Origin of the sequence: Asticcacaulis aquihabitans, from assembly GCF_032490435.1 — a bacterium.
Classification (GTDB): Bacteria; Pseudomonadota; Alphaproteobacteria; order Caulobacterales; family Caulobacteraceae; genus Asticcacaulis.
Genome location: NZ_JAVGWM010000005.1, coordinates 1 through 56,666 on the forward strand (window position 1 = coordinate 1; position 56,666 = coordinate 56,666).

The window sequence follows — 56,666 nt, forward strand, 5'->3', positions numbered from 1 at the left end:
TATCACGCAGACGCCAACAGCCCCGCCCTCAAAAGCGGGGCTGTTGGCGTCTGAGAGGCAGCCTAGACAGACAACGCGCCCTCAAAGCTGCCGTCCCAATACTTCAAGGCATAGGCCTTAACCGCGATGAGCACGATACCGGGTGTATCCAAGCCGTCCTTGAACCATGCTTCAAGATCGGGCACCCAATGCTGCTCCATGAGCGCACGATCGCGGATCAATTGTGCCCTGCCGGAAACCGATAGAAAAAACGGCTTGGAAAGCAGGCCGGGTAGGCGGCTATAGGCGAGATTTACCTCGGGATTATTTTCGATTTCACGCACGGCGGATGCCGTGTCGTTGGCGAAGAAATAGCTGTCGCCGTCGTATTCAACATCTTTGTTGTTACTCATCGGACGGGACTCCAGACCGCCGTCAGATGTCTTGCTGGTCATCATGCAGATATCTATATGTTTTACATGTTCGGCGATGTCTTTAAGGGTGAGTTGGCTCATAGGGCGTTCCTTTTTCTGGACGGGTAACTTCGCCTGATGAGTGTAAGAATTCGAGGTGCCTCGGCCCCACCACGAGTCAATGTGATGATAGTTCTATCCATACCGGAGCGTGATCGCTTGCCTTTTCCCATCCGCGCACGTGACGGTCGACCTGCGCCTGACGCAGACGAGGGGCCAACGAGGAACTGAGTAGCAAGTGGTCGATGCGCAGCCCCGCGTCGCGGCCGTAGGCGTTTCGAAAATAGTCCCAGAACGTATAGATGCGCTCTTCCGGGTGCAAATGTCGCAGGGCATCTATCCAGCCCTGAACTATCAATTTGTGGAAGGCTTGGCGAACTTCCGGCCGAAAAAGCGCATCGTTGACCCAGCGTTCTGGTTTATAGACGTCCAGATCCGTAGGCATGACATTGTAGTCGCCTGCGAGAACCGCAGGGGCGCCGGTTTCCAGCAGATAGGTCGCATGACGCGAGAAGCGTTCGAACCATCGCAACTTGTACTCAAACTTCGGTCCAGGCGCTGGATTGCCATTCGGCATGTATAAGCAACCGATGAGTATGCCGCTGACGGCGGCTTCGATGTAGCGGCTATGGGGATCGTCCTGATCGTCGTCCAGCGCTCGCCGGGTTTCCACCGGTACTTCGTTCCGCGCCAGAATGGCGACACCATTCCAGCTTTTTTGGCCATGCCACACCGCGCCGTAGCCGGCGCTTTCTATTGCCGCCGCCGGAAATTTTTCATCAGGCGCCTTGAGTTCCTGAAGGCACACGACATCCGGTCGCCTTTCCGCCAGCCAGCGTAACAATATAGGCAAACGACCATTGATACCATTGACGTTAAATGTGGCGATTTTCATCGATGGTTGCCGGTGGGAGAAGTGTGACAATAAAGGATTCGTGGCGTGCGCTGGTTCCGTCCACGATCTCCCATATACCGCCGTGGCGATGGGCCAGACCCTTAGCTTCGGCCATTAACGCTTCGAAGGTTTCGTAGGACTCGCCTTGGACGAGATGAAATTCGTATCGTCCAGGCGCGCCCTGGCGCAGCTTTTCCAATTTGTCGGCGGTGCTGAGTGGCATGGTGTGGGGCATGGCATTTCTCCTGCTCGCAACTAAATCGTCCACGGCATAAGGGAGCAATGCGAACCATTTGGGACGGTCTTAGCCAATTCGCTCAAGCCCAGTTCCGCCCTAAAATCTTACCACCACATATTATAGCGCCGATCTGATACGGTCAGATCGGCGCTATAATTCGTCTCTTTAGGTGTTTTGGCTCAAACGCGCTTAGAAGTTGTCGCGTAACCTGCCGCCCAGAGCCGCAGAAACGCTGGCGATAAAAGCGCCGATCAAGAGCGACAGGAACAGGATAAAGTGGACGCCGACAAGGGTTTTTCGCGTCGCTTCTGCGGCTTCTGCCGCCTTCTGCTTGGCTGCCTCGACTTGAGCCAGTACGGCGTTGACGCGTTGCTGCGCCTCGGCCTGACTAAGGCCGGTACGAGCGGCGACCTGAGACGCCAGATAGGCGCGGTCGTCCGCCGTCACCGTGTCGCGCGACAAGATCCGCGCGGTTTCGGCGCCGATATCGGCAGCCGTGGCCGTCGATGACACCGTGGTGGACCGATACAGGCTGTCGGCATAATAGCCTGTGTCGTCTGCCGTTGCGGCTGCCGCACCGGCAGCCACGGTGGCACCCGCATCCACAGCGGTCTTGGCGGTCATCGCGCCCGCCGAAGCGACCAGCGCGATCGTGAAGATCGTAGCGACGGACCAGGCGATAAAGCCGTGTGCCGTATCACGGAAAAAGACCTCGTCGCTGTGCGTATCGGCCCACTTCACCCGCAGACGACCGGCGATGTAACCACCGACACCTGACGATATCCATTGGGTGATGACCAACCATATGGCCCATCCAGCAGAAAACGTAATCAGACTGGCCTTCGTCAGATTGAAGACCGAAAACGAGGCAAAGCCCAAGGCAGCGCCCAGAGGCAGTAAGAGAAGCGATATCGCGACGGCGACGGCGGCGCCGCCCAATATCGATGTCCAGTGAATACCGGAAGCCGACGATTCCAAATTAGGACCGTCGTTCGGCGCGGGATTTGGCAAGGCCATATTTAACCCCTATCAGCGGAACAAAAGCGCAAGAATGATGATAACCGGGATCGGCACGCCCAGCAGCCACAATAAAATACCTTTACCCATTGGAAACTCCCATAAAACTTTAAGGTGAGATCAAGGGTAAGGATTTTTCTCATTTCGTCGAAATGCCGGAATGGCTAGGAATACGTAATGAAGCGATAAGCCTGTTTTTGGCCTGCCTTGCGTTGACCGACGCAAGATACGTCCACATATAGGCCCTATGTCGAACTCCATTCCCGTCCATACCCCATTATCGCCGCGCGGACTGGCGCTTCTCTTCCACGGTGTCGGCGCAATTCCACAGAACATGGTCACACTTGGTCGCGCGATTGCCGATGCACATCCCGACTGGGCAGTGATAAGCGTCGCTTCACCCGATCCGTCCGATCTCGGACCCAGCGGGCAGGGCAGCGGTTATCAATGGTTTTCGGTGCGCGATATCGATGAAGACAGCCGCTCGCAACGTATCGCCGTCGCCATGCCTCGCTTCATAGACTGCGTGAAGGCTTGGCAGGCGCAAACGGGCACTGGCGCGGCAGATACCACCTTGGTGGGTTTCAGCCAGGGCGCGATAATGGCGTTGGAGGCGACGCAGGCGGAAGAGAGGCTGGCCGCGCGGGTTGTCGCGTTTTCCGGTCGGTTTGGCACCCCGCCATATCGCAAGCCGGACGCCGATATTCATCTCATCCACGGAGACGCCGATACGGTGGTCGCCAGCGCGTGGTCGGTCAAGGCACATGATCAACTGACGGCCTTAGGCGCGCGAAACACTCTGGATATCATTCCTGGCCTCACGCATGGCATCAATGCCGAAGCGACGCGCCGCGGTCTCAGCTATTTGCCGCAAACATAACTCGCGTTACGCTTTTGCCAATTCCCGATCAATTGCGGCCACAAGTCGCGGATCATCTGCGGTCACGTCTGGCGCGAAGCGTCCGACGACCTGTCCGTCCTTGCTAATCAAGAATTTTTCGAAATTCCACAGGACTTCGCCTTCGGGACTGACCGGTATGCCGAACTTGACAAGCCGTTCACGCATAGGCCCGGCGCTTATCGCCTCCGGTTGGGCTTGAGTAAAGATGTCATATAGCGGGTGTTTGTCGTCTCCGACCACGCTTACCTTGCTGAACATCGGAAAGGTCACATCGAATGTGGTTTGGCAAAAGTTGGCGATGTCTTCATCACTGCCCGGCTCCTGACCGAGGAAGTTGTTGGCTGGAAAACCGAGTATTTCCAACCCCTGTCCTGATTTTTCGCGATAAAGCGCCTCAAGACCCTCATATTGCGGTGTAAGTCCGCATTTCGAGGCAACATTAACCGCCAGCAGAACCTTGCCGCGATACGGGGTAAGCGTCGTCGCTTCACCGCTCAGGGTACGCAGGGGAATATCGTAAATGGCGCTCATCTTGGACTCCTTGTGGCCCTAAGTTAGAGCAAAATGCGCAAGGCCTTGCAATGGTGCGCCGCGCGGCGGATAGTCACCTTTACGGGAGGGCGGTAAGTGGCTGTGGATATTCAGCACCGCCGTGTGCTTCAGGTGAAGTCTTTAGGGGAGGTCTTTGATATGCATCTCGTTGCCAATATCATGATCGGCGTGATCGCCGGATTGCACATCGGTTTCCTCGTCCTGGAAATGTTTCTGTGGCAGACCCCCTTCGGCCGAAAGACCTTTGGGTTAACGCCGGAGTTCGCCGCGCAGTCGGCGAAGCTGGCGGCCAATCAAGGGCTCTATAACGGGTTTCTGGCCGCCGGGCTGATCTGGAGCCTGCTGACGGCTGACGGGTTTTACATCAAGGTTTTCTTCCTGAGCTGCGTCATTGTCGCCGGCCTGTATGGCGGCCTGACCGTCAAGAAGTCGATTCTTATCATCCAGGCTGTACCGGCCATTATTGCTCTCCTTCTATTGCACCTATGACCTTTACGCTCCGCCCGGCGCAAATGCCGGATATCCCACATTTGACCGCATTGATCGCGCAGTCGGTCATGGTGCTTCAGGCCGGTGACTATTCCGACGCGCAGCGGCGCGCGGCGCTTGGCACTGTCTTCGGCGTCGACACGCAATTGATTCGCGACCAGACCTATCTTGTCATCGAAAACGGGGCGGACATCATCGCCTGCGGCGGGTGGAGTTATCGCCGAACGCTGTACGGCGCCGATGCGTTGGCGGGCAGAGAGGATAATGTTCTGGATCCCGAAACCGATGCGGCGCGAATCCGTGCCTTTTTCGTCCACCCGGATTGGACGCGTCGCGGACTCGGCGGGCAAATCCTCAAGGCCTGCGAAGCCGCAGCGATCCGCGCCGGTTTCCGGCGTTTCGAGATGGGGGCGACCTTGACGGGCGTGCCGCTATACAGGGCATTCGGCTATGTGCCGATCGAAGCGACCGAAGCGCCCCTGTCCGATGGTCTTACCCTGCCTATCATTCGGATGGGACGATCCTTATAGCGGCCTGACGGCTTTGCTGCCCGTCGCTTTGTTCCCAACGCTTAAAAGCGGTCGGTATATGCTATGCATATCAAACCCTTATTGCATCCCGTTCACGCTTTCTGTAGGGCAGTGTCATGCCGCAAAGCGTCCCCATCTCAGACACGCCGAACGTCATCTTTGCCGATGATTATATACTGGTGGCCGAAAAGCCCGCCGGTCTGTTGAGCGTGCCCGGTCGCTTGCCGGAGAACAAGGATTGCCTGGTTACGCGCCTGCAGGCTCAGTATCCCGATGCCCTGACAGTGCATCGTCTCGATATGGCGACATCCGGCCTGATGGTCTTTGCGCGCGGTGCCGATGCGCACCGTGCCCTGTCGCAAGCCTTTGCCGATCGTCGAGTCGCCAAGCGTTATATTGCGGTCGTAGCGGGCCAACTGGAGGGAGACGGCGAGGTCGACCTGCCGCTCATTACCGACTGGCCGAACCGCCCGCGCCAAATGGTGGACCGTGCCATCGGAAAGCCGTCCCTGACCCGCTATCGTGCAGTTGCACAGGGCGACGGGACCAGCCGGGTAGACCTGGAGCCGATCACCGGCCGGTCCCACCAATTGCGCGTCCACATGATGGCAATCGGTCATCCAATCATAGGCGATGTCTTTTATGCACCACCGGATGCGCAGGCGATGAGCGATCGCCTGCTGCTGCACGCGCAATCACTCGCCCTGCCTCATCCCCGGACGGGGGCGGCACTGGAATTTCAGTCGCAAGCGCCGTTTTAATTGCTGAATTATAGAGCAAAAATAGAGCACCAGGGTCACCGATCGGGTACGGTAATCGTCCCCAAGACGTAGTGGCCGGCTTCCGATACCAGCGGCAGAGGCATGGTCCGGCGGTCGTCCACGGTGGCCGAAACCGTAATCGATAGGTGATACTGTCCCGCCGGCAGCTTCGGTGCGTCGAAACACTGTAAGGTGTTTTGCTGAGCATCTGGCTGAATCGGCGGCAGGTCGCTTGTCGCCCGCCCGTCCCATGTCGCACCTGCGCCGGTGAGCCAGACGTGAACGCGCCAGGCTTCATAGGATGGTGCCACCCCGTCGTTACGCCAATCGATCCGCAGAGCCAGTCCGCAGCTTACCTGCGGGTCGGTGCGATAACTGACCGCTACCGGCATGTACCTGTAACCGGCTCGGGTCCCGGACCGCAGCAGGGCTGCCTGTTTGTCGGCGGCAAGGTCGTTCCACCGCCTGACGTTGAAATTGCCGTTGCCGATGGCGCTCAGGTGATAATCCTCTACCTGTTTGACGATGCCATCCAGTCCCACCTCGAAGACCTTTTCCCAGCCGTAGGATTCGACGATGAAAGGGGCCGTCCGCCAGCGATTCAGCACCAGTTGCGCGTCGGCGCCGGTCAGGTCCCCCAATAGGCTATCACCGAACATCCGGGCGCCCCAACTGTCACGTCTCATGCCTATTCGCGGCGACCGTTTCAAGGCATGGACCAGAACCGGCTTGTCGTCAGTCATAGCCAGCAATTGCGTATCGGGAAAGGCGTCTATGATGGCGTCGGCCATGGCGAAGCGCGTGTCCAGCGTACCACGTTCGGCGCCATTGCGGTTTACCGCCGGATCGTCATAGGGAAATTGCGTCCAGTGATAGGCATTGGCGCCCGCCAGATGGCCTTCGCCCCAATTGCCATAGCCGCGGATATCGACCCAGGCAATGCGGGGATCACCATTATAGCGCTTGCCAAGCGCCACGAAGAGTTTGCGATAGCGATCCAGGAAATACGGACTATTCCAGTCTGGCACGTAGACGTTTTCGACATGGCCATAATTGCCGGGATCAGCCTTCATCCAGAAGGCTTTCGGCATATACGACAACAGATACCCCGGCAGGTCCAGCCCTTGATGGGCGCTGCAACAGGTGTCGACCGAGAGGACACCGAAGGCGAGACGTTGGCCCGGTTTCAGGCCGGCCAGCATTCGCTCTATCGGGCCGAAATCATAGGTGTCCTCACGGGGCTCAAGGTCGGCCCAGGCAAAGCGTGTGTAGCCCTCGGTTGGCGTCTGGGGCAGGGGAATGATGCCGCCGTGCCAGCCATAAAAGCCACGCATGGGCCCGGTCAATATCATGGCGCCGTTGTCGCTCGTAGGCACCGGGAGCGGCCGCCAGTCTTCTGCTACGGCCGGTACGCCTATGGCAGCCAATAAGGCGGCGCAGGCGGCGAGATGGGTAAGGTAACGCATCGGGCTCCCTTTTTTGCCATAGTGCCCGTAAAGCCAACCGGTATCAACAGGTCACCATATACCACATAAGCTGATCAACTCATCTGGTGCGCTCAGAGGCCGCACAGGCTCGTCGCCCACGCTGAGATGAGGCAATCTCACCACAACTTGGCAAAGACGTAGGGCTTACAGCTTCCTGATTTTTTGAAATATCCTGCCGCATGGCGCGGCAACGGGTGGTGCGACTAGAAAAAGGCCACACCAATCTGAGGATTTCTCCGATGTTCAAATTTTCCTGGCTGAAAAGCAATGGCCTCGCGCTTGCCCTGGCTCTGACGACCACAGCCGTCATTCCGGCCCTTGTGCCGCAAGTGGCCGAAGCCGCGACGAAGGCCGACATCAATAACGACGCGACTGCCGCGCTAAACAAGCTTTATGCGGGTAATCCCACTGCCAAGTTGATCGGTGGTCGTGCCAAGGCAATCTTGATCTTCCCGAGCATTGTCAAGGCGGGCCTGGTCTTTGGTGGCTCGTATGGCGAAGGCGAGCTGCTTCAGAATGGCGGCGTCGCGGATTATTACAATTCCTTCTCCGGCTCTTGGGGCCTTCAGGCCGGCGCGCAGTCCTACGGATATGCTGTCTTCCTTATGTCTGATAGCGCCGTTAAATACCTGCATGACTCGTCCGGTCTCGAAATCGGCGTCGGTCCGACAGTGGTCGTGGTCGATGAAGGTGTGGCGCGCAACCTGTCCACATCTACTCTCAAAGATGATGCCTATGCCTTTATCTTCGACCAGAAAGGCCTGATGGCCGGTGTGTCGATCGAAGGCACGAAGATATCCAAGATCAAGCAATAGCTTCCCCCTAGGCCCTGCTTGGTCTTGTCATGAGCCCTCCGGTTTCCCCCGGCCGGAGGGCTCTTTTTACATGTTGGCTTGCGCAGTTACAGTGTTGAAACCAGCCTTCATTGAGTTGTCGTCGTTCCGGGGGTAACGTCTGCGCACGTAACCAGCAGAGGGAGTTTATTGATGATCCGTACAGCACAAGCCCATTGGGCAGGCAATGGTCAACAGGGCGAAGGCACACTGACCACCCAGAGCAAAGTTCTGAATAGCCAACCCTATAGCTTCAAGCTGCGCTTTGAAAATGCCGATGGTCAGGCCGGCACCAATCCGGAAGAACTGATTGCGGCCGCCCATTCCGGTTGCTTCTCCATGGCCCTGGCGTTTGCCTTGGCCGCTGCCGGTTTCACCGCCGACAGCATCGACACCGAGGCGGCCGTGAAGCTGGAACCGGCCGACGGCGGTTTTGCGATCTCGGGCATTACCTTGAAGCTGAACGCCAAAATTCCCGGTATTTCCAAGGACCAGTTCGACCAGATTGCCGCCGGCGCGAAGGCCAATTGTCCGATATCCAAGGCGCTGTCGTCCGTGCCGATTACCCTGGACGCGACACTCGCTTAGTCTGGGACTTAGTCTGTTTCGCACTCAGGTGATTTCAAAAGCCCAGTATGAAGTTGGAAATCCGACTTCTTGCCGGGCTTTTTCAATCTGGACACGGCCCCCAGGTCTTTAAGATCAGAAAAACAGCGGGCGAGATCGGGGGTGTCGCCAGCGGCGGTAACGATCAGGGCGCGTTGGCGCGTCAGGTTGGCGGGGGCCGGCCATTGATAGCGATCGCGTTCTGCCATGCCGACAACCGGGCGTTCGGGCAGGTGGTAGCTGAGTTCACCTTGCGTATTGTAATCCGTCGTCGCGATCCAGCCGGCACCGGTTTCGGCCTGCCGCGCGGCGACGGACTGTGAGACCGCATTCCAGCCCTGGCTGAGACCTGCGGCCCCGGGCAATTGGGGGCCAAGCGCCAGATAGGCCAGCACCATGACACTTATACCCACGCCGAATGGCGCGGCCCATGTGCGTGCCCAACGTAATTTTTCCGTGCCTTCTGCCGCTGCGGCGGCCAGAAGGACCAGACCGGGATATATCGGCGCGGGCCAATTGCCCTGGATGCGGTCGTGGAACACGTGGATCAGCATGTAAGCCAATAAGGGCAAGGGCAGTGCGACCAGCAGGGCCAGCCGTGAATCGTTGCGCGTCCTGACCCAGGTCGCAACACCCAGTCCGACAAAGGCGGCAATGAAGGGATTGAGCAACAGCGGTTGCGAAATGAGGAATTCTATCAGGTATTTGGCGGTGAGGTGACCGGCCTCTATGCGGCCGAACTGCTTGGTGAAGGTCAGCCAGTCGTGTTGGGCATTCCATATCAGGTTCGGCGCCATGGCTGCTCCGGCAATGGCCGCGCCCAGCCATGGCCACGGCGTCAGCAGCCAGCGGCGCGCAGGCTTGTCCAGCGCAAACCAGGCCAGTACGCCCAGCCCCAGGAACAGGTTGGTATATTTGGCTTCGACGCCCAGGCCCGCGAACAGACCAAAGGCCAGCCACCAGATGCCCCGTCCCGAGGTCTGAAGCCGGGCCAGAGCCCACAGGCCGCAGGCCCACATCAGGACAGACGGTGGATCGGGCGTGGCGATGACGCTGCCGACGCTGAGCAGCAGGCAGGCATTGAGCCATAACAGCGTCCGGCGCGCGACGGCGTCGCTGAACATAACGCGCGCCGCGTCGAACATCAGCCAGCTCAAGGCCACGAAGCTCAGGACGAAGGGCAGGCGAACCATAAGCGCGGCATCATTGAGCGCCGTAAAGGCGGCGATCCACCATGCGACCATCGGTGGATGGTCGTAATAACCCGCCGCCGGGTGTTGGGCCCACAGCCAGTAATAGCTTTCGTCAGGCACCAGGCCCGCCCGCGCCGCCGTGATCAGGCGCAGGACCATCAGGCCGCCGATGATCAGGACAAGCGGTGATTTCAGGCGGGCGATCAGATTCGACATGTCTCTAAATGACGGGTTTTCCTGCCCTAGACAAGGTGCATGACCGCCGGTCCACCCAATGCCGGATCGCTTATCGGCGGCGTGCCGTCGTCTATGCGCCCGGCGAAACGATGCGCGAACCCGTCGCCGGACAGCGTGACATCATACCAGCCGCGGCTGTTCGACAGGTCGAACCTCACCGCATCGGCGGCTGAGGGCGCGGGCAGGCGCACAGTCTGGGCCGGACGACCATAGGCGTTGTCGGTGATTGTGACAGTGATGGGCCTGTCGCTAAACGTACGCAACGTCAGGTCCTGCCCGGCAATCAGCGTCACTGGCGCCTGGCCGCTGCCGGTGAAGTGACGCGCAAACCCATCGGGCGCCAGTATCAGCACGTTCAGGCGATCGTTTTGCGCCAGTAAGCTGACCGTCTGCTTGCCGTTCGCCTTGACCGTATAGCGGCGCGGCGGCGTCTCCAGTGCATTGAGATCGTAGAGGTGAAAGACTACGGCGACCTCGGCGCTGTCATTGACCAGGTCCACGGATAGGCCCGCACCCATCGGCGATGGCTGGGCCAGAACCGAGAACCGGTAGAGAAGGGGACGTGCGGGGCGCGTACCCTTTTCCTGGACCGGAATATTGACCTGGGCGGGCGGCTTCGGTTTCGGCTGACCAAGCAGCTTGCGCGCGCGATCCGCATCCGTACGGGTCTCCGGCAAGGATTTGAAAAAATCCTCGCGGTTCGGATGGGCAAAGTCGAAACAGGTTGTCAGGTCACCGCAGACGGCGCGCCGCCACGGGCTGATATTCGGTTCGCGAACGCCGAAACGGGTTTCGAGGAAGCGGATCACCGAGGTGTGGTCGAAGACCTGGGAGTTGACGAAGCCGCCCTTGCTCCAAGGCGAGATAACGTACATGGGGACGCGCGGCCCCAGCCCGTAGGGACGCCCCTGCCACTTGCCCTCGGCCTGATGATATTCGCCTGTCGTCTCGATCTGGCTGTCGCCGAAACCAGGGGCGGGCGGCGCCGGTGGCGGGACATGATCGAAAAAGCCATCGTTTTCGTCGAAGTTGACCAGAAAGACCGTCTTCGCCCAGACGTCCGGATTGGCGGTGAGGGCGTCCAGCACCTGCGCCGTGTAGTCAGCGCCCTGGACCGGGCTTGACGGACCGGGATGCTCCGACCCCTCAGCGGTCGCAATGATCCACGATACCTGAGGCAACCGGTCAGCCAGCACATCAGCCTTCAGCCCATCGAGTGCGCGTGTCCTGAGCGACCGTCGCGCCAGTTCGGCTAGCGGGCCGGATTTCGCCTTGTCGGCAAAGCGATACAGCTTGAAGCCGGCCAGGGGATTGTCGGTGAAATTGTCGTCCATGTCCTGGTAAATCTGCCAACTGACCCCCGCGGCGGTCAGGCGTTCGGGATAGGTGACCCAGGTATAGCCGCCATGGCCGGCGGGATCGGATTTCAGGCTGTCATAACTATTGTCTATGACGGGGCCATGATGTTCGCCGGCCGGATCATTGGTGCCTGTCCATATGAAGAGGCGGTTCGGATTGGTGCCGGCGTGCAAGGCGCAATGATAGGCGTCGCAGATCGTGAAGGCTTCGGCCAGGGCGAACTGGAACGGGATGTCCGCCCGCGTGAAATAGCCCAGGCTGTGATTGTGCTTGGCGTCGGGCCAACGGCTCATGCGACCATTGTCCCAGGCGGCCTGTGCGTCGGGAAACGTGTGCGGCGTGCCTTCCAGGCGCATGTTTTTGAAGGTCTGAACCGTATTGAGTGGAAAAGGGGCGATCAGACGCGCGGCATCCGCTTCGTCCGGCTGGGACCAGACGGCGCCCTTGCGGGTGGGAATCGGAAAGCGGTCGGAAAAGCCGCGCACACCGGACAGGGTGCCGAAATAATGATCGAAGGACCGGTTTTCCTGGGTCAGGATAACGACATGTTCGACATCCTGGATGGTGCCGGTGGTGGACTTGGCCGGTATATCGAGTGCTCGGGCGATCGAGGCGGGCAGGCTGCCCAGGGTCGCCGCCAGAACACCGGACAGCAGGAAACGGCGGCGGTCTATAGTCATGAAATTCCCCCTTACAGCATCGCCATATCAGATACTAATGACGGTTTAATCAAGGCAAACGTCGATAAATCCTAAGTGACGCTGGCGGTAGGACCCGTGCGGCCCTACATTCTGTCGACAACGAAAGGACCTCCCATGTCGGCTCTGTTTTCGCCTCTGGCCTTGCGCGGCCTATCTCTGAAAAACCGCATCGTCATATCGCCCATGTGCCAGTATTCGGCCGACAATGGTCGTGCCACGGATTGGCATATGATCCACCTGGGGCATCTGGCCTTGTCGGGCGCGGGTATGCTTATCCTTGAAGCCACAGCGGTCGAGCCTGATGGCCGTATCACGCCCGCTGACCTGGGGCTTTGGGATGACGCGACCGAACAGGCGCTGGTTCCGGTTTTGGCGGCGATACGTCGCTATTCCGACATCCCGGTCGTTATGCAACTGGCTCACGCCGGTCGCAAGGCGTCTAGCCGCGTGCCATGGGAGGGCGGCGCCCAGATTGCGCCGGATCAGCCCGGTGGATGGCGGACCCATGCTCCGTCTGCCGTCGCGTTTCACGACGGCGATGCGGCGCCGATCGCGTTGGACGATGCCGGCCTGGCGCGGATCAAGGCGGCCTTCGTCATGGCGGCGGAACGTGCGGCCCGGCTCGGTCTCGATGGGATTGAGGTGCACGCCGCCCATGGCTACCTTCTGCATGAATTCCTGTCGCCACTCAGCAATCGGCGGACCGATGCCTATGGCGGCTCTCTCAAAAACCGCCTGCGGTTTCCACTGGAAGTCTTCGAAGCCGTCCGTGCGGCCTTCCCGGCGGATAAACCTGTCGGCGTCCGCGTTTCGGCCAGCGACTGGGTCGAAGGCGGCTGGGACATCGAACAGACAGTCGTCCTGGCGCGCGAACTGAAGGCACGGGGCGTCGATTGGATTGATGCCTCTTCGGGTGGTCTGTCGGCGGCGCAGAAAATCCCGCTTACGCCCGGCTATCAGGTCCCCTTCGCGGAAGCCATCAAGGAAACGGGTGTTACCACCTTCGCCGTCGGCCTGATCACGGAGCCTCGCCAGGCCGAAGATATTGTGGCCAGTGGTCAGGCCGATTGCGTGGCTCTGGCGCGGGCCATCCTCTACGATCCACGCTGGCCTTGGCACGCCGCGGCAGAATTGGGAGGTCACGCTGATGCCCCGCCGCAATATTGGCGCTGCCAGCCGAGGGGGTTGAAGGATCTGTTCGCCAACGCGCCGAAAGCCTAAGCCGTTGCACCAACCTAGCTGCTGAGCCCGGTCACGATCTTTGCAATCCGGCGCGTCCGGGTTTCGGCAGTTTTGGCATCGTTTATGGTGCGGACATGTTCCTTGCGATGGGTGTAGGCCAGTTTGTCGAACGCCGCGCGCTTGCCGGCGTCATCGAGGGCCGTAGCCAGGTCGGGCGGCACATCAACCGTACGGGGTTCGGTGTCGAGGATGATGTCTATATCCACTTCATCTCCGGCTTCGACTCCGGCGGGAATGCGATTTTCGACGCTTAGTGGCACCATGAAGCGGCCGCCCATGACGCCGACGGTTGTACGGTAAGTATACCCGTTGATCGTCACCTTGACCGGCGGGCGCTTGCCTTGGCCCAGGTTCTCTATAATTTCCGGCGGAACGACAATGCCTGTAACCATACGGTCTTCAGGTTTGTCGACGCGGGTTCGAAAGGTGGCCATCGCTGAATTCCGTCTCTACACCGGCCAACCGGTAGGTTGGGGCAGTTTCGCATCGGACTTGTATGACACAAAAACGCCGTCCTCGAAATGTCGAGAACGGCGTTTTCATAGGCGTCTGGTCTTTTTTTACGCGGCGCGTAGGCGTCCGACAAAGGCCATGACTTCATGCTGAAGATCTTCGGACCTGTGTTCCAGGTCGGAAGACAGGCCAAGCAGGGCCTGAGCGGCTTCACCTGTCTGGGCAGCGGCGTCACCCACACCCGACATGTGTCCTGTGACCTCGCGAGTGCCGTTTGCGGCGCGATTGGTATTGGAAGCGATTTCCTGGGTGGCGGCGCCTTGTTGTTCGACCGAAGCAGCGATGGCCGTGGTCAGGCCGCCAATCTGTTCGATCGTCTTGACGATGGTGTCGATGCTGTCGACCGTCGTATTGGTCGCCGACTGGATTTCGCCGATCTTGGAGCGGATTTCGTCGGTGGCCTGGGCCGTTTGCTGCGCCAGTTGCTTGACCTCGGAGGCAACGACGGCGAAGCCCTTGCCGGCTTCACCAGCGCGGGCGGATTCGATCGTGGCATTGAGGGCCAGCAGGTTGGTTTGGGCTGCGATGGCCTGGATCAGGTTGATTACCTCGCCGATTTGAGCGGCGGAGGCCGACAGGGTACGGATAGCCGCTTCGGTTTTGGCGGCTTCATCGACGGCCAGTTGTGTGACCTGGGAGGTACGGGCCACCTGTTCGTTGATTTCGTTGACGCTGGCCGACAGTTCTTCGGTGGCCGCGGCCACGTTCTGCACATTATTGGCGGCATCGACGGCGGCGATATTGACGGAATGGACGCGGGCCGATGCTTCGTCGGCATTGTGGGTCAGGCTCTTGGCCGAGTCGGCGACGGTGCGCGACGAAACAGCGAAGCGTTTGGCCAGCTCACCCATGCTGGTTTCGAATTCCGAGGCGATGCGGTTGCGTTCGTCGCGCATATTCTCGGCAATGCGCATTTCTTCTTCCTGCTGGTGCGCCTTGAGCGTTTCACCTTCCAGCGCGCGGTCACGCAGAGTGCGAATCGACCGCCAGAGCGAAGAGACTTCGTCCTTGCCCTTGGCTTCGGGAACGGTGGTGTCATAAGCGCCTTCCGAAATCCGCATGACGCTTTGGGTCACGTGATTGAGCGGGCGGGAGATTGATTTGACGGCGACCCACAGGGATGCGACGATGAGCAGAATCGTGCCGGCGGCGGCGATCATGAGGAATTGCCAAACACGCGTGTGTTTGTACTTGGTCATGTCGGCTTGGCTGAGTTCCAGGTTCGAATGAATATGTTTGACCATGGTGTCAATCGAGGCCTGGAAGCTTTTACGGTTGGCGCGGTTGACATCATTGTTGCCGAGGGCGCTGGCCGCCTGGGGCGACGTATCGCGGCCAAGCTTGGCCAGATCGCGGCGCAGGCTGATGAACTCACTAGCCTTGCTTTCGACGTCGGCGAATTCCGGCAGCTCGTTCGGCGCCAGATCCGCTTTCCAGTCCTTGATCATGGCTTGCATCTCATCGAGATTCTTGTCCACGCCATCAGCGAATTTTGACGCCTCGGTTGTATCCTTGGACATATAGACGCCGCGCGATTCACTGACGACCGCCGTTACCAGCCGATTCAGATGTTCGCCCAGATAGGCGTTATCCTGAGCCTTATCAACAGACTGTAGCATGTTGTTGTAGTCGTTAATGGTCACCAGGCCCAGGCCGGTAATGGCAGACGCCATAAGGGCAAAGCAAGCCACAAGGGCCAGAATGCGGGATTTTATAGTCATGTTACTCCCCAGGATACGCAAATTCACATGACACTGTTCTAGCGGTTTATTATTAACGGAATCTGAGCGACGTTCGCGTAAAGGGCGAGTTTCTCATAGCGTGATTGCCCGTGCGCGCCGCTGGGACAATCACGGACATTTTTTTGGAAAATAGGCCGCAAGGCTTGAAATAGCCTCCGAAGCTTCGCACAAGTGGCGCTGAAAATCTGAGGAGCATTGCATGAAAACCCGCGCCGCCGTCGCCTTCGCCGCCAATCAGCCGCTTGAAATTGTCGAGGTGGATCTGGAAGGGCCGCGCTATGGCGAAGTTCTGGTCGAGATAAAGGCCACGGGCATATGCCACACCGACGCCTATACGCTGGAAGGGTTCGACAGCGAAGGCATATTCCCGTCCATCCTGGGCCACGAAGGCGCAGGTATAGTTCTGGAAGTCGGCGAAGGCGTCACCTCGCTGAAACCTGGCGATCACGTCATTCCGCTCTACACGCCCGAGTGCCGCCAATGTAAGTCATGCCTGTCGCGTAAGACCAACCTGTGCACGGCCATTCGTGGTACTCAGGGCAAGGGCGTGATGCCCGACGGGACGACGCGTTTTTCCTACAAGGGCCAGCCGATCTATCACTATATGGGATGCTCAACCTTCGCCAATCACACGGTTCTGCCCGAAATCGCCCTGGCCAAGATCCGCGATGATGCGCCCTTCGACAAGGCCTGCTATGTCGGTTGCGGCGTAACGACCGGCGTCGGGGCCGTGGTCAACACCGCAGCCGTGGAACCGGGCGCCAACGCCGTCGTATTCGGCCTGGGCGGGATTGGCCTCAACGTTATTCAAGGGCTGAAAATGGTCGGAGCCGACAAGATCGTCGGCGTCGATGTCAATGATGCCAAGGAGGAATGGGGACGTCGATTTGGCATGACCCATTTTGTTAATCCAAAAAAGGTGTCCGGTGATCTGGTGGCGCATCTGGTTGAACTGACCGGTGGCGGCGCTGACTATACCTTCGACTGCACCGGCAATGTCGAGGTTATGCGCACCGCGCTCGAAGCCTGTCACCGTGGCTGGGGCGAAAGCATCATCATCGGCGTCGCCCCTGCCGGCACCGAAATCAAGACACGGCCGTTCCAGCTGGTCACCGGCCGTGTGTGGAAAGGGTCTGCCTTTGGCGGCGCGCGTGGCCGCACCGATGTGCCGAAGATCATCGACTGGTACATGGATGGCAAGATCGAGATCGATCCGATGATCACCCATGTCCTGCCTCTTGAACGCATCAACGAAGCTTTCGACCTGATGCATAAGGGTGAAAGCATCCGCTCCGTCGTCGTTTTCTAGAGCCTCATGCCGAAAAGTGGCCCCCGCTTTTCGGAAAAACATGAGGCGTTACAAAAAAATGAGAGCTATGAGGCGGCTCAACTGAGCCGACGAATGCTCTAGACCGACCGTTTTTTATCAAAATTTACGTTTCCGTCCGCGTAAATCTTACAGAAAATTCCGGCCCGCCGAGTCACGGTGGGCCGCGTTATCTGAGGCTGTTTTTCATAACAGGGCGCAAGGCATGTATTCAGTGGAATTCCTATCTCAGCACCGTATCTACGACGGTATTCTTTATTTCATAAAGCATGACAGCGCCGCCACCGGTACGCCGATGTCGGCTAGTGTATTTGTGCCGGACGTTGCAGAACTGCGCACGGATGCGCCGTTTCCCGCGCTCTACTGGCTATCCGGTCTGACATGCAGTGCCAATAATTTCACCGAAAAGGCCGGCGCCTATCGCAAGGCCTCCGAGGCAGGCCTGATCATTGTCGCGCCAGACACCAGCCCGCGCGGAGCTTCGGTCGCCGATGATGACGCCGCCGATCTGGGGCAGGGGGCTGGGTTTTATGTCAACGCCACCCAGGCGCCGTGGGCCCCGCATTTCAGGATGGAGTCGTACGTCACTCAAGACCTTATCGAAGCCATCGAAGCCAATTTTCCTGCCGACCCAAAGCGGCGGGGCATTTTCGGTCATTCCATGGGCGGGCACGGCGCCTTGACGTTGGCCATGAACCACCCGCATCTCTACAAATCCGTTTCGGCGTTTTCGCCCATATCGTCGCCAAGCCGCGCCCCGTGGGGTCAGAAGGCGTTTGCCGCCTACCTTGGTAACGATCACGCCATCTGGGAAGCACATGATGCCGCGCTACTTCTGTCGAAGGGTATGGGGAAGGCGTTTGACGAGATCCTGGTCGACCAGGGGCTCGCCGATCCGTTCCTTGAGAAGCAATTGATGCCAGACTTGTTAGAGCAGGCGGCAGCGACCGCAGGTCAGAAACTGACCTTGCGCTATCATGAGGGCTACGATCACAGCTACTATTTCATCCAGAGCTTCATCGACGACCACATCGCCTTTCACGCCGCGCGACTATAGGAGGTTTTCATGATACGTCTCGGCCTTGTCCTCGCCATCACTGCCTTTGCGCCACTGGCTCATGCCCAGGACGCGCCCAAGCCCGCTTCGTGTGCTGCACCGTCCGACGATAACCTGCCGGCGACCTGGCTTGCCTGGAAAACGCCGCAGACCGTGTTGCCTGCCACGGATGCGGCGAAGGCACCCGACGTCACCCCTGGACACGCCTATGCATTGACCTTGTCACCGGTTGCCCAGGTCCTCTATCCTGTGTTGGCCGACAAGCCGCCCATCGCCAACACGTTTGGCGGACTGCTGTCGCTTAAGGTCGCCGAGGGCGGGACCTACAGCATCGCCGTGGATGACAAGGCGTGGATTGATGTCGTGAAGGACGGCGCTATTGTCAAATCCGTATCCCACAACCATGGACCCGTCTGCACTACGGTTCGCAAGGCCGTGGATTTCAAGCTGGATCCGGGCTTGTATGCCATTCAAATAGCCAATGCGCCGACCGCCGATCTGAAACTGGCTATCATTTCCAAATAATCACGCAGATGTCAGATGTACGGGAAGCCGTTACCCGTTACGCTTGAAGAGTAGCCGCATCAGGCTTCGCCGGATTTTTCCTTAATGTTACTCTTCGCTAGTGCCGTCGTGCTCCTCCTTGTGGTGCTGAACGGCCTTTTTTCCATGTCCGAATTGGCGATTGTCTCATCACGTCGCGCCAAATTGCAAAGCCGTGCCGATAAAGGCGATCTCGGCGCCGCTGCGGCGCTTAAACTCTCTAGTGACCCCAATCGCTTCCTGTCGGCCGTCCAGATCGGCATCACCCTGATCGGCATCCTGGCCGGTGCCTACGGCCAGGCGACGATTGCGGCTGAGCTCGACAAGGCGTTGAACAGCTTTCCGGTGCTGGCGCCTTATTCCAATCCCATCGCCACGGCGGTGGTGGTGGTCCTGTTGACCTATCTATCGCTGATCATTGGGGAACTGGTGCCCAAGCGCCTGGCCATGTTGTTTCCGGAGTCTATCGCCAGCATCGTGGCGCGGCCCTTGTCCTTTTTGGCCAGCGCCATGGGCCCGTTTGTCACCCTTCTGACCTTTTCGACCGGTCTGCTCTTGCGTCTGCTCGGTATCAAGGAGAGGTCCGGTGAGACGATTACCCAGGAAGAAGTTGAATCCGCGCTGGCGGAAGGCATGGGCGCGGGGCTGATCGAGCCGGCTGAACAGATAATGATTACCGAAGTGATGCGTCTGGGCGATCGGCCGGTCCGCGTGGCCATGACGCCCCGGACAGAAGTATATCGCGTCGCCATGGATGATGCTGCCGAAGCGGTTGTCGAACGCATTCGCGCCTGTCCCTATTCGCGCTTTGTCGTTGTCGCCGGAGAAGACGTGGAAGAGCCTATTGGTGTTGCGCACAAGAGCGACGTCGCGGACGCATTGTTGAGCGGGCAGGCCCTCGACCTGGCGACGCTTGTCAAGGAACCCATCTTCATTCCCGTGACCACCTCCCTGTTGCAAGCCCTTGAACGCTTCAAGGAATCGAAGATGCACATGGCGTTTGTGGTCAACGAATATGGCGGGTTTGAGGGAGTGCTGACGCCGACGGATCTATTGGAAATGATCGCAGGCGATTTCAATGAATCGCACGACGAAGACCGCCTGATGATAGTCCGGCGCGAAGACGGCTCCTTCCTGGTCGATGGGCGCGCCGATCTGGTGGAACTGGGTGATGCGATAGGTGAGGATTTCGAAACGGGTGCCGGGTATCACACGGTCGCGGGCGCCGTCCTGCACAAGCTGGGCCGCTTTCCGCGCGAAGGCGAGATTGTCACCATTGGCGCCTACAAGGTCGAGATCATCGACATGGATGAGCGCAGAATCGACAAGCTTCTGTTTCACAAAAAGGAAGCCTGACAGACTCCCATAGGGATTTTTTTATCGGGAGGTGGCGATGAAAATGTCCCCTGGCATCAAAGTGCCGACACGACCGGACCTACGGCTGGCCGCGACGGAACAATGGCTCAATCCAGAACGAGTTCGCGCAGCGACTGCTCGGCTTTCAGCTTTTCCTGCGCGAGACGTTCGGCGTCCACCGCACGGCCCCTGAGAATGCTCAGGGCGCGCCATACCTCCCCGATCTCGCTGTCATTGCCTTGGGGGATAGGGGTGTCGTAGGCGCCTTCGGAAATGCGGATCATGGATTGACGGACACGCGTTAATGGCCCGGCAATGGCGCCGATAGCAATCCACAGCGACCCGGCCAGCATCATGAGTATCCCTGACCCAGCAATCAGCAGGAACTGGTACTGACGCGTCTGTTTGAAATGGTCCACGGCCAGGTGGCTGCGCGTCTGTTCGATGGCCAGGCGCTCCACCATGCCGTCGATTTCCGCCTGCATTTTTTCGCGAAAGGTGACGTGACCGGCTGTGTTGCCGAACGCGTCGGCGGCTTTCAGGCCTTGGGTACGGGTAACGTTGGCAACCTTGTGCCCCCCGTTGACGAGTTTCATCGCCTTGGACTGAACGCTGTCAAATTCGGGAATTTCGCCGGGTTTCAGTGTTTTTCGCCAATCCGTCATAAAGCTTGCCAACTGGTTCGCCGCGACGTCGACGCGATCCGCCGCCTGGCGGGCTTCATCTTCGCTTTTAGACATATAGATGCCGCGGAATTCCAACGCGACGCGGGTCAGATAGCGGTTCAGGCGTTCGCCCCGGAAACTGTTACTGGCCGTTCGGTTATAGTCGGCGATAATCCGGTCGTAGTCGGACATGGTTTTCAGCCCGAGCAACGTAATGCCGCCGGCCAAAAGGGTAAAAGCGACGACCAGGGACAGTATTTTGGCTTTGATTGTCATGCGGATTTACCATCAAACACGGAATGCGTTTATGTGGATAAACCAGCGCGATTAATATTTAGTCGCTGAACCGGTTTGACTTGCGTTTTGACGCGCCGCCCCCGCTTCTAATCAGGTATTCTGCGGTTAGCCTTTCCGGACTTGGGATACGAAGCGGGCGATTTGTTCCTGCATATGGCTGGACTGTTCGACCAGCCGGGATGCCGTGTCCAGGGCCACGGTCGAGGCGCGGCCGGTTTCCTGGGTCGCTTCCGCCATGGCGTAGACGTGACTGGCGACTTCATCCGTTCCCTTGGCAGCTTCGTGCACATTTCGCGCGATATCCGTCGTTGCCGCGCCCTGTTGTTCCATGTTGCCCGTAATGGCCTGGGCGATCTGGTTCATTTCGTCGATAGTGGCGCGAATGGCGCCAATGGCGTCTATGGTGCCGGCGGTGGCTGACTGGATTGTGCCTATATGCGAGCTGATATCCTCGGTCGCCTTGGCGGTCTGGGCTGCCAGGGTCTTCACCTCGGTCGCGACAACCGCAAAGCCTTTGCCGGCGTCACCGGCGCGTGCGGCCTCGATCGTGGCATTGAGGGCCAGCAGGTTGGTCTGTTGGGCGATAGCCTGAATTAGGCTGACGACTTCGCCGACCTTGCCGGCCGCTGCTTCCAGGTCCTTGATGCGGGCGTCCGACAGGTTCGCTTGCTCGACCGCCTGCAAGGCGATGGTAGAGGACATCTGAGCCTTGGACGTGATTTCCTGGATAGAGCTCGACAATTCTTCCGATGCGGCGGCGACCGTCCGGACGTTTGCCGCCGCCTGCTCCGTAGCGGACGCAATGGAGGTGGTCTGGCCGGAAGTGCGCGAGGCAATGGCGTTGAGTGCCTCGGCGGACGTCTTCATTTCACCTGAGGCGAGGGATACTTCGCTGACGATCGAGCCAACGGCCCGTTCGAATTCGCTGGCCAGGCGACTCATGGCGTCCTGGCGTTCGCGCTCAGAGAGCAGCTGGCGCTGGATCTCAGCTTCGGATTCCGCATGCGCGCGGTCGCGTAGCCCTTCACGGAAGGCCATGACCGCCTTGCCGATCAAGCCGATTTCATCGATGCGCCGGGCTTCCGGCACATCGGCGTTGTGGTCGCCGCCAGCCATACGATCAAAGCTGGATTTCAGGCTGTTCAGCGGCTTGCCGACCAGAGAGTAGAGCACGAAGAAAACCAGGGCGGCCGCCACCAGTATGCACAGCAGGGAAATGCCCAACATGAAGCGGTTGTTATGATCGACCTGGGCCGTCAGCGTAGCGACGGGAACCTGAACGACCACGGCCCACGTGTCCTGAGTGCCAGCCGCAGCGATAGGGGAAGCCAGGTATCGCCACGGCTTTCCGTCGGGGCCCTTGGCGTCAAATTTCACGACTGTGTTGCTGGAAATCGCCTTTGCCGCCGCATCTGCCGCGCCTGGGTCGATATCCTTGAGAGGTTTGCCGAGGGCCTTGGCATTGGGATAGCTGACAGCCAATCCCGTCTTGCTGACCAAGGCGACAAGTCCGGTATTAAAGGGTTTAATGGCGCCAAGCTGTGCATTCAGGGTGCCCAGATCGACGTCGACCCCGGCGATGCCCACAAAGTGGCCGTCGATGGTAAGGGGGCGCGTGAATGAGGTCATCAGCACGTCCTTGCCACCGACCGGGTAGACATAGGGTTCCATAGCGACGGCGCGCGCTTCGTTTTTCGGACGGAGGTAATAGTCGCCAGCACCCGGCTTGTCGTAATCAATCAAGGCTTCGCGAACAACCTGACCCGCGCCGCGGTTCCAGTAGGGTACGTAGCGCCCGCTTGCATCGTGACCGGGCTTGCCAACATAGGCGGCGTCGTTTCCGTCCAGAGCGTTTGGTTCCCAGGCGGTGTATGTACCCAGTATGTCGGGGTGCTTTTCGAGGATCCCCTTTAGAAGCTTATCCTGCATCGCGCGTTCGTCGCTGCCAGCGCCCCGCACGGCCAGGGCCGCGGCGGCGATGTCGTCAGCCACGGTCGCGGCCTGATCCAAATGGTTGCGCACCGTATTGGCTTCCTTTTCGGCGACATCTGCCTGAAGGGCATCCGTCTGCCCGTTCAGGCTCCGGTTCGTCCCTTGCGACAGGATGAAGCTGCTTGCGCCAAAAACGAGCGCCAGCGACGCCGCGCTGATGATAGCGATTTTGACGGGGAGGGAGCGAGAAAACATGGGGGGACCTGTGGCTACGATACATTGTCTAGTTGTCCCTTGAAACCCTTGCTCAATTATTAACCATATCCGCAGGTGACAGCAGGGTTGCCGCTACTCGCTAACGAAGCCGACGCGAGCGTGGCTACCGTCACAATAGGGTTTGTTGGCGGAATGGCCACATCGGCACAGTTGCAGAGCCTGCGCTTTGCGGATCGTCCGGCCGGTACCGCTCAAGACCTCCAGATTGCCAGACAGGCGCAAGGGACCGTTTTTCTGCGGCGCGATGTGGACCTCGCCGTCACGGACATCCAGGGCGGTAACATCTCCCGTGTCGGGCTCTCCTGTGGCGTGGAACGGATCGTCGCCTTCCTTGTGCTGTCCGTCGCAGAACGGCTTGTTCTTCGACCGTCCGCATCGGCACAAGGTGGCGCGATAGCCGATGGGCTTGCCATCGAGTATCAGGTTGCCGCGAAACGCATTGGGACCGTTTTCACGCACCTGGATCAGGTTGACCTGAGGCGGCATTTCCTGCGGTCGGCCATCCTTGCGGCTATATTGAATAGCGCCGGAGGGGCAGTTCTGGGCGGTCGCTACCAGATTGTCGGCGCAGTCGGCGTCATCGGGAACAATCCATGGGCCGACGACATTGGCCTTGAAGACGCCGGGCTGCTGAAGGACGCAGAAGCGGGCGTGAATGCACCGTTTGGCTTCGAATTCGATAATGACATCCTTGCCCTCGGCCCGTTCGATTGCCGGCGCCTGGCCATTTTCATACCCCTTGGTTTCCGCTTTTCCTGGTTGAGGTTCGGCCATGACGGGAGGCTCCTGTGCTGCGGAGGGACGTATGTGTCGTAATTTTTCTGCCAGAGTGGCCAGCCGGCTGGCCGTGCCGTCCGCCAGTGCGCCGGTCAAGGCGCGTCTTGCGCCGTCGGACAGTTCTTCCAGGCGTTCGGCGATGAACAGAAGGGCGGGCTTGCCGTCAGGCAAGGGTGTGACGTCACGCAAGGTGGCGAAGGACATGCCGGCAGTCACGTCCGGCACGGTCGTGGACGCCTTTAGCGTCGTAAGGTGCTCGGCCACCGGCGTCAGGGCGTACATGCCATCGATGGCCACATCGATGAAGGCCTGCTTGCGTAGCGGGTCATGGTCGGCAAACCCCTGGGCCAGTGCCCGCAGCATGATGTTGTAAATGGCGTTGGCCAGATCCATGACGCGCGCCGCTTCGGGTGCATCTACCCACACATTGCGGCTGGCCGGCCCTTTGCGCATGACGGGATTGGTGGCAACTGGGCGGGAGGGCGTAAAGCCTGCGTCTGTGGCTTCCATCTGGTGATAGGCGTCGCACATGGCCAGAAAGCGATTGTAATGGGACCGGGCATTGTCGCCATTGGCACCTTCCCCTTGGTCGACAATAGTGTCGCAAGCCGTCAATGCGGTTTTCAGGCATTTGACAACGGTCAAGCCGGGCAGCGGCGTAAGATCCGGACCGACCTGTAAAGACATATCGCCGATAAACAGCCTGTCTTCGCCCAGTCGCGTGCTCAGGTCTTCCAGCGCCTGACGGATTCCCCGGTACAGGTGGCCGACCGTGGCGTAATCCTGGCCGTTGGGCATCAGGCGATCGCCGTCCATATTGCGATCATACTCAGCTTTCACCGCATCGAAACCCGCGCCATCCGGCCGGTCGGCGCCTTCGGGCCGTTCCAGATAGATGAAGTGGTCGAGCGTCGACTTGTTGAACGGATGCAGCTCGACGACGACACCCGACGGATGATACCCGGCAGCGATCGGAAAGTTCGGGCGGCCGAAATGGGGAGAGCCACCAATCGCGATGGTGATGTTGGCAACCAATGCCAGATGGGACATTTCTTCGACGGCGATGCCAATGATATCGCGTCGCCAGCCTGCGATCACCCGGGCCTGCTCCGGCGTAAGGCCGTCGGCTTCCGATTTTAGGGAAAAGGCAGCGAACAGGTAGCAGCACATCAGGTTGTGCTCGATTTCCGCCGCTTCAGCGAGTAGGAAAATCAGCTCTTCCCGGCTGCGGACGCGGATGGGGGTTTCGGCTGCCATGCCTTGTCCTTCTAAACCTTGCCTAATGAAATCTGTTATGAAAACTCTGCCGAGGCCGGCGCTACGCGGCGGCTGTTCCGCGCAGACGGGTTTCGTCTGATCCTGCGGGCCAGTTAAAGCCAGTCGCACGGTGGACGCAAGGGCGGTTTTGCGCAATTTTTGCCTTATGGCGCTTGACTTACGCCCGCCAATCCGACATAAGCCGCCACTTCAAGTCCCGGCCCCAGGCCAGGGGCTTATTACGGGTTGATCCTGAGCCGCCGTTGCAATCGCCTGTCGCACGTCCGCGATAGGCCGGTCAGGGTTAGATATCGAAGGTACGATATGTCGAAGCGCCATAGCGCCAAGTACAAGCTCGACCGCGTCATGGGTGAAAACCTGTGGGGCCGTCCCAAGTCCCCCGTCAACAAGCGCTCCTATGGCCCCGGCCAGCACGGTCAGCGCCGCAAGTCGAAGATCTCCGATTTCGGCACCCAATTGCGCGCCAAGCAGAAGCTGAAGGGTTACTACGGTAACATCACCGAAAAGCAGTTCCTGCGCACCTACGAAGAGGCGGATCGCCGCAAGGGTAACACCTCGGAAAACCTGATCGCCCTGCTGGAAACCCGTCTGGACGCCCTGGTTTATCGCGCCAAGTTCGTGCCGACCGTTTGGGCGGCCCGTCAGTTCGTCAACCATGGTCACGTCCTGGTCAACGGCAAGCGCGTCAACATCGCGTCTTACCGCGTCAAGCCGGAAGACGTCGTCGAAGTCCGTGAGCGTTCGCGCAACATGGCTCTGGTCCTCGAAGCCCTGCAATCGCCTGAGCGCGACGTGCCGGACTATATCGAACTGGATGCCAAGGCCATGAAGGCCCGTCTGGTCCGCCTGCCGGAATTGGCCGAAGTGCCGTATCCGGTGAAGATGGAACCGAACCTGATCGTCGAATATTATTCGTCCTAAGCTTCGGAATAGCGAATTGGAAAACCCCGGAAGAGCGATCTTCCGGGGTTTTTCTTATTTTGCGGGTGTATCGGGTTTCGCCGGGGCGGCGTCTCCACCTGGCGTCTCATCGTGGTCTTCGCTCTTGCGCTCGCCCCTTAGCAATTTCAGCAACTCTTCCTTTGAGGCATGACGATCAATGGCGCTCAGAATATTGCCCGCCCATTGCGACAGGTCCTGATTGTGCGGATTGTTCGCCAGCGGGTAGAGCATCTCCTTAGCCTCTTCGGCGCGGTCACGCGAAACGAGAAGCCAGGCAGCGCGCACGGCGTACTCGTCGACGGACGGCGCCAGATAGTGTGCCTGTATGGCGGCATTGACCGCATTGTCCGTCACACCTTCATCTCCCAGCGTGAGGGAATAGTGATAGAGATTGGGCGCATTCAGAGGATCGAGCTTATAGGCCTTGTATAAAGTCTGGCGCGCTTCTTTCATCTGGCTGGCGCGCGTTTCGCCGGCCTCGATATGCCCGTGCATGGTCATCAGGAACAGCGTCTGGCCCAGCCGGTATTGGCTTTCGGCATCATCGGGATGGGCCTTGGTATAGTCGCGCAGATAGCCGAGCGCCTGGCTTTCGTCACCAACAATGATCTGGGCGCGCGCCAGAACCATGCGCGCATAGTCTTCGCCCGGATATTTGGCCGCTTCGGTCTCGATAGATTTCAAAAGGACCTGACCGAAGTCACGCGACGGGCAGACGCGCACGGCAGCGTCCGACAGCAGCAGTCGGTTGGCGGAAACCGGCATGGGCGCGATGGTGATGTCTGAATCTGGCATATCCTTAATGCGATAGACCGTCGCCATCAGGTTCTTGAGCATATAGGTATGCAAGGTTTTCTGCAGGGTCTTGATCGGTATGCCGAATGCTTTTTCGAAGGCGGATACCGGGTCTTCCCCCTTGTCGAACGCTTCGAGATAGGCATCAAAAGCCTGGCGACGCGCCGGATCGGACAGAATGTAGTGCGCCAGCAGCCAGGACTGGGCATAGAATCTGTTGACGTCGCCCGGTGCCTTATGAATGTAAGGCTTATCACGCAGAATGTCTTCGTAGGGCAATAGATCGGAATTAATCAGATTGGCGGCGCGCATGGCCGATGCCGTGCCCACCTCAGCCTTATCGCCTTCAAGACGTATGGTGCTGTAAAACTCCGCATAGCCTTCGATGAACCACTTCGGATACTTCACGTCGCTGTTCTGCATCATAAAGGTATGCGCATATTCGTGAAACAGAACGACCTGGCTTAGGTTTTCCGCCTGTTTCTCGACACTCGAGGCCTTTCGAGTCGTGAAATCATCCTGATAGATGGCGAAAGCGGCCGATCCCTGGTCGCACGCCTTGTAATATCCCATGACACCCGACCTGACGTCCGGCCAGGTTTTACGGATGTCGCCCAGACCTTCCACGAAGTACACGGTCATGCGGGGCGTATTGGCATCGTCCTCCGCGTCCCTATTGTGAAAAATACCCAATACGTAGCGGTATTGTTCGAGACGATGCAGATAGGCGCGTGTGACGGTTTCACTGTTGTCGCTGTAGACCGTGAAATGCGGGCTGTCTGCGCGCAGCCATTTGGCGGTTTCAGCGTGCGCGGCGCCTGAGACAATCAGGCCGGCGGCGACAATGGCGGCCACCTTTCGCAAGACAAGCATAATATGGTCCCCCGAACATATGTCGAGGTAACCATATACGATAGGTTATGTCGAGACGCTATAGGAGGGCTTAGGCCTCGATCAGGCCGTGTTCGGCCAGGGCGGTTTTCAGCTCACCCGACTGGAACATTTCGCGCACGATATCGGCACCGCCGATGAATTCGCCTTTGACGTACAGCTGGGGAATTGTCGGCCAGTCGCTATAGACTTTTACGCCTTCGCGAAGATCGTTGTCCTGCAAGACATCGACGCCGATATATTCCGCGCCGAGATGGTCGAGCACCTGGACCACGAGGCTGGAGAACCCGCAACGCGGCTGATCGGGCGTGCCCTTCATGAACAGGACGACATTGTGACCCTTGATGGTGGAGTCGATAAAGGTTTGGACGTCGGTTTCCGCGCTCACGCTACGCTCTCCTGTCAATGAACTGACACAGCATATAGGCCCGGTACGTCGCTAAATAAAGGCCCGATGTGCGATTTCACGCCCAAATGAAGCCGACACCTGATATCGGTGCGCCCTGCGCGCACAGACGTTTGCGATTATCCGGCTCTTGGTTGTTCGTTGAAACGGGCCATTTCGATTTGTGCCGGAACGGACGAGGGCAGGTGGCGCTCCGGCACACCCGCCAGGGATTCCAGGTGCTCCGGGCTTTCGGCGTCGATCAATATGCACGACATGCTGGGCTGCGACAGAGCATAGCCCAGGCATAGTTGTTCAGGGGTCCAATCGGCCGTCTGATGCAGGAAAGCGTGCGTTCCGGCGCCGGCCAGCGGATTTTTTGCCTTGCTGAATCCAAAGAAGCCGCGTCTGGCCTCCTTGGGGACAACATCCTCGGCGTTGCGATACATGGCCGGGAAAAAATCCGTAGCAATGACGTTCATATCCCGTGTCACGGCGAAATCGATCTGACGCCGTTTGTCCCAGCTTGAGTCGATATCGAAGCTGGTCTTCACGACGTCGAATTTTCCCGTCTTGATCACGGCGGCCAGGTCATCGGTTTCGGCCATGGCGCCGAGATAGCGCAGCATCTTGGAGCGTTGCAGGCTTTGCAGGAAGTTGAGGCTGGCTTCGGGTAGGGTGGCCGCGCCCGGCTGTCCGAAAAACAGCAGGTCGATCCAGTGCAAGCCGGTTTCCTTAACCGCGCCGCGCAGACGCTCTTTCAGTTCGGCGAGGGCATAGGTGTCCTCGCCGGGAATCTGATGCGGCTCATGGGCGGTCAGCGAAATGAACAGCAACTTGCGTTCCACGACCGAAAAGGCTTCGGCGGCGCTTTTCAGGAAGCCGACATCGCAGGTGTCGAAGTCATAGGTGTTGATACCGTTTTCCATGGCGGAGACGATCAGCTTCTGCAGGAGCGCACGGTTCTTGTTGAGCTTATCGAACCTGAGGCGCAGACCGATCGTCGAAAGCGCCAGGCCGGAGCGGCCGAACGGACGGTAGCGCATATTACAGGCCCTCGCCAAAACAGCCGTGGCTTGCGAAAAACGCGACGCATTTTTCGGTCACTGAAGGGCGTAAACGCATAAGCTCCGAGTGCCAACCTGATACCATCAGATTGGAACACGCTCTAAAATGCGCGCGCATCGTGGTCATGATCAGAATCGCCCCGATTGAAATCGTCAAAATGCACTGTGGAAAGCTGCGGGTCGAACGACACCACGCTCAGACTAGGCCGTAATTCGGTTAAGAGAGGTTTAAATCGAGCGGCAAAACGTGCAATTTCAGAGCCGCCAGCGTGAGTATGGCGCGCAAAGAAAACGGCCGCTGACGCGGCCGTAAACTGGACATCATATAGGTGCGATTAAGCCGGATTGCCCGCCATATAGGCCGGGAACCAAGCTTCGTGCGCCTGGCGCAGAGCTTCGATAGACAGGGAAAGCCCGGCATAGCTCAGGTCGGTTCCACCGGCGACCCCAATGACAGCCGCAGGAACTTCGGCCTCGGCGGCCTGGGCGACGACCAAATGCGCGGACGCTTCGTCGACAGCCACCAGGTAACGCGCCTGATCTTCGGCGAAACCGAAGACATGATCGCTCAGATCGGTTGGGTTTTTCAGGTTCAGGCCGGTCTTTGACGACAGGACAATATCGACCGCGCCCGACAGCAAACCGCCGTCGCTGAGATCATGCACGCCTTTGGCGACGCCTGACTTGATGAGGCGGCGCACCAGCGTGCCATTGTTCTTTTCGGCGTCGAGGTCGACCTTCGGCGGGGCGCCCTTTTCGACGCCACAGACTTCACGCAGGTAAAGCGACGAGCCCATTTCGCCCCGGGTTTCGCCGATCAGGACGATGACCTGGCCCGGTTGGACCCTATTGAAGCCGACGCGCTGATCGTAATCCTTCAAAAGGCCGACGGCGCCGACAGTTGGCGTAGGCGGGATCGAAATGCCATTGGTTTCGTTGTACAGCGACACATTTCCCGACACGACCGGGAAGCTGAGCACCCGGCATGCCTCAGCCATGCCATCGATGGCACGCACGATCTGGCCCATGGTTTCGGGCTTTTCGGGGCTACCGAAATTGAGGTTGTCCGTAATAGCGATGGGTTCGGCCCCGACGGCGGTCAGGTTGCGCCAGGCTTCGGCCACGGCCTGCTTGCCGCCTTCGTAAGGGTTCGCCTTGACGTAGCGCGGGGTGCAGTCAGACGTGACGGCCAGAGCCTTGCGCGTGCCGTGGACGCGGACCATGCCGGCATCGTGCCCCGTCGAGGAATCAGCCAGGGTGTCGGCCATGACATGACGGTCGTATTGTTCCCACAGCCAGCGCTTGGACGCCTGATCCGGACAGGAAATGATTTTTAGCAATGCGCCGTTCAGATCATGGGCCGGCACATCGGCTTCGGTCAGTTCGGGCTCAACGGCGGGTTCGACCCACGGACGGTCATAAAGGGGCGCATCGTCGGACAAAGGCGCCAGCGGCAGGTCGCAGACGACCTCACCCTTGTGCTTGAGCACGATACGGCCCGACGTGTTGGTTTCACCGATGACGGCGGCGTCCAGTCCCCACTTCTTGAAGATGCGATAGCCATCTTCTTCCCGGCCTGGCTTCAGAATAGCCAGCATGCGCTCCTGGCTTTCCGACAGCATCATTTCATAGGCGGTCATGTTGGTTTCGCGCTGCGGCACCTGGTCGAGGTCAAGCGTAATGCCCAGCCCGCCCTTGCCGGCCATTTCGACCGACGAAGAGGTGAGGCCGGCCGCGCCCATGTCCTGAATGGCGGCAACGGCGCCGGAGGCCATCAGTTCCAGGGTGGCTTCGATCAGAAGTTTTTCCGCGAAGGGGTCGCCGACCTGCACCGTCGGGCGCTTCTCTTCGGAGTCTTCCGAGAATTCGACAGACGCCATGGTGGCGCCATGGATACCGTCGCGGCCCGTCTTTGAGCCGAAATAGACGACCGGCAGACCCGGTTCAGGCGCGGCGGAATAGAAGATCTTGTCGGCATCGGCCAGGCCGACGCACATGGCGTTGACCAAGATGTTGCCGTTATAGCCGGCATGGAAGTTGGTTTCGCCGGCCACCGTCGGGACACCAACGCAGTTGCCGTAGCCGCCAATACCCGAAACGACGCCTTCGACCAGACGACGGGTCTTAGGGTGATCCGGCTCACCGAAGCGCAGAGCATTAAGCAGGGCCACTGGACGGGCACCCATGGTGAAGACGTCGCGCATGATCCCGCCCACGCCCGTTGCCGCGCCTTGATATGGCTCGATGAAGGACGGGTGGTTGTGCGATTCCATCTTGAAAATGCAGGCCTGGCCGTCATCGATATCAATGACGCCGGCATTTTCGCCCGGCCCGCAGATGACGCGTGGGCCCGTCACCGGGAATTTGCGCAGGTGCAGGCGGGACGATTTATACGAGCAGTGTTCCGACCACATCACCGAGAAGACGCCCAGTTCGACGTCGTTCGGTTCCCGGCCAAGACGGTCCAGGATGACCTGATATTCGTCAGCCTTGAGGCCGTATTCAGCGGCCTTGTCGGCCATGGTTTTTTGCGGGGCGGGGGCGTGTGTGCTCATGGCGCGGATATAGGGGATTCAATCCCCGCACTCAACGGCAAAACGCCTTATTTCTTTCCGAGATTGAATTGAAATTTCGGCTGGTCGGTCTTTATGCAGGTCGCATCGACATTGGCGTCGGCGGTTTCGATGAATTGCGCGATCATTTTCTTGGCGCAGGTACTGCCGGCGATGGTGTGGGTGCGATTGGGGAAGAAGTAGTTCTTTCCCCGCCTCAGTCGCTTGACGGCTTCGTCGGACAGTTCAGACGGACACCCGGCGTCTATGTCGGCCGATAGCATTAGGGTGGGGATATCGCTGGTCAGGGGTTGGTTTTCGACCGGATCGGGCGCGCCGACCGGAAACGCCTTGCACACCTCGAAGAACCGTCGGGTGTCGCGTGCGGTCGCAACCGCGATCGGGTCACTCGGATTGATCTTGTCCAGGTCCGCCGGATTTTCGAACGCAAATTCTTCCTTGCACAGGGTAGTGAAGAACTGGCCCTCGGTATAGCCCGCTTGGGTTGTCTCGAAACGGGCAAGGGCAGTGTAGTCGCCCTTCATCAAGGTATCGAGCGTCAGCGGCAGGCTTTGTGCGCCCTCGCGGGAGTAAATTTCATCGAGCAGGAAGGCGGCCAGTAGATCGGCCGTGTAGGTGTGGTCTTTGACGACGGCCGGCTTTACCAGCCAGGCGCGCAGCAGGTCATCCAACCGCTTTTCCATATTGGGGAATTTTGTATTGCAGGCCGCGTCGGCGGCGCAATAGCCGAGAACCTGGCGGGTTTCTCGCGACACCAGTGCAGGCAGCGGCGCGGTCGCGTTGGCTTCCGGCGGCCAGGTCGACGACAGGACGGCGGCGCGCAGACCGGCCGGGTCATGTTGCATCACGGCCATGGCAACGCGCGTACCGTATGAGCCGCCGTAGAGGTTATAGGTCGTGATGCCCAACGCCGTGCGCAGGTCGTGGATATCCTTGGCGATAACGGCGCTGTTATATTGCGACAGGTCGACGCCCTGCGCCGCATATTTCTGGCCGCAGGCCTGCAATTGCTTGACGCCGGCCTCGCTGGTCACGCCTGCGTCGGACAGTGGCGCCTGACCGCAGTCCAGGCTCGGGTTCGATTTGCCGGTGCCGCGCTGGTCGAAGAAAATCCAATCGCGGTCTGGTGTCACTCTTTCAGGTTTGCGCAGCGCAAACGGCAAATTCTCGACCATGCCGCCGCCGGGACCGCCATGCAGCATAATAACCGGGTCCGGTTTGGGATTTGCCACCGTGGCGTGTTGAATGACGACGGGCAGGGCGACCGTGCGGCCATTGTTCGCGCCGCGGGTTTCTTCGACGACCAGCGTTCCGCATTCGACCTTCTTGATGCCGAAATACAGGATGGAACAGGCCTGCTTGTGATAACCCAGTTTGGTGGTGTCGACCTTAGGGCTGCACCCCGCCAGGACGACAGCCGCTACCAATACAACACCCAATGACCGCCACATGTCCGGACCTCTGTTACAGTTGGAACGAGGTTTACAGGTCGTGGCGGCTTTGTAAACCCGCTGCCTATTTGGCGGTGCGTTTCAGCAGGTCGGACAGGTCGTCCTTCCAGAATTTCGCCCAGGTATGGGTGCCGTGTCCGCGCGTGTCGGGCGATGACGGTATCAACCGGGAACGGACCGTTTTCAGGCGTTTGAGCGCCAGATCGGGAATCCCCAGTTCCGGCGGATTTATGAAATCGTCGGCCGAATTTATCCATGTCATGGGGGCGGTGATTTTTTCAAGGTCCGGCCAGGGATTGTAATTCCGCGATGCGTCGAACTGGTAGAGGAAATCGTTCGCATCGCGTGAGGCGATATCCGCCTCGATCCGTGCGCGCCAATAGGTCTCGGCTTTTTCGCGGGTGGGGAAGTTGGTCTGTAGGTATTCCGGTGCGCTGCCGGCGATCAGGGAGAGGCTGGCGGCGGTGCGCAGGCCCTGGACGGGCGGAGTCTTGTAGTTGCCGTTCTGCCAGGCGGGATCGGCACGGATCGCATCCATGGCGCCGATGCGCCACATGCGGTTGCGGCCAGCGATTTCCACCGGTTGGCAGGCCATTGGCATTAGAGCGTCGGCGAAATCCGGATGGGCTTCGGCCCAGACGAAAATATGCATGCACCCCATCGATGTGCCGAATATCAGGCGCAGATGCGTGATGCCCAGCCCGTCTTTTAGCATCAGGCGCTGGGCTTCCACCATGTCGTCATAATCGTATTTGGGAAAGGCCATCTTCAGGCCGTCGCTCGGCTTGGAAGAGCCGCCATGACCGATACTGTCGGGCAGGATAATAAAGTACTTCGCGGTGTCGAGCGGCTGGCCCGCCCCATAAAGCATATCGGCAAAATAGGGGGCCAGGAATTGAGCACCGGATCCGCCGGTGCCGTGCAGGATCATCACGGCGTTGTCGATCCGGCCTTGGGCGTCGCGGTGCGGCGTACCGAGCGTACGGTAATGCATGCGCAAGGCGGGCAAGGTTTCGCCCGAGTGAAAATGGAAGTCCCTGAGGGTGACATCAGCTTCGCTGACGGGTGGGGCGGCTTTTGCCGGACCGATCATGACAGCGCAGAGAACCAGGGTGGCCAGAAGCGTGCGCATCGTCATCGGATCGTCTCCACGTGATAATCGTATACGATTATCACGTGGACCGCGATTGGCAAGCGGCCAGACGGCCTATCAGGCCGTTTGCAGGCTGTTGACGAGGCTTTGGAACAGGGGCGCGCCATCGGCAGACCCAAGCGCATCTTCGAAGGCGCGATCGGGGTGCGGCATCATGCCCAGAACATTGCCCTTGGCATTGACGATGCCGGCGATGTCGTTGACGGACCCGTTGGGGTTTTCAGCGTACCGGAAGACGACCTGATCATTGTCTTCGATTGCCGCGAGGGTGGCGTCATCGGCGAAGAAGTTGCCGTCACCATTGCCTTGCGTCATCCACACGCTCTGGGCGTTGCCGTAGGCCGAGGTGAAGCGCGTATTGCGGTTCTCGATCTTCAGCTCGATCGGCTTGCAGACATATTTCAGACCGGAATTGCGCAGCAGGGCGCCCGGTAGCAGGCCGCTTTCGCACAAGATCTGGAAGCCGTTGCAGATACCAAGCACCGAAACGCCGCGTGCGGCTTCCGCTTTGACGGCCTGCATGATCGGTGACAGCGAGGCCATGGCGCCGCAGCGCAGGTAGTCTCCGTAGGAAAAACCGCCAGGGATGACGATCAGGTCCAGACCGGAGGGCAGGGCCGTTTCTTCGTGCCACACCATATCGACGTGGCCACCGACCGTCGTTTCGACGGCGGTCTTGCAGTCGCGGTCGCAGTTGGAACCGGGAAAAACGAGAACGGCGGCTTTGAATGCCATGTTACGCGACCTCAACCTTGTAGGATTCGATGACCGTGTTGGCGAGCAGCTTTTCGCACATGGCTTTCAACTCGCCCTTCGCGGCTTCGGCATCGGACCCGTCCAGGTCGAATTCGAGCAGCTTGCCAACACGGACGTTCGACACGCCGTCCCAGCCAAGGCCGTGCAGGGCGCCTTCGACGGCCTTGCCCTGGACATCGAGCACGCCGGGTTTCAAATAGACGTGAACCTTTGCCTTCATTACTGCGCTCCCCCTTCGATCACGCGCGGCATATCGCCCATGATGCCGAGACGCTTTGCGACCTCGGTATAGCTTTCGATGACATTGCCCATGTCGCGGCGGAAGCGATCCTTGTCGAGCTTTTCGCCACTGGCGGTATCCCACAGGCGGCAGGAATCGGGGCTGATCTCGTCAGCCAGGATGACGCGCGAGAACTCGCCCTCGAACAGACGGCCATATTCAATCTTGAAATCGACCAGGGTAATGCCGACGGCGGCGAACATGCCGGACAGGAAATCATTGACGCGCAGGGTCATGGCCAGGATGTCGTCGATCTCCTGGGTCTGGGCCCAATTGAAAGCGGTAATGTGCTCTTCGGTAACCAGCGGATCGTTGAGCGCGTCATTTTTGTAATAGAATTCGATGATCGACCGCGGCAGGGCCTGGCCTTCGGGCAGGTCGAAGCGCTTGGCCATCGAGCCAGCAACTACGTTGCGGCAGACGACTTCCAGCGGAATGATCTCGACTTCGCGGATCAATTGTTCGCGCAGGTTCAAGCGCTTGATGAAATGGTTCTGAACGCCGATCTGCGTCAGCTTGGTCATCACGAACTCGCTAATGCGGTTATTGATGACACCCTTGCCTTCCAGTTGCGCCTTCTTCTCGCCGTTGAAGGCGGTGGCATCATCCTTGAAATACTGGACGAGCGTGCCGGGCTCCGGCCCTTCGTACAGAATTTTGGCCTTGCCTTCGTAGATTTTCTTGCGGTTCTTGGTGGTCATTTCACTATGTCCAGGCTTGGAAAAATTTCCAAAAAATGGGTTCAGCCAAAAAGGCCGTGAGATGTGCGGCGCCCGTGGGAAGCATCGGCTGACATCGGCCGCGCAAGGGGTATGGGACCGGGCGCTTTGGCGTTGCATCATAAGAGATGCGCGTTGCCGCCGCAAATAAACAAAAACTTGTGTTCTGTACAGGGCGGGAACGGATGATTTCATCTCTTTTTTGCATCGGCTGCGGCGCGACGGACCCAACCCGCAAGATTTTGGTCGATAACTGTCGGTTACGGTTGCGTCGGGACGAAAGGAGAACTAAAACTTAATAAGCCTGAAAGGTTCTCCGTCACATGCCGCCTGCCAATCCTGATAAACTGTCTGTTGAACAACCGCTTGCCGGTAGCGATGCCTTTGAATTTCAGGCGGCGGCGAACCGGAATCGTATGATGGCGCTCTGGGCAGCGCAAAAGATGGGCCTTGCCGGCAAGTCGTCGGAAAGTTATGCCCAGGCCGTTGTCCGCGCCGATGGTGAGCAACCGTCCGAAGAAGATGTGATTCGCAAGGTTCTGGGCGACCTGACCGCGTCCAACATTACTATTCGTGAATCAGAGGTGCGCACCAAGGCGGCGGAGTTCCTGGCCCAGGCCAGAGAAGCGTTAAAAAGCTAAGCTTTGAAAATTGTAGAACCGAGGCTGGTAATGAAGGAAATAGCGTTCGTTACAGGTTTGGTTCTCATGTTGGCTGGCAGCGCTCAGGCGGCGTGCCCGCAATATATGGACGGACGCGTCATTGCCGATGACGGCACCTATCTGGGCAAGATCGCGGTGCCTCAGGACAAGGACTCGCTATTTAATTCTTATGGCGTCTATGGCAGCAAGTATTCCAAGACGTCGATTTTTAACGCCTACGGGGTTTATGGATCGGCGTCATCGCCGCAATCCGCGTTCAACCCTTATGCGACCAAGCCGCCCGTTATTCAGAAGGACGGCAAGGTCGTAGCGACACTGACTGCCAACAAGAATTTGGATGGCGCCATCAGTGTCGGTAAACTCATATCCACCTGCCGAGGCTAGAGTGCATCCGATGAGAACAATAGACTCCATCCTGAAAGCCGTTTTGGCCGTCGCCGTGATTTCGGCGGTTGCCGGGTGCGCCGCCGTACCGAAGCCGCATTCGCTGGACACCCAGCCGATTGGCGCGCCACCACCGCCACCGCCGCTGGAAACCCAGCCGGTCGATGCCCCGCCGCCGCCGCCGCCCGTCGCGGGGTCTTAAGGCTAATCCCCTTTAGCAGACCTAACCGAAACGACCGGTGATCGAAAAGCGCGGGCCGCCGGCATAGGGGGCGACCGATGCTATGGATCGCGGTTGATCGCCGGCAAACAGCGACAGGTCGTTGAAACGCGGCATGATACCGCCTTCGATATCGCCGGACGGCGAATGGAACAGCATCTGGCCGCCCCAGTCAGACCGCCAGCCTTGCGTGAAATTCCATTCGAAACCCAGGCGCACATGTTGGTCGGTATGTTGAGTAAAGAAATCGCCATTGCGATAACAGACTGCACTGAGACTGATCAGTTCCAGCCCGGACAAGCCGGTCAGCCGTTCGCAGAATGCCGCAAAATCCGCTGACTTTAGCGCGGTGGTGAGCGATTCCAAGGCGATGGTCTCGCTATCCATCAGGTCCAGACCCAGGCGCAGGTAGGACAACCCGTCCTGCGCCCGCTGCGCCGTGTCCTGCAGGCGCGTCTGGATAATATCCGCAGACAGGGTGTTCAATTCGGCAGCGGAGAGGATATCCGGCTTGCCATCGCGGTTGACCAGTTGCAACTCCCACGGGGTTTGCTGCTCCAGGGCATGGTGGACGCCCAGGGCGTCCTCCGCAGCCAGGGCGCCTTCGAGACGAATGCGCCCCTTGCCGGTGAAGCGGCTTTGGTAGCCGTCATAGTCGAAACTGTCAGTCAGCAGGCTGGGCATGGGATCAGCCGAAAACGCGGGTGAAGATCGTATCGACGTGCTTGGTGTGGTAATCCAGATTGAAGAACGGCTCGAGTTGTTCGCGCGTAAAGAACTTGGACACGTCGTCGTCGGCTGCCAGGAAGTCGAGGAAATTGCCTTCGCCGCGCCACACCTTCATGGCGTTGCGCTGCACGGCGGCATAGGAGTCTTCGCGCGACATGCCTTTTTGCGTCATGGCCAGCATGACGCGTTGGCTGTGCACCAGGCCGCCCAGGCGGTTCAGGTTCTTTTCCATGTTGGCCGGATAGATGAGAAGGTTATCAACCACATTGGCCAGGCGTCTCAGGGCGAAGTCGAGGTGGATGGTGGCGTCGGGGGCGATGCCGCGTTCCACTGACGAATGGCTGATATCGCGTTCATGCCACAAGGCGACGTTTTCCATAGCGGGGACGACCGCCGACCGGACGAGACGGGCAAGGCCGGTCAGGTTTTCGGTCAGGACAGGGTTGCGCTTGTGCGGCATGGCCGAAGATCCCTTTTGCCCCGCCGAGAAGAATTCCTCGACTTCCAGCACTTCGGTGCGCTGCAAATGGCGGATTTCGGTGGCCAGACGCTCGATGGAAGACGCCACGACGCCAAGGGCCGCGAAATAGGCGGCATGACGATCGCGTGGGATGACCTGGGTCGAGACCGGCTCCACCGCCAGGCCCATCTTTTCGGCGACATAGGCTTCGACTTCGGGGGACACATTGGCGAATGTGCCGACCGCACCGGAGATGGCGCAAGTCGAGATTTCCTCCCGCGCGGTTTCCAGTCGCTTGCGGGCCCGGCTGAATTCGGCGTAGTAGCCGGCCAGCTTGAGCCCGAAGGTCACCGGCTCGGCGTGGATGCCATGCGAACGGCCGACGGTCGGGGTGAACTTGTGCTCCAGGGCGCGCTTCTTAAGCGCCGCCAGGACCAGATCGACATCTTCGATGAGCAGGTCGGTCGATTTTTGCAGTTGTACAGCAAAGCAGGTGTCCAGCACGTCGGAAGACGTCATGCCCTGGTGAAGGAAGCGCGCTTCCGGCCCGACGATTTCCGAGACATGGGTAAGGAAGGCGATGACGTCATGCTTCACCGTGCGTTCGATCTCGTCGATGCGTTCGGCGTCGAACGGGGCGTCCTTACCCTTGGCCCACAGGATCTCCGCCGCTTCGGCCGGGATGACGCCCAGCTCGGCCATCTTGGTGGCCGCATGGGCTTCGATCTCGAACCAGATCTTGTACTTCATGGCCGCATCCCAGATGGCGGCGGCTTCCTTGCGGGCGTAACGAGAAATCATGGCGGGACCCTGTCTGTAAAAAAGATGCGCTGGGAATGGGAACAGGGCGTTGCAATGTCAAGCCTAAAAGCGTTGCAGGCACGTTCAGGCGTCGGATTAAAATCGGGGTTAATTTACCCTTATTGAGTGTGCAGGCTTGGCGTTAAGGTTTACAAAGAGTTAATTTTGAGTTGCTTTTTAGATTCCTACTCCCGAGGGCCGTTGCTGTGCGCAAGCTTTTCCTGAAATCCGGCGCCGCCGTTATCGTCCTGGCCGGCCTAACTATGGCCGCGCCCGTTTTCGCCACCGCGGATGCTGCTGACTCAGCCAAGCCCGCCGTGCCGCCCGTATCGACGCAGTTCCGCAAGGAGTCGCGCGACGTCGCGGTCAAAACCCTGGATGTCGTCCAGACCGGTGCCGGTGACGAATCGTATGACGGGCAGGCGCAGGGCGATCGTCATGTCGAACAGGTTATAGCCATGACGGCGCAACAGGCGACCGCCCAGCCGATCGCCTGTCCGAAGGGCGATATCAACTCGCCTGAGTGGCAACAGGTGCCGGAGGATTTGCGGCGCAACGCAATTCCGGGCCAGTGTTTTTCACGGCTGATGCGCGCGCCAAAGGTGGAAACCTACCGCGAACACGCCATGGTCCAACCGGAACGCACGGAAACCCGCGTAGTGCCGCCGGTCATCGAAATGGTCGAGGAAACCGTGGTCGTGGAGCCAGAACGCGTCGAACGCCGCGTGGTGCCCGCTGTCACCCACACCGAAATGGTCGAGGAAGTCGTGAGTCCGGCCAGCTATCGCGAAGAGGTGGTGCCGCCGCGCTACGAGAAGCGGACCGAACACGTCATGGTCGATGCGCCGCGGCAGGAATGGGAGCGCCACGACGGCGTCCCGTTGGCGGCGCCTATGGTCACCCCGATAGATCACGCGCCCGTGCGGTATCGCTCTGACGGGACGTTGACCTGGCCCGGTAAAACGCCGCAAAGCGTGCCGGTCGACGACGAAGTGGCCGACTATATGGCCCACGGAGCGCCGCAAGACGTTTGGTCACTTGAGCAGGTGCCGGGTGTCTATCAAAAGCGTACGGCGCGGGTCGAAGTGGCGCCCGAGCAGGTTCGCCGTATCGATATTCCGGCCAGGACTCGCCGCGTCAAGCACACCGTCGTCGATGTTGCCGAACACTATGAAGACGTCGTGATACCGGCGGTGATCGAAAAGCGCCATGTCAAGAAGGTGGTGCGTGAAGGTCGTACGGAAGCCTACACGGTGCCCGCCGTGTACGAAGAGGTCGAACGCCAGCGTGTCGCAGGCCAGCCGGAGTTGGTGTGGCGCGAAGTGATCTGCGGCAAGAACACGTCGACGCAAAAGATAATGGAAGTGCAGCGCGCCCTGGCCGCCCGCGGGTATCAGCCGGGACCGATCGACGGGCATTTGGGCAAGCAGACCGTAGCGGCCATGCAAAAGTTCCAGGCCGACAACGACCTGGCGCAAGGACAGCCATCCGTCGAAGCCGTCAGGTTGCTGGGCGTGCCGTTGGTACCGCTGAAATAGGCGCCAATCATCGCATAAATAATCGTACAAATTGTGCAGGCGGCGCGTTTTGGGGTTCAAAGCGCGCCGTTTCCATGTCTAACTTCCTGAAAACAGGGAGACACACATGAACCGTCGCGAATTGTTTAAAACCATTAGTGCTGCCGCTTTCGTGGCGGGTGTATCCGGGCCGGTATCAAGCCAGGCTTTCGCCCAGCCGGTGCCATCCGTGCCTGACACTCACGCGACGACAGATAGCCCGCGTGAGGTCTTGTCGCTCAATACGGGATGGCGATTCCACATGGGCGACATTGCGATGCCGCTTCTGGTCACCCATGACGACACCTATAATGCCGCCAAGGCGGGTAGGGCGCTCGGCGCCGCCAGCCCCGCATATGACGATGCCGGTTGGGAGCGGATAACCCTGCCGCATGATTTCGCCAGCTTTCAGCCGATCGTGGCGGACGCCAATGTCGATCAGGGATATCGAAAGCGCGGTATCGCCTGGTATCGCAATCACCTGAAATTCACGCCGGCGGACAAGGGGCGGCACATTGAGTTGCAACTCGATGGCATTGCGACCTTTGCCACGATCTGGTTCAACGGGACGCTGGTGGCGCGGAACTGGAGCGGGTACAACTCGACCTATATCGACCTGACGCCCTATGCGACCTATGGCGATGACTGGAACGTTCTTGTCGTGCGGGTGGACGCCGATGCGATGGAAGGTTGGTGGTACGAAGGGGCCGGCATATATCGTGATGCCTGGATCGTGAAACGCGACGCTTTGCATATCGCAACGGATGGCGTGTTCGCCCATCCGGTTCCGTCGCCCGATGGCCCTGCCGATTGGAAGATTCCGGTCGAGGTTACCCTCAACAACGCCGGAAAAACGTTGGGTCAGGTCACCGTGGTCAGCGAGCTTTGGGACGATACAGTGGGATTGTTGGCGCAGGACAAGGTGACGGCGGCGGTATCGCCGCTTGGGCAGGCAGTCGTGCACGTGACCTTGCACCATAACCGTCCGCGCCTATGGAGCCCGGCCGATCCCCAGCTTTACCGGGTCGAAACCTATATTCTTGATGGCGACCGGACACTGGATCGGGTGGCGACGGTCTGTGGGTTCCGCACTGAACGGTTCGACGCGCAAAAGGGCTTTTTCCTCAACGACACTCCGATCAAGCTGAAGGGGGTCTGCCTCCATCAGGATCACGCCGGCGTTGGCACAGCGGTGCCGGACGGCGTGATCGATTTCCGTCTGCGCAAACTGAAGGAATTGGGGTGTAACGCCATCCGGTTTTCGCATAACGCCCAGAACAAGGCATTGATGGACGCCTGCGACCGCCATGGCTTTCTGGTCATGGCGGAAAACCGCAATTTCAATGCGTCACCGGACTACCTGGCACAACTGGAATGGCTGGTCCGGCGCGATCGCAATCACCCCAGCATCATTCTGTGGTCTGTGTTCAACGAGGAGCCGATGCAGGCAACCGAGCAGGGATACGAGATGGTCCGCCGCATGAGCGCGGTGGTGAAGGCGCTCGACACAACACGACCTGTCACGGCGGCAATGAATGGCGGTCTGGATGCACCTTTAAGCGTCGCGCACGCCGTCGATGTCGTCGGCATCAACTATCAGCAGGACAAGTACGACCTGTTCCATACGGCACATCCTGATATTCCGGTCTCGTCGTCGGAAGATACCTCCGCCTTCATGACGCGTGGTGAATATATAACCAATAAAGACAAGCACATCATGGCGTCCTATGATGACGAAGCGGCGCCGTGGGGCGAAACCCACCGGGCGGCATGGAAGGCGGTCGCGGAACGGGAGTACATCGCCGGTCAATTTGTTTGGACGGGCTTTGATTATCACGGCGAACCGACGCCATTCACCTTTCCGTCTAACAGTTCCTATTTCGGCATTATGGACCTGTGCGGGTTCGAAAAGGCCGCCTTTTATATTCACCAGGCGCAATGGATCGATGACACGCCCGTCTTGGCGCTTGTGCCGCACTGGAACTGGACGTCTGGCGATACAGTGCGCGTGATGGCCTGCACCAATCTTGATGAGGTGGAATTGCTTGTGAATGGCAAGTCGGCGGGGCGCCAGGCTGGCAATCGGTTTGACATGAACTATTGGACTGTGCCCTATTCGCCGGGCCATATCGAGGCGCGCGGCTATCGCAAAGGCAAGCGCGTCAAGGCCGTGCGCGTTGAGACGACAGGCCCGGCGACAGCATTAAGGCTAATTGCGGATCGCAAGTCACTGGCTGCGACGGGTATTGACGCTCAGCCCGTCCGCGTTGAGGTCGTGGATGCCAAGGGCCGTCCGGTGCCGCTAGCCCACGACAGGGTAACCTTCGAAATCGATGGCGGTGCGATTATCGGCCTGGGGAATGGTGACCCGACCAGCCTGGAACCCGAAAAGGGCAATATGCGATCGCTGTTTAACGGACTGGCCCAGGTGATTGTCCAGGCGGGCGATAAGGCAGGTACGCTTCGGCTGCGCGCCACGGCACCTGGGCTTAAGGCGGCGGACCTGATCATTCCCGTTACGGCTGCCCGGCCTTTAGCGTCTCAGGTGACAAAAGCCTGACAGGGGCCACCGTGTGTGGCAACGGACCCGGTAAGACCGGACGACTGAAAAGCGCCTAAATCCTGCATGACAGGATTGGATGTTAATTTGCGATTGACTTGCAAAAGCGACACGCTTTATATGCAAGTAATTCGCATTATTAACATCTGGGGCTTTTTCCATGTCTTTCAAGCTACTTTCGACCAGCGCCCTTGCGGGCGTTTTGGCGCTGCTGACCTGCGCGGGTGCGCCGCCCGCAATGGCCGCAGATGAAGGCGCACAAGTGCCGGGTGAGGGCGCGGTCGAAGTGGTTGTCACAGGTCAAAAGGTCAGTCGTTCGCTGCAAAAGACCACTGACTCCGTTGCCGTGACGACAGCTCGTAAAATTCAGGACGAAAACCTGCAAACCGTTTACGACGTCTTTGCCCGCACCGCGAACGTGACAGAAACCTATGGCGGGACCGGCTTCAGCATCCGCGGTATTCGCAATGACAGCATTACCGGCGGTGGCGCAGGCTCGCTCTCGACAATCTATTTCGACGGTGCTGCCCTGCCGGACGGCGCGGTGGCCTCGGCTCCGCTCGACATGTGGGATGTGCGTCAGGTCGAGGTCTATCGCGGTCCACAATCGACCTTGCAAGGCTTGAACGCGCTTGCCGGCGCGGTGATCATCAATTCGGTGGACCCGTCCTCCGAATGGAACTTAAAAGCGCGCATCATGGCGTCCGATTCTGGTGACCGTTCGTTCGCGGTCGCAGGTGGTGGCCCGCTCGTCACAGACAAGCTCGCCTTCCGCATCGCGGCCGAAAGCGCCTACGCCGATGGACTGGTCTATAACCCAACCCGTAAGGAATATGTCGACGAATCCGACACCCTCAATACCCGTGCCAAGCTGTTGTGGACGCCCAACGCAGATTTGAAAGTGGGATTGGCACTAAGCCATATAGAACGTGACGGCGGATATCTCTACACCTATACCCGAACCGACGTGCCGGACTGGTATGACAACCGCACGGACGACTCGAATTCACCCAATGTTGGCAAGAATCGCACCGATATCGCCACCCTAAAAGGCGATTACACCCTGTCCGACCGCTGGACGTTGAGCGCCGTCACGTCATGGAACCACGTCAAGACCTACGGCGCGTATGATGGTGACTACACGGCCGTTAATCGCGCCTATGGCGTCAATCGATATGATGACAAGACCTTTTCGCAGGAATTGCGCTTCAACTATAAGGGCGACCGGCTGAATGGGCTGATCGGCCTTTACCACGTCAAGCGCGACAGTTCTACCGTAACCGCCAGCCTGACCAACGTGGATCTGCCCAAGACGACCCTTGCCAATGCCCTGATCGCTTACGGTCTGCCCTCCGCTACGGCAACGAGCGTCGTGGATATGTATGCAGCGGCCTTTCCAGTGATACCGGTAGATTTCGCGGCGGACACGCCTGAGGCCATCGAGAATGCGGCCATCTTCGCCGACGGCACCTACCAGTTGACGGGTAAACTGTCCCTCATCGGCGGACTGCGCTACGATTACGAAGACTATACCACGGGCACCAGCGCCACCGCCAAGCTCAGCGGCACCTATCCCGATCCTGCCAACTATGGCGCCTATGCCGCGCTTATCACGGCGCTCAATGGCGCCATCAATGCCCAGGTCACGGCCGCCGGTCAGGCGACGCCGGCATCGACGCGCAGCTTCCGCGCCTTCCTGCCGAAGGCTGGCTTGAAATACAGCTTCACCCCCGACATTACCGGCAGCATCACGATCCAGCGCGGGTATCGGGCAGGGGGCTCATCGGTCAATACGGCGCGCTCCTCCGTGGTTGCCTATGATCCGGAATATACCTGGAACTATGAAGCCTCGCTGCGCAGCGCCTGGCTCGGTGGCAGCCTGATCGTAAATGCCAACGCCTACTACATCGACTGGACCGACCAGCAGGTGCTCGTCAATCTCGGCCTCAACGCCTACGACTACCAGACTGAAAACGCCGGCAAGTCGCACCTCTACGGCTTTGAAGTCGAGGCATCGCAACGCTTATCGTCTGCTTTCCAATGGTATGGTTCGTTAGGCTATTCGCGTACGAAGTTCGACGATTTTACGGTCACAGCCGGTACCCTGTTCGCTGACTACACCGGTGCGGAATTCGCCTATGCCCCGCATTATACGCTGGCGCTTGGCGGCACATATCGCTGGCGTAACGGTGTCTTCGCCAATCTCAACGCCAACTATACCTCAGGTGCCTACAGCGGCACCGACGTAGCTGAGCAGGTGAACTATAGCGTGGACGCCAAGACGCTGGTTAACGCCAAGATTGGCTACGAAACCGATCATTGGGGGCTTTATCTCTATGTCAACAACCTGTTCGACGAGCGCTATGTCTCCTATTATCGCGAGAGCTACAATCTCGCTCTTCCGGGCGCGCCGCGGAAATTGGGTCTCAGTCTGGAGACTCGGTGGTGACATTTATAGATCTCCTGCATGGGTCCGTCGTCGAAGCGTTCGCCATGGTGGGCGCCTTGGCCCTTCGTGCGGCCTGGATGAAGGCGGACGCGCGTCGCCCCTGGCTGATATCCGGCGGCTGGCTGAGCTGGCTGGGCGCCGTCATTGTTGGGCAATCCGTTTGGGGGGGTGTGCTTGGCATCGCTATCGCCGTGTCGCTGATCTGCATGACCGGCGTCTTGGTGGTTTTGAGTAATGTCGAGCGCCGCGCCGGCAAAATGCGTGCACCGCGTGCGGCGGCTTTGGAGCCCTCTGATCGCAAGCGGGTCATGTGGCGGGGCTGGTTGCGCGGGTTCTTAGCCGGTCCACTCGCCGGCACCGCCGCGCTTGGGGTTGGGCTGGCGATTGCGGTTTGCCTGCCTGGACCGCCGCAAACGCGAATGGTGATGGGCGGACTGCTCGTGCCATTCCTGTGGGCCGGCGGCATGGCCTGGACCCTTTCCGACAATAAAATCATTCGAGCTGCCTGTGTTCTGGTCGGGGTGGCGGCGGTGTCGCTCGGCGCGACCTTCCTCAAGGGATCTATCGCATGAGTGGACAACCTATATGGCCACGTATCGCGCCGGGGTTCGTCCGCGCTATGCTGGCCGGTCATTCGGCGCTCGGCCTGGCCTTCGCCGCCCTGATCTGGCTTGTCTGTTTTACCGGTTCGGTTGCTGTCTTCACGCAGGAATTTGCCCGGTGGGAACAACCGGTCGCGCCGTTAACCGAGACGGTTACACCTGAAGCAGCCAATATCGCGTTCCAGGCGGGTATGAAGAAGATGCCGTGGGCCGAAAATGTCTATGTCGGTCTGCCGACCAAGGCGCTGCCGCGTTTGACCGTCGAGGCGTCGACGCACGCACCGGATGAGCGCGAGGCGCTTTGGCTGGCCGACTCCAAGGGAAACCTGTTGCAGCAGGCCCATGACCGATGGTCGGAATTTCAGGGGCGTCTGCATTTTGAGCTGCACCTTCCCCGGCCTTGGGGCGGCTATTTGATCGGTTTGGTGGGCGTTGCCCTGTTGAGTTCAATTATCTCGGGGGTGCTTTCGCACCCGCGGGCCTTCAAGGATGCGTTCTCCCTGCGTCTGGGCGGTGCCAAGCGTTTGCAGGAAGCGGATCTGCATAATCGCATCGGTATGTGGGGACTTCCGTTCTACCTTGTTGTCTCGCTCACCGGCGCGTTTCTTGGCCTCACGGCCCTCATCGTTGGTGTACTGGCGCTCGCCGTCTTCAAGGGCGACGTCAAGCAGGCCTATGCGCTTTTCCTGGGGCCAACGCCGATCGACAATCCGGCCGCGTCGCCGCCGCCCGACCTTACCACACTGTTCGCCTACGTGAAGCGCGACGCGCCCAAGGCGCATGTCGACTATGTTGTCGTTGAGCACCCGTTCGAAAAAGGCGCGCGCATTGTCCTCAGCGCGTCGAGCCCGGGCAAGATATCGCGCGGCGAAAGCTATGTTTTCGGTTCGGATGGTAGATCCCTGGGGGTGCTCGGTTACGAAAAGGGCACGCTGGGCCAGAAAATCCTTTCCGGTGTGGCGCCAATCCATTTCGGCTGGTTCGGCGGCCCGGTGGTCAAATGCATCTACGCCATTCTGGGCATGGGATTGGCCAGCATCACCTCATCCGGCGTTGCAATCTGGATGGCGCGGCGCCGTGACAAGGGCAAGCCCGCCGAGATATGGGAGCGTCTGTGGGCGGCCTTCATCTGGAGCCAACCGATCGCCTATGCCGTAACGGCAGGTACAGCGCTTCTGGCGCCGCCCGACGCCGCCGACAAACTGCTTTTGTACGTATGGGGAGGGACGACCTTTGCGGCTGTTCTGTTGCCGGCCGTCATGGGGGCGAAGCTGATTTCGACGATTCTGCGCACCTTAGGCGGTATTGCACTTCTGGTCCTGGTCGGCGTGCATATGTGGCGGTTTGGCCTTGTGCCTGCCGATCCGGTCGCTTTGGCGGTCAATGGCTTCGTGGTGCTCACCGCTATTGGCCTGATATTGAGCACTATTTGGCGTCCCCATTTGAAGCCTCAGCTATAAAGAGAACGGCGGCTCACCTTCGTGGATGAGGCGCCGTCCTCGATCGCGTCTACGCTTGTGAAGGGGCGACGATCATGGCGACTACGCGTCTGACCAAGGGCAGGGCCAGCAGCAGCGTCGGAAAGGCGATGACCCATGACATGCCCCATGCGGACATCCAGTGGGCAGCAAAATTGTCTGCGAATCCTATATTTTTAAAGGTGGAAATAGCTGACACGACAAAGGTCATCATGACCGACAGCAACAAGGGCATGACAAGGGTGGCGTATTTGGCAGGGAGTTTCGTAAGCTTCATCTATATCTCACTTGATAAGATGGGATCGTCTTTTGCTAAACATGCACCGCTCCAGCCGTTTGTGGCCAAAGTAACCCGGATCAAGACGATCCCAAGGTTAAGGTGCGTTGCCTGACGTTAGACGCTTACGATCGTATATAATTACGATGTAACGCAATTATCATGAGCTGAACACTTTGGCCATATCCTGCGCGAAAATATTGCCATGGGCATCAAAACGCTAGAACGCGCCGATCTGCTTCAGGCTGGTCACGCCTTCGCGGCCGACGATCAGGTGATCATGTATGGTGATCTTGAGCGGTTTGCCCGCGGCCACGATCAGCTTCGTCATATCAATATCACCCTGGGACGGCATTGGATCGCCGGAAGGATGATTGTGGACTAAGATCACGTTGCTTGACGACAATTCCAGCGCACGCCGCATGATTTCGCGTGGATAGGCCGGCGCGTGATCGACCGTGCCGTGTCCCATGATTTCGTCGGCGATCAACTGGTTCTTCTTGTCGAGGAACAGAATGCGGAACTGCTCACGCGGTTCGTGCGCCAGGGTCACCTTCAGGTAGGCGATGAGGGCTGACCAGCTTGAGATCACGGTTGAGCGCTTCAGGGGCTCGGCGATCATGCGCCGGGTCGCCTCGAACATCAGCGCCAGGTCGAGCGCGATATCCGGCGTCATTTTCAACGCCTTACCCTTATTGTCGAGCGCGGAGACCTGCAACATGTCCTCCAGCGGGGCGGACAGGACGGCGGGCAGCGCGCCGAAACGCGCGATCAGCGCCTTGGCCAGGGGCTTCACATCGCGTTGCGGAATGGAACGGAACAGAAAGAGTTCCAGCAATTCGTAGTCGGGCAGGGCGGAGACGCCACCGGCCCGCGCGCGCTGGCGCAGGCGATTGCGATGACCGCCGTGATCGGGCAGGGTCACATCGCCGCCATCCCCTCCGTCGGACATATCAGGCCAGGACGGGATGCGGACGGAATTGGTCGGTCGGTGAGGCAGTGAACAGTTCCACGCCGTCATCCGTGACGCCGCAACTGTGTTCGCATTGCGCCGTCAGGGTCTTGTCGCGCGTCACGGCTGTCCAGCCGTCGCTGAGCACCTTCACGTCGGGCTTGCCGAGGTTGATCATCGGCTCGACCGTGAAGAACATGCCCTTTTTCAATACCGGACCGGTGCCGGCCTTGCCGAAGTGCAGAACATTGGGATTGTCGTGGAATACGCGCCCCAGTCCGTGGCCGCAGAAATCCCGGACGACCGAACAGCGCTGGGCCTCGGCATATTTCTGAATCGCGTGCGCGATGTCGCCAAACGTATTACCGGGCTTGATCTGGGCCAGGCCGAGACGCATGGCTTCATAGGTGACATCGATCAGCCGCTTGGCCTTAGGGGCGACGTCACCGACTTCGTACATGCGCGAATGGTCGCCGTGCCAGCCGTCAATAATGCAGGTGACGTCGATATTGGCGATATCGCCTTCGCGCAGCGGTTTGTCGGATGGGATGCCGTGGCAAACCACATGATTTGGCGAAATGCAGACCGTATTCTGGTAGCCCCGATAGAACAGGCAGGCTGGTAGCCCGCCATTGTCCAGGATGAATTCGCGCGCCAGATCATCGAGATAGGAGGTCTTCACACCGGGCACGACATAGGGGATCAGCATGTCGAGGCATTCGGCGGCCACCCGGCCGGCCTTGCGCATACCTGCGAAATCCTCATCGCAGTGGATGCGGATGGTGTCGGAGCGGAGCATGAAGTCTGAATCTGTTGTCATGGGCGCAATATAATCCGGTCGATGCCGCAAATCCAGTGGGCAGCGGGCTTAAGTTACCCACGCCAAATTTTAACACTTCGTTAACGGGCTCTGGCGGTGCGTCGCGGAAGCGCCTAAATGAGGAAGTCCCCGCGAGTCAGTTTGCGCAGGGACGGGAGTGGACTATGTCTAAAGAGCGTTCGGACGCGCGTATTCTGGTTTTCGGCAACGAAAAAGGCGGGGCGGGGAAATCGACCGTTGCCATGCACGTCGCCGTGCATCTGCTCCATCTCGGTAAGCGGGTCGCCTTTATAGATCTCGATCTGCGCCAGCGCTCGCTGGCCCGTTTCTTTTCCAACCGCGCCAAATGGGCAGCGGCGAATGAAAAGGTGCTGCCGCAGGCGTTTGAACCGCATCTGCACGACAAGCCCGCTCAGTTGTTGAGCTTGCCCGATGCCGAGGCGCGCGCCATTTTCGACCGCGCGCTGGATGAGGCCATCGAGCAGGCGGACTATATTATCGTCGATACACCGGGCGGTGATCACGTCCTGTCGCGTCGCGCCCATGCCGTAGCGCACCAGATCATCACCCCGATGAATGATAGTTTTATCGATTTCGACCTGCTGGGCGAAGTCGATCCCGTCACTCTGGAGGTCAAGCGGCCGTCCATCTATGCCGAAACCGTCTGGAATTCGCGTAAGACGCGGGCCACCTGGGATGGCAAGTCGATTGATTGGATCGTGCTGCGCAATCGTCTGGCGGCCAATGAAGCACGCAATCGCAAGCGTGTCGACGAACGCGTGGCGGCCCTGGGCAAGCGGGTCGGTTTTCGCGTCCTGGCCGGCCTGCGCGACCGGGTCATCTATCGCGAATTGTTTCCATTCGGCCTGACGGTCGCGGATCTGTCCGGTGATATCCGCCCCGTGGCCGTATCTCTATCGCACATCGCGGCACGGACAGAACTTAGGTCGCTGATGGCGTCGCTCGGGCTCGAAGCGGGCGATGAGATTCCCGCCGCCGAGGAATACGAGGGCGCGGACGTCTGATGATCTGGGTTCTGGGGGCATTGGCCGTATTTTTCCTGCTGGTCTATGTCGGCCGGAACGCTCGCCCCGGTCCGTGGATTCGCCAGTTCCGAGCCGTGCGCAGCCTTATCAGCATGGCCCTGTTGATGCTGGCTGTGACCCTGTTTCTCAGGGGGCAGATAGGGCTGGGATTTGGCGCCCTGTTGGGCGCCTTCGTCATGGGCGGCAGTGTGCGATATCAAACCTATTTCCGCCGCGAAGCCGGCCCACCGCCATCGGCCGCTGTCTATTCCAGCGAGGAGATCAAGGCGTACCAGACCCTGGGGCTCAGCATTGGCGCCGATCGCAAGGCGGTGAAGGAGGCGTGGAAGCGCCTGATGAAGACGGCGCATCCGGACCAGGGTGGTGACGTCAATCGCGCCAGCGCGGTCAACGCGGCGCGGGACGTGTTGCTTAAACGGCGTCGCTGACAGTCGGCTTATAACAAAAAAGCCTGGCGACAACGCCAGGCTTTCTCTTAATCATTCACATTATGCGCCAGACGGCTATGCATCGGGCTTGATAACCATGCAGTCGAGATGCTTGGCCGAAATGCTCTTGCATGCGGCGGAGGCTTCTTCCTTGGTCAAGGTCGCGAACCGTGTGCGATACCAACCATTTTCATTCTTGCTGATTTGTGAGGTGCCGTTGGACAGGTGTTCACCGAAGCGCGACTGCATCTTCTTGACCCAATCGGACGCCAAGGACTTATCCTTGAACGCGCCGACCTGGATGGAATAGACCGCTTTCGGGTTCTTCTTGCCCTTTTTCCCCTTGGTGGGCTTTTCATCATCAGCATCGGCCACGGCGGTAGCCTTCTTGCCCTTGGCTGCCTTGGCTTCTGACTTTGTTTCCGATTTAGTCGCCACCTCTGCGGCTGCGGCCTTGGCGGTTACCTTGGGCGCGGGCTTCAAAGCCGCGACGGTGGGGGTGGAATTGAGGGTCTGGACAACAGCCGGCGCACGGACTGTCGAACTGGCGCGACGGACATCGACATCCGTAGCATTAGCCTGTTCGCTGCCTTCAAGGGTCTCACGCAATTGCGCGTCGGTCAGGGGAGTGTTCTGGGCTCCACTCACCGGCTGGCCGTTGTCTGCCAGGATCGTGTAGGGCTGGGGCGTGTCTGGCAGCTTGGCCTCGGCGTCCATGGCGCGGCTGAATTCGTTCTGGGCCACTGTGATGACTTCGCCGCGATTACGGCGGCTGATTACGTCGAAACCGGTGTTCATCAGGGCGGTGACGTGCTCGCGGCGCTGGGTCTTGTTGGAGCCGCCCAGCATAACGGCGATCAGGCGGTGGCCGTTTTGCACACCGGACGCGACCAGATTATAGCCTGCGGCATTGGTGAAGCCGGTCTTCATACCGTCGACACCGTCCATGCCGCGCAACGGATTGTGGTTGACGTAGGTCCGGCCACGGAATTCCTGCGAAGGCAGGTTGAAATAGCTGTAATATTGCGGGTAGTCGCGCATTACGGCGCGGGCCAGAATGGCCAGGTCGCGAGCGGACGACAACTGGCGTGCATCGGGAAGGCCGTTGGCGTTGACGAACCGCGTCTGGGTCATGCCCAGATCCTGGGCGCGAATGGTCATCATGGCGGCAAAGCGTTCTTCCGAACCGCCCACCTTTTCTGCCAGGGCGACAGCCAGATCATTTGCCGAATAGAGGGCAACCAGACGCATCGCGGTATCGACATCGATGGTGTCGCCGGCCTTCAGATATACCTTGACCGGCGCCTGGCTGGCGGCGCGCGCCGAAATGGTGATCTGGTCTGTTGGCTTCAGGGTGCCCTGAGCCAAGGCGTCAAACACCATATACAGTGTCATTATCTTGGTGAGCGAAGCCGGATACCGGGCTGAGTCGGCGCGGCGGGCGTAAAAAACTTCGCCCGACTGGGCATCGACAACGATGGCGGCGTATTTGGTGTTGTCGGTCAGGTCCTGAGCATTTGCGTAGCTTACCGGCGCCAAAATCGTAAGAGCGCCGGCGATCATCAAGAAAAAGGAACGCGCGCCCTTTGCCTTGGTCAATTCTTGACCGGATTGAATCTGGGTAAACATCCGCCCGATTTTACGCATCAAAGCTGTCCTCAACTCGTTACAAAAACGCGATTGCACACATTATGATTTTCCGCCGGGGCTCAGAAAATAAGAAAACAATGTGTTCTTATTGTGAGCTGTATCATCATAACGCGCTATGTTCAGTCTGTCGTGCGGTTTCCTTAATCAACCCTTAAGCTCACCGCTTCGTGACCGGAAACCATTTCGGACCTGTGTCGCTCAATTTAGATCCAGTTCAGGCTCATTCGGCCCCGCCCACCACATCAGACAACCAGTAAGCATCTGAATACGCCAAGAATCTCTCATATATGGGGAATTTGTCTCTTCACGATCACGTTAGCTTTTGTGCAGCGCAACATAAAGCTTGACCTCATGCTGCAGTTGCGTTATACATATCGTTAATCGGGCTCCGGCGTAACTACGGCGCGCGGTGCTCAAGCTCACATGAAAAAGGAGTTACCCATGTCGGAAGCTGCTGAAGCCATCAAGTCAAACTTTGACAAATATACCACCGCCGGCAACCAAGCCTTCAAGGACGGTGTTGAAAAGACCCTCGGCGCGCTGAACGAAGTCAACGGCCTTGCCAAGGGCAATGTCGAAGCCGTCGTCGAATCGCTGACCGCCGCCACCAAGGGCGCGGAAACGGTTGGCGCCCAAGCCATCGCCTTCTCCAAGAAGAACTGGGAAGAAGCTGTCGCGGCTGCCAAGACCCTGTCTGGCGCCAAGTCTGTCCAGGAAGTCATCGAGCTGCAATCGAAGTACGCTAAGTCTTCGATGGAAGCTTATGTCTCGGAAATGAACCTGCTGACCGAAACCCTTTCAGCTTCGTTCAAGGACACCTTCAAGCCGATCAACGCGCGCATGACTGCCGCCGTTGAAAAGTTCCAGTCCTACCGCTAAACCCCGACGTCGGTTAACGCCGACGCTGCGGCCAAATTTGAAGCCCCGTGTCCGTCCGGACATGGGGCTTTTATTTTTTACGCCGCCTCCCATATGGACGGTGTCACCGTGTCCATCACAAATTGATATCACAGCCTTAAAACTGTGATCGTTTCTGGGCACCTTTGTGGGCACGTTCGTGCATTTACCCCTTAACACCCGGTCCTTTTGGTCTATCTTGTAATGAAGCGACTCCTGCATATCTATTAGTGCGGAGGTCTAACCTGACAGGACCCGAGACGTTTTGAGATGAAGTTGGTTTTAGAAGATACACTGATGGCCGCTGAAAAAGGCATGACCACGCGCCCCGGTCAGTCGACCGGCTTACTGGTTGATACCAAGCCCAAGGCGCAAAAGCCGTCCCTGTATCGGGTTCTCATTCTGAATGACGATTACACGCCGATGGAATTCGTCGTCTATGTTTTGGAACGGTTTTTCAACAAGTCGCGTGAGGAAGCCACGTTGATCATGTTGCATGTGCACCAAACGGGGGTGGGGGTATGCGGGGTCTATACCTATGAGGTCGCGGAAACGAAGGTGGCTCAGGTCGTTGACATGGCCCGCCGTCATCAGCATCCGCTGCAATGCACGATGGAGAAGGACTGATCCAGGCGACACTGATTTCGGTATAACCTAGGGTATGGGCAATATCCGCCTAAGAGGCGGAAAAAGGTCCCCTAAGTAACAGTTACGTGTGTCGCGGGTTCAGATAGGGTTCAGTTTGATTATGGTAAATCATCCTAAACCTTTTGGGTTTTGAGTTGAGTAAGTTGAGTTGGGGTTTTAAGGTTTTAGGAGGTTGTCATGCCGTCTTTTTCAAGCGCTTTAGAGGAAACCCTGCATAGGGCCGTCGGTCATGCCAACGCGCATCACCACGAATATGCCACGCTTGAGCACCTCCTGCTGGCGCTAATCGACGATGTCGATGCAGCCGCCGTCATGAGTGCCTGCAATGTCGATCTCGCCAAGCTGCGTACCGCCTTGGACGCCTATATCGAGACCGATCTGAAGTCACTGGTCGAACCGCAATCGGAAGAAGCCAAGCCCACGGCCGGCTTCCAACGCGTTATCCAACGCGCGGTGATCCATGTCCAAAGCTCGGGCCGCGATGAAGTCACCGGCGCAAATGTTTTGGTCGCCATCTTCTCCGAGCGCGAATCGCATGCTGCCTTCTTCCTGCAGGAGCAGGAAATGACGCGCTATGACGCGGTCAACTATATCGCTCACGGCATCGCCAAAAAGCCGGGCGCATCGGAAGCCCGTGTCGTTCGCGGCGCGACCGAGGATAACGCCAATACCAGCGAGGAAAAAGGCAAGGGCGGTTCCACCGACGCGCTGGCCGCCTATTGCGTCGACCTCAATGAAAAATCGCGTCACGGCAAGGTCGATCCGCTAATCGGCCGGTCGGCGGAGGTCGAGCGCGCTATCCAAATTCTGTGCCGCCGCACCAAGAACAATCCGTTGCTGGTCGGTGATCCGGGCGTCGGCAAGACCGCCATCGCCGAAGGCTTGGCCAAGAAGATCGTTGACGGTGAAGTCCCCGATGTTTTGGCGGGCGCCACCATCTATTCCCTCGACATGGGCACGCTTTTGGCGGGCACCCGCTATCGCGGGGACTTCGAAGAACGCGTCAAGCAGGTCGTCAAGGAATTGGAGGCGCATCCCAATGCCGTCCTGTTCATCGACGAAATCCATACGGTTATCGGCGCCGGCGCGACCTCCGGCGGGGCCATGGATGCCTCCAATCTGCTGAAGCCCGCCCTGGCGGCCGGTACCCTGCGCTGCATGGGATCGACCACCTATAAGGAATATCGTCAGCACTTCGAGAAGGATCGCGCCCTGGTTCGCCGCTTCCAGAAGATTGACGTCAACGAACCGACGCTGGACGACACCATCAAGATTTTGAAGGGCCTCAAGCCGTACTACGAGACCTTCCACCATCTGAAATACACCGATGCCGCCATCAAGACGGCAGTGGAGTTGTCCGCGCGTTATATCACTGACCGCAAACTGCCCGATAAGGCGATCGATGTGATCGACGAAGCTGGCGCCTTGCAAATGGTTCTGCCGGAAAACAAGCGGCGCAAGGTGATCGGTCCGAAGGAAATCGAGTATGTCGTCTCGAAGATCGCGCGCGTACCGTCCAAGACGGTGTCGCGTGACGATACCCAGGCGCTGCGCGATCTGAAAACCGACCTCAACCGCGTCGTGTTTGGTCAGGATGAGGCCATCGAGCAATTGTCGACTGCCATCAAGCTGTCCCGCGCCGGTCTGCGCGATCCGCAAAAGCCGATCGGCTGCTACCTGTTCTCCGGCCCGACTGGTGTCGGCAAGACGGAAGTGGCCAAGCAATTGGCCGCGACCATGGGGATCGACCTGCTGCGTTTCGACATGTCGGAATATATG

Annotated in this window: 53 protein-coding genes (1 of these 53 running past the window's edge); 25 read left to right on the forward strand and 28 right to left on the reverse strand. The window is 59.1% G+C overall.

Going from position 1 to position 56,666, the window contains the following annotated elements:
- Positions 1-62: 62 nt before the first annotated feature.
- The 4 genes from RCJ00_RS17795 to RCJ00_RS17810 all read right to left on the reverse strand — a co-directional run bounded on the left by RCJ00_RS17795 (position 63) and on the right by RCJ00_RS17810 (position 2,602).
- The gene (locus tag RCJ00_RS17795) at positions 63-494 is read right to left on the reverse strand and encodes a pyridoxamine 5'-phosphate oxidase family protein (RefSeq protein ID WP_316223639.1); all 432 of its coding nucleotides are present in this window, start codon (positions 492-494) and stop codon (positions 63-65) included.
- A gap of 76 nt (positions 495-570) precedes the next feature.
- A complete protein-coding gene (gene xth / locus RCJ00_RS17800) occupies positions 571-1,347 on the reverse strand; it encodes an exodeoxyribonuclease III (protein WP_316223640.1) in 777 nt (258 codons plus the stop codon).
- A complete protein-coding gene (locus RCJ00_RS17805; RefSeq protein ID WP_316223642.1) occupies positions 1,328-1,582 on the reverse strand; it encodes a hypothetical protein in 255 nt (84 codons plus the stop codon). Before RCJ00_RS17805 ends, xth begins: the two co-directional genes overlap by 20 nt.
- Positions 1,583-1,774: 192 nt before the next feature.
- Complete coding sequence (locus RCJ00_RS17810; protein WP_316223643.1) at positions 1,775-2,602, reverse strand: hypothetical protein; 828 nt, start codon at positions 2,600-2,602, stop codon at positions 1,775-1,777.
- Between the two features lie 247 nt (positions 2,603-2,849).
- Between RCJ00_RS17810 and ypfH the strand changes: the two genes are divergently transcribed.
- Positions 2,850-3,482, forward strand: coding sequence for an esterase (gene ypfH, locus RCJ00_RS17815; protein ID WP_316223644.1), 633 nt, complete (start codon positions 2,850-2,852; stop codon positions 3,480-3,482).
- A gap of 6 nt (positions 3,483-3,488) precedes the next feature.
- Here ypfH and RCJ00_RS17820 read toward each other — a convergent pair whose 3' ends face one another.
- Complete coding sequence (locus tag RCJ00_RS17820; RefSeq protein WP_316223645.1) at positions 3,489-4,034, reverse strand: glutathione peroxidase; 546 nt, start codon at positions 4,032-4,034, stop codon at positions 3,489-3,491.
- A 96-nt stretch (positions 4,035-4,130) separates the two neighbouring features.
- On the opposite strand from RCJ00_RS17820, the gene RCJ00_RS17825 reads away from it, so the two are divergent.
- The 3 genes from RCJ00_RS17825 (at position 4,131) to RCJ00_RS17835 (ending at position 5,835) form a co-directional block, all read left to right on the forward strand.
- Complete coding sequence (locus RCJ00_RS17825) at positions 4,131-4,544, forward strand: DUF1304 domain-containing protein (RefSeq protein ID WP_316223646.1); 414 nt, start codon at positions 4,131-4,133, stop codon at positions 4,542-4,544.
- A 41-nt stretch (positions 4,545-4,585) separates the two neighbouring features.
- Positions 4,586-5,074, forward strand: a complete 489-nt coding sequence (locus RCJ00_RS17830; RefSeq protein ID WP_316223647.1) for a GNAT family N-acetyltransferase — start codon at positions 4,586-4,588, stop codon at positions 5,072-5,074.
- A 116-nt stretch (positions 5,075-5,190) separates the two neighbouring features.
- On the forward strand, positions 5,191-5,835 hold the full coding sequence (locus tag RCJ00_RS17835; RefSeq protein WP_316223648.1) for a pseudouridine synthase: 645 nt from the start codon (positions 5,191-5,193) through the stop codon (positions 5,833-5,835).
- Positions 5,836-5,870: 35 nt separating this feature from the next.
- Here RCJ00_RS17835 and RCJ00_RS17840 read toward each other — a convergent pair whose 3' ends face one another.
- Positions 5,871-7,301: a DUF4832 domain-containing protein gene (locus tag RCJ00_RS17840; RefSeq protein ID WP_316223649.1), complete on the reverse strand. Its 1,431-nt coding sequence runs from the start codon at positions 7,299-7,301 to the stop codon at positions 5,871-5,873.
- A 260-nt stretch (positions 7,302-7,561) separates the two neighbouring features.
- Here RCJ00_RS17840 and RCJ00_RS17845 point away from each other — a divergent pair, with 260 nt between their 5' ends.
- Positions 7,562-8,137 carry a lipid-binding SYLF domain-containing protein gene (locus RCJ00_RS17845; protein WP_316223650.1) on the forward strand — a complete coding sequence of 192 codons (576 nt, stop codon included), beginning with the start codon at positions 7,562-7,564 and terminating at the stop codon, positions 8,135-8,137.
- Positions 8,138-8,308: 171 nt separating this feature from the next.
- Complete coding sequence (locus RCJ00_RS17850) at positions 8,309-8,743, forward strand: OsmC family protein (protein WP_023458205.1); 435 nt, start codon at positions 8,309-8,311, stop codon at positions 8,741-8,743.
- 8 nt (positions 8,744-8,751) lie between these two features.
- On the opposite strand, the gene RCJ00_RS17855 is transcribed toward RCJ00_RS17850, so the two are convergent.
- Positions 8,752-10,170: an ArnT family glycosyltransferase gene (locus RCJ00_RS17855; RefSeq protein WP_316223651.1), complete on the reverse strand. Its 1,419-nt coding sequence runs from the start codon at positions 10,168-10,170 to the stop codon at positions 8,752-8,754.
- A 26-nt stretch (positions 10,171-10,196) separates the two neighbouring features.
- Positions 10,197-12,230 carry a phosphocholine-specific phospholipase C gene (locus RCJ00_RS17860; RefSeq protein ID WP_316223652.1) on the reverse strand — a complete coding sequence of 678 codons (2,034 nt, stop codon included), beginning with the start codon at positions 12,228-12,230 and terminating at the stop codon, positions 10,197-10,199.
- A gap of 135 nt (positions 12,231-12,365) precedes the next feature.
- On the opposite strand from RCJ00_RS17860, the gene RCJ00_RS17865 reads away from it, so the two are divergent.
- A complete protein-coding gene (locus RCJ00_RS17865; RefSeq protein ID WP_316223653.1) occupies positions 12,366-13,472 on the forward strand; it encodes an NADH:flavin oxidoreductase/NADH oxidase in 1,107 nt (368 codons plus the stop codon).
- A 14-nt stretch (positions 13,473-13,486) separates the two neighbouring features.
- Here RCJ00_RS17865 and RCJ00_RS17870 read toward each other — a convergent pair whose 3' ends face one another.
- Together RCJ00_RS17870 and RCJ00_RS17875 are read right to left on the reverse strand one after the other, a co-directional pair.
- On the reverse strand, positions 13,487-13,927 hold the full coding sequence (locus tag RCJ00_RS17870; RefSeq protein WP_316223654.1) for a YdeI/OmpD-associated family protein: 441 nt from the start codon (positions 13,925-13,927) through the stop codon (positions 13,487-13,489).
- A 126-nt stretch (positions 13,928-14,053) separates the two neighbouring features.
- Positions 14,054-15,727 (reverse strand): methyl-accepting chemotaxis protein, encoded by a 1,674-nt coding sequence (locus RCJ00_RS17875; protein WP_316223655.1) that lies wholly within the window; start codon positions 15,725-15,727, stop codon positions 14,054-14,056.
- A 220-nt stretch (positions 15,728-15,947) separates the two neighbouring features.
- Between RCJ00_RS17875 and RCJ00_RS17880 the strand changes: the two genes are divergently transcribed.
- The 4 genes from RCJ00_RS17880 (at position 15,948) to RCJ00_RS17895 (ending at position 20,031) form a co-directional block, all read left to right on the forward strand.
- Positions 15,948-17,057, forward strand: coding sequence for an S-(hydroxymethyl)glutathione dehydrogenase/class III alcohol dehydrogenase (locus tag RCJ00_RS17880; protein WP_316223656.1), 1,110 nt, complete (start codon positions 15,948-15,950; stop codon positions 17,055-17,057).
- A gap of 223 nt (positions 17,058-17,280) precedes the next feature.
- Positions 17,281-18,132, forward strand: coding sequence for an S-formylglutathione hydrolase (gene fghA / locus RCJ00_RS17885; protein WP_316223657.1), 852 nt, complete (start codon positions 17,281-17,283; stop codon positions 18,130-18,132).
- A gap of 9 nt (positions 18,133-18,141) precedes the next feature.
- Positions 18,142-18,657 carry a homogentisate 1,2-dioxygenase gene (locus RCJ00_RS17890; RefSeq protein ID WP_316223659.1) on the forward strand — a complete coding sequence of 172 codons (516 nt, stop codon included), beginning with the start codon at positions 18,142-18,144 and terminating at the stop codon, positions 18,655-18,657.
- A gap of 84 nt (positions 18,658-18,741) precedes the next feature.
- Positions 18,742-20,031 (forward strand): hemolysin family protein, encoded by a 1,290-nt coding sequence (locus RCJ00_RS17895; RefSeq protein ID WP_316223660.1) that lies wholly within the window; start codon positions 18,742-18,744, stop codon positions 20,029-20,031.
- A 107-nt stretch (positions 20,032-20,138) separates the two neighbouring features.
- Here RCJ00_RS17895 and RCJ00_RS17900 read toward each other — a convergent pair whose 3' ends face one another.
- The 3 genes from RCJ00_RS17900 to RCJ00_RS17910 all read right to left on the reverse strand — a co-directional run bounded on the left by RCJ00_RS17900 (position 20,139) and on the right by RCJ00_RS17910 (position 25,235).
- Positions 20,139-20,972, reverse strand: a complete 834-nt coding sequence (locus RCJ00_RS17900) for a HAMP domain-containing protein (RefSeq protein ID WP_316223662.1) — start codon at positions 20,970-20,972, stop codon at positions 20,139-20,141.
- A gap of 126 nt (positions 20,973-21,098) precedes the next feature.
- Positions 21,099-23,180 carry a methyl-accepting chemotaxis protein gene (locus RCJ00_RS17905; protein WP_316223664.1) on the reverse strand — a complete coding sequence of 694 codons (2,082 nt, stop codon included), beginning with the start codon at positions 23,178-23,180 and terminating at the stop codon, positions 21,099-21,101.
- Positions 23,181-23,273: 93 nt separating this feature from the next.
- On the reverse strand, positions 23,274-25,235 hold the full coding sequence (locus tag RCJ00_RS17910) for a ferritin-like domain-containing protein (RefSeq protein ID WP_316223665.1): 1,962 nt from the start codon (positions 25,233-25,235) through the stop codon (positions 23,274-23,276).
- A gap of 324 nt (positions 25,236-25,559) precedes the next feature.
- Between RCJ00_RS17910 and rpsD the strand changes: the two genes are divergently transcribed.
- Complete coding sequence (gene rpsD / locus RCJ00_RS17915; protein WP_316223666.1) at positions 25,560-26,177, forward strand: 30S ribosomal protein S4; 618 nt, start codon at positions 25,560-25,562, stop codon at positions 26,175-26,177.
- 54 nt (positions 26,178-26,231) lie between these two features.
- On the opposite strand, the gene RCJ00_RS17920 is transcribed toward rpsD, so the two are convergent.
- From RCJ00_RS17920 to purC, 9 genes are all read right to left on the reverse strand, one after another.
- On the reverse strand, positions 26,232-27,866 hold the full coding sequence (locus RCJ00_RS17920) for a tetratricopeptide repeat protein (RefSeq protein ID WP_316223667.1): 1,635 nt from the start codon (positions 27,864-27,866) through the stop codon (positions 26,232-26,234).
- A gap of 70 nt (positions 27,867-27,936) precedes the next feature.
- Entirely contained in the window at positions 27,937-28,272 is a 336-nt protein-coding gene (gene grxD, locus RCJ00_RS17925; RefSeq protein WP_316223668.1) for a Grx4 family monothiol glutaredoxin, read from the reverse strand.
- Positions 28,273-28,409: 137 nt separating this feature from the next.
- Positions 28,410-29,315: an aldo/keto reductase gene (locus tag RCJ00_RS17930; protein WP_316223669.1), complete on the reverse strand. Its 906-nt coding sequence runs from the start codon at positions 29,313-29,315 to the stop codon at positions 28,410-28,412.
- 356 nt (positions 29,316-29,671) lie between these two features.
- Positions 29,672-31,891 carry a phosphoribosylformylglycinamidine synthase subunit PurL gene (gene purL, locus RCJ00_RS17935; RefSeq protein WP_316223671.1) on the reverse strand — a complete coding sequence of 740 codons (2,220 nt, stop codon included), beginning with the start codon at positions 31,889-31,891 and terminating at the stop codon, positions 29,672-29,674.
- Between the two features lie 47 nt (positions 31,892-31,938).
- Positions 31,939-33,360 carry an alpha/beta fold hydrolase gene (locus tag RCJ00_RS17940; protein WP_316223672.1) on the reverse strand — a complete coding sequence of 474 codons (1,422 nt, stop codon included), beginning with the start codon at positions 33,358-33,360 and terminating at the stop codon, positions 31,939-31,941.
- A gap of 64 nt (positions 33,361-33,424) precedes the next feature.
- A complete protein-coding gene (locus tag RCJ00_RS17945) occupies positions 33,425-34,498 on the reverse strand; it encodes an alpha/beta fold hydrolase (RefSeq protein WP_316223673.1) in 1,074 nt (357 codons plus the stop codon).
- A gap of 72 nt (positions 34,499-34,570) precedes the next feature.
- A complete protein-coding gene (gene purQ, locus RCJ00_RS17950) occupies positions 34,571-35,248 on the reverse strand; it encodes a phosphoribosylformylglycinamidine synthase subunit PurQ (protein WP_316223674.1) in 678 nt (225 codons plus the stop codon).
- 1 nt (position 35,249) lies between these two features.
- A complete protein-coding gene (gene purS, locus RCJ00_RS17955; protein WP_023458226.1) occupies positions 35,250-35,489 on the reverse strand; it encodes a phosphoribosylformylglycinamidine synthase subunit PurS in 240 nt (79 codons plus the stop codon).
- A complete protein-coding gene (gene purC, locus RCJ00_RS17960) occupies positions 35,489-36,250 on the reverse strand; it encodes a phosphoribosylaminoimidazolesuccinocarboxamide synthase (protein WP_023458227.1) in 762 nt (253 codons plus the stop codon). Before purC ends, purS begins: the two co-directional genes overlap by 1 nt.
- Positions 36,251-36,591: 341 nt before the next feature.
- On the opposite strand from purC, the gene RCJ00_RS17965 reads away from it, so the two are divergent.
- Genes RCJ00_RS17965 through RCJ00_RS17975 form a run of 3 tightly spaced genes read left to right on the forward strand, consistent with a single transcriptional unit; the run spans position 36,592 to position 37,516 of the window.
- Positions 36,592-36,909 carry a DUF1476 domain-containing protein gene (locus tag RCJ00_RS17965; RefSeq protein WP_316223675.1) on the forward strand — a complete coding sequence of 106 codons (318 nt, stop codon included), beginning with the start codon at positions 36,592-36,594 and terminating at the stop codon, positions 36,907-36,909.
- Positions 36,910-36,939: 30 nt separating this feature from the next.
- The gene (locus RCJ00_RS17970) at positions 36,940-37,314 is read left to right on the forward strand and encodes a hypothetical protein (protein WP_316223676.1); all 375 of its coding nucleotides are present in this window, start codon (positions 36,940-36,942) and stop codon (positions 37,312-37,314) included.
- 10 nt (positions 37,315-37,324) lie between these two features.
- Entirely contained in the window at positions 37,325-37,516 is a 192-nt protein-coding gene (locus tag RCJ00_RS17975; RefSeq protein ID WP_316223678.1) for a hypothetical protein, read from the forward strand.
- Between the two features lie 21 nt (positions 37,517-37,537).
- On the opposite strand, the gene RCJ00_RS17980 is transcribed toward RCJ00_RS17975, so the two are convergent.
- Both RCJ00_RS17980 and purB read right to left on the reverse strand, forming a co-directional pair.
- Positions 37,538-38,218, reverse strand: coding sequence for a 2OG-Fe(II) oxygenase family protein (locus RCJ00_RS17980; protein WP_316223679.1), 681 nt, complete (start codon positions 38,216-38,218; stop codon positions 37,538-37,540).
- Positions 38,219-38,222: 4 nt separating this feature from the next.
- Complete coding sequence (gene purB / locus RCJ00_RS17985) at positions 38,223-39,524, reverse strand: adenylosuccinate lyase (protein ID WP_316223680.1); 1,302 nt, start codon at positions 39,522-39,524, stop codon at positions 38,223-38,225.
- A gap of 206 nt (positions 39,525-39,730) precedes the next feature.
- Between purB and RCJ00_RS17990 the strand changes: the two genes are divergently transcribed.
- The 5 genes from RCJ00_RS17990 (at position 39,731) to RCJ00_RS18010 (ending at position 48,151) form a co-directional block, all read left to right on the forward strand.
- Positions 39,731-41,062, forward strand: coding sequence for a peptidoglycan-binding domain-containing protein (locus RCJ00_RS17990; RefSeq protein ID WP_316223681.1), 1,332 nt, complete (start codon positions 39,731-39,733; stop codon positions 41,060-41,062).
- Between the two features lie 106 nt (positions 41,063-41,168).
- A complete protein-coding gene (gene galA, locus RCJ00_RS17995) occupies positions 41,169-43,640 on the forward strand; it encodes a beta-galactosidase GalA (RefSeq protein WP_316223683.1) in 2,472 nt (823 codons plus the stop codon).
- Positions 43,641-43,800: 160 nt separating this feature from the next.
- Positions 43,801-46,089, forward strand: coding sequence for a TonB-dependent receptor (locus RCJ00_RS18000; protein WP_316223684.1), 2,289 nt, complete (start codon positions 43,801-43,803; stop codon positions 46,087-46,089).
- Positions 46,086-46,661: a hypothetical protein gene (locus RCJ00_RS18005; RefSeq protein WP_316223685.1), complete on the forward strand. Its 576-nt coding sequence runs from the start codon at positions 46,086-46,088 to the stop codon at positions 46,659-46,661. Before RCJ00_RS18000 ends, RCJ00_RS18005 begins: the two co-directional genes overlap by 4 nt.
- Complete coding sequence (locus RCJ00_RS18010) at positions 46,658-48,151, forward strand: PepSY-associated TM helix domain-containing protein (RefSeq protein ID WP_316223686.1); 1,494 nt, start codon at positions 46,658-46,660, stop codon at positions 48,149-48,151. The genes RCJ00_RS18005 and RCJ00_RS18010 overlap by 4 nt, the downstream gene beginning before the upstream one ends.
- 49 nt (positions 48,152-48,200) lie before the next feature.
- Here the strand turns inward: RCJ00_RS18010 and RCJ00_RS18015 are convergent, their stop codons facing one another.
- From RCJ00_RS18015 to map, 3 genes are all read right to left on the reverse strand, one after another.
- Positions 48,201-48,446 (reverse strand): DUF2798 domain-containing protein, encoded by a 246-nt coding sequence (locus RCJ00_RS18015; RefSeq protein ID WP_316223687.1) that lies wholly within the window; start codon positions 48,444-48,446, stop codon positions 48,201-48,203.
- Positions 48,447-48,666: 220 nt separating this feature from the next.
- The gene (gene radC, locus RCJ00_RS18020; RefSeq protein ID WP_316223689.1) at positions 48,667-49,398 is read right to left on the reverse strand and encodes a RadC family protein; all 732 of its coding nucleotides are present in this window, start codon (positions 49,396-49,398) and stop codon (positions 48,667-48,669) included.
- Between the two features lies 1 nt (position 49,399).
- A complete protein-coding gene (gene map / locus RCJ00_RS18025) occupies positions 49,400-50,218 on the reverse strand; it encodes a type I methionyl aminopeptidase (protein WP_316223690.1) in 819 nt (272 codons plus the stop codon).
- A 164-nt stretch (positions 50,219-50,382) separates the two neighbouring features.
- Here map and RCJ00_RS18030 point away from each other — a divergent pair, with 164 nt between their 5' ends.
- Both RCJ00_RS18030 and RCJ00_RS18035 read left to right on the forward strand, forming a co-directional pair.
- Positions 50,383-51,243, forward strand: coding sequence for a division plane positioning ATPase MipZ (locus tag RCJ00_RS18030; RefSeq protein WP_023458238.1), 861 nt, complete (start codon positions 50,383-50,385; stop codon positions 51,241-51,243).
- The gene (locus RCJ00_RS18035; RefSeq protein ID WP_316223691.1) at positions 51,243-51,692 is read left to right on the forward strand and encodes a J domain-containing protein; all 450 of its coding nucleotides are present in this window, start codon (positions 51,243-51,245) and stop codon (positions 51,690-51,692) included. Before RCJ00_RS18030 ends, RCJ00_RS18035 begins: the two co-directional genes overlap by 1 nt.
- Before the next feature lie 75 nt (positions 51,693-51,767).
- Here RCJ00_RS18035 and RCJ00_RS18040 read toward each other — a convergent pair whose 3' ends face one another.
- Positions 51,768-53,339: a D-alanyl-D-alanine carboxypeptidase gene (locus RCJ00_RS18040; protein WP_316223692.1), complete on the reverse strand. Its 1,572-nt coding sequence runs from the start codon at positions 53,337-53,339 to the stop codon at positions 51,768-51,770.
- Positions 53,340-53,783: 444 nt separating this feature from the next.
- Between RCJ00_RS18040 and RCJ00_RS18045 the strand changes: the two genes are divergently transcribed.
- The 3 genes from RCJ00_RS18045 to clpA all read left to right on the forward strand — a co-directional run.
- The gene (locus tag RCJ00_RS18045; protein WP_316223693.1) at positions 53,784-54,221 is read left to right on the forward strand and encodes a phasin family protein; all 438 of its coding nucleotides are present in this window, start codon (positions 53,784-53,786) and stop codon (positions 54,219-54,221) included.
- A 315-nt stretch (positions 54,222-54,536) separates the two neighbouring features.
- Positions 54,537-54,866 (forward strand): ATP-dependent Clp protease adapter ClpS, encoded by a 330-nt coding sequence (gene clpS / locus RCJ00_RS18050; RefSeq protein ID WP_031238760.1) that lies wholly within the window; start codon positions 54,537-54,539, stop codon positions 54,864-54,866.
- Positions 54,867-55,064: 198 nt separating this feature from the next.
- Positions 55,065-56,666, forward strand: partial view of an ATP-dependent Clp protease ATP-binding subunit ClpA gene (clpA, locus tag RCJ00_RS18055; protein WP_316223694.1) — the 5' portion only. Its footprint extends 714 nt past the window's final position; the window shows 1,602 of its 2,316 coding nt (coding positions 1-1,602); it begins with the start codon at positions 55,065-55,067; its stop codon lies off the right edge, out of view.

Bases quoted from the DNA above. Each gene is read 5' to 3' on its own strand.
- RCJ00_RS17795 (WP_316223639.1), bottom strand. From the start codon at position 494: ATGAGCCAACTCACCCTTAAAGACATCGCCGAACATGTAAAACATATA.
- xth (WP_316223640.1), bottom strand. From the start codon at position 1,347: ATGAAAATCGCCACATTTAACGTCAATGGTATCAATGGTCGTTTGCCT.
- RCJ00_RS17805 (WP_316223642.1), bottom strand. From the start codon at position 1,582: ATGCCCCACACCATGCCACTCAGCACCGCCGACAAATTGGAAAAGCTG.
- RCJ00_RS17810 (WP_316223643.1), bottom strand. From the start codon at position 2,602: ATGGCCTTGCCAAATCCCGCGCCGAACGACGGTCCTAATTTGGAATCG.
- ypfH (WP_316223644.1), top strand. From the start codon at position 2,850: ATGTCGAACTCCATTCCCGTCCATACCCCATTATCGCCGCGCGGACTG.
- RCJ00_RS17820 (WP_316223645.1), bottom strand. From the start codon at position 4,034: ATGAGCGCCATTTACGATATTCCCCTGCGTACCCTGAGCGGTGAAGCG.
- RCJ00_RS17835 (WP_316223648.1), top strand. From the start codon at position 5,191: ATGCCGCAAAGCGTCCCCATCTCAGACACGCCGAACGTCATCTTTGCC.
- RCJ00_RS17840 (WP_316223649.1), bottom strand. From the start codon at position 7,301: ATGCGTTACCTTACCCATCTCGCCGCCTGCGCCGCCTTATTGGCTGCC.
- RCJ00_RS17845 (WP_316223650.1), top strand. From the start codon at position 7,562: ATGTTCAAATTTTCCTGGCTGAAAAGCAATGGCCTCGCGCTTGCCCTG.
- RCJ00_RS17850 (WP_023458205.1), top strand. From the start codon at position 8,309: ATGATCCGTACAGCACAAGCCCATTGGGCAGGCAATGGTCAACAGGGC.
- RCJ00_RS17855 (WP_316223651.1), bottom strand. From the start codon at position 10,170: ATGTCGAATCTGATCGCCCGCCTGAAATCACCGCTTGTCCTGATCATC.
- RCJ00_RS17860 (WP_316223652.1), bottom strand. From the start codon at position 12,230: ATGACTATAGACCGCCGCCGTTTCCTGCTGTCCGGTGTTCTGGCGGCG.
- RCJ00_RS17865 (WP_316223653.1), top strand. From the start codon at position 12,366: ATGTCGGCTCTGTTTTCGCCTCTGGCCTTGCGCGGCCTATCTCTGAAA.
- RCJ00_RS17870 (WP_316223654.1), bottom strand. From the start codon at position 13,927: ATGGCCACCTTTCGAACCCGCGTCGACAAACCTGAAGACCGTATGGTT.
- RCJ00_RS17875 (WP_316223655.1), bottom strand. From the start codon at position 15,727: ATGACTATAAAATCCCGCATTCTGGCCCTTGTGGCTTGCTTTGCCCTT.
- RCJ00_RS17880 (WP_316223656.1), top strand. From the start codon at position 15,948: ATGAAAACCCGCGCCGCCGTCGCCTTCGCCGCCAATCAGCCGCTTGAA.
- fghA (WP_316223657.1), top strand. From the start codon at position 17,281: ATGTATTCAGTGGAATTCCTATCTCAGCACCGTATCTACGACGGTATT.
- RCJ00_RS17890 (WP_316223659.1), top strand. From the start codon at position 18,142: ATGATACGTCTCGGCCTTGTCCTCGCCATCACTGCCTTTGCGCCACTG.
- RCJ00_RS17895 (WP_316223660.1), top strand. From the start codon at position 18,742: ATGTTACTCTTCGCTAGTGCCGTCGTGCTCCTCCTTGTGGTGCTGAAC.
- RCJ00_RS17900 (WP_316223662.1), bottom strand. From the start codon at position 20,972: ATGACAATCAAAGCCAAAATACTGTCCCTGGTCGTCGCTTTTACCCTT.
- RCJ00_RS17905 (WP_316223664.1), bottom strand. From the start codon at position 23,180: ATGTTTTCTCGCTCCCTCCCCGTCAAAATCGCTATCATCAGCGCGGCG.
- RCJ00_RS17910 (WP_316223665.1), bottom strand. From the start codon at position 25,235: ATGGCAGCCGAAACCCCCATCCGCGTCCGCAGCCGGGAAGAGCTGATT.
- rpsD (WP_316223666.1), top strand. From the start codon at position 25,560: ATGTCGAAGCGCCATAGCGCCAAGTACAAGCTCGACCGCGTCATGGGT.
- RCJ00_RS17920 (WP_316223667.1), bottom strand. From the start codon at position 27,866: ATGCTTGTCTTGCGAAAGGTGGCCGCCATTGTCGCCGCCGGCCTGATT.
- RCJ00_RS17930 (WP_316223669.1), bottom strand. From the start codon at position 29,315: ATGCGCTACCGTCCGTTCGGCCGCTCCGGCCTGGCGCTTTCGACGATC.
- purL (WP_316223671.1), bottom strand. From the start codon at position 31,891: ATGAGCACACACGCCCCCGCCCCGCAAAAAACCATGGCCGACAAGGCC.
- RCJ00_RS17940 (WP_316223672.1), bottom strand. From the start codon at position 33,360: ATGTGGCGGTCATTGGGTGTTGTATTGGTAGCGGCTGTCGTCCTGGCG.
- RCJ00_RS17945 (WP_316223673.1), bottom strand. From the start codon at position 34,498: ATGACGATGCGCACGCTTCTGGCCACCCTGGTTCTCTGCGCTGTCATG.
- purQ (WP_316223674.1), bottom strand. From the start codon at position 35,248: ATGGCATTCAAAGCCGCCGTTCTCGTTTTTCCCGGTTCCAACTGCGAC.
- purS (WP_023458226.1), bottom strand. From the start codon at position 35,489: ATGAAGGCAAAGGTTCACGTCTATTTGAAACCCGGCGTGCTCGATGTC.
- purC (WP_023458227.1), bottom strand. From the start codon at position 36,250: ATGACCACCAAGAACCGCAAGAAAATCTACGAAGGCAAGGCCAAAATT.
- RCJ00_RS17965 (WP_316223675.1), top strand. From the start codon at position 36,592: ATGCCGCCTGCCAATCCTGATAAACTGTCTGTTGAACAACCGCTTGCC.
- RCJ00_RS17970 (WP_316223676.1), top strand. From the start codon at position 36,940: ATGAAGGAAATAGCGTTCGTTACAGGTTTGGTTCTCATGTTGGCTGGC.
- RCJ00_RS17975 (WP_316223678.1), top strand. From the start codon at position 37,325: ATGAGAACAATAGACTCCATCCTGAAAGCCGTTTTGGCCGTCGCCGTG.
- RCJ00_RS17980 (WP_316223679.1), bottom strand. From the start codon at position 38,218: ATGCCCAGCCTGCTGACTGACAGTTTCGACTATGACGGCTACCAAAGC.
- purB (WP_316223680.1), bottom strand. From the start codon at position 39,524: ATGATTTCTCGTTACGCCCGCAAGGAAGCCGCCGCCATCTGGGATGCG.
- galA (WP_316223683.1), top strand. From the start codon at position 41,169: ATGAACCGTCGCGAATTGTTTAAAACCATTAGTGCTGCCGCTTTCGTG.
- RCJ00_RS18000 (WP_316223684.1), top strand. From the start codon at position 43,801: ATGTCTTTCAAGCTACTTTCGACCAGCGCCCTTGCGGGCGTTTTGGCG.
- RCJ00_RS18010 (WP_316223686.1), top strand. From the start codon at position 46,658: ATGAGTGGACAACCTATATGGCCACGTATCGCGCCGGGGTTCGTCCGC.
- RCJ00_RS18015 (WP_316223687.1), bottom strand. From the start codon at position 48,446: ATGAAGCTTACGAAACTCCCTGCCAAATACGCCACCCTTGTCATGCCC.
- radC (WP_316223689.1), bottom strand. From the start codon at position 49,398: ATGTCCGACGGAGGGGATGGCGGCGATGTGACCCTGCCCGATCACGGC.
- map (WP_316223690.1), bottom strand. From the start codon at position 50,218: ATGACAACAGATTCAGACTTCATGCTCCGCTCCGACACCATCCGCATC.
- RCJ00_RS18030 (WP_023458238.1), top strand. From the start codon at position 50,383: ATGTCTAAAGAGCGTTCGGACGCGCGTATTCTGGTTTTCGGCAACGAA.
- RCJ00_RS18035 (WP_316223691.1), top strand. From the start codon at position 51,243: ATGATCTGGGTTCTGGGGGCATTGGCCGTATTTTTCCTGCTGGTCTAT.
- RCJ00_RS18040 (WP_316223692.1), bottom strand. From the start codon at position 53,339: ATGCGTAAAATCGGGCGGATGTTTACCCAGATTCAATCCGGTCAAGAA.
- RCJ00_RS18045 (WP_316223693.1), top strand. From the start codon at position 53,784: ATGTCGGAAGCTGCTGAAGCCATCAAGTCAAACTTTGACAAATATACC.
- clpS (WP_031238760.1), top strand. From the start codon at position 54,537: ATGGCCGCTGAAAAAGGCATGACCACGCGCCCCGGTCAGTCGACCGGC.